The sequence below is a fragment of the Desulfobaccales bacterium genome (genome assembly GCA_041648175.1).
Lineage (GTDB): Bacteria > Desulfobacterota > Desulfobaccia > Desulfobaccales > 0-14-0-80-60-11 > 0-14-0-80-60-11.
In genome coordinates this window covers 57,672-115,342 of sequence record JBAZPO010000003.1, presented here as the reverse complement: position 1 = coordinate 115,342, position 57,671 = coordinate 57,672, and the positions used below count along the sequence as shown (strand labels likewise).

The following is a 57,671-nucleotide window of genomic DNA, read 5'->3' as shown; positions in this document are numbered from 1 at the left end:
GCGGGGGTTACCGGCCTTGACATGATGCATATCAGCAAGATCGTCGGGCGTCAGTTGCCCCTTTTATCCGTGATCGTGCCCCTGTGGCTGGTGGTGACCATGAGCGGGTGGAAATCCGCCATGGAGGTTTTGCCGGCCATTATCGTCACCGGTTTGTGCTTCGCGGTTTCTCAATTCGTGGTCTCCAATTTCGTCGGCCCTTATCTGCCTGACATTATCTCGGCCATCGTCACCATCGCCGGCTTGGGTCTCTTCCTCCGGTTTTGGAAGCCGCCCACCATCTGGCGGTTCTCCGGGGTGGCCCCCACGGAACAGATAACCTGTCGCTTTTCCACGGGTGAAGTGATCCGTGCCTGGGTGCCTTACGGTATCCTGGCTATTATGGTGTTCCTGTGGGGATTGGATTCGATCAAGGTTTTCCTGAAGCCTTTCGGCACTACGTTCGACTGGCCACTGCTGCACAAGCTGGTGATCAAGACCGCGCCCATCGTGGCCAAGGATGTGCCCTACCCCGCGGTCTTCAATGTGAATATCGGCACTGCGGCGGGCACCGCCATCTTTATCGCCGGACTGCTGTCGATCCTGGTCCTTCCCAACTACGGATTCGGCAAGGCCTTTGCCTGCCTGGGCCGGACCATCAAAACCTTGAAGTGGGCCATCTTGACCATTTCCATGATCCTCGGGTTGGCCTATATCATGAACTACTCCGCCATGAGTTCAACCCTGGGCCTGGCCTTCACTGCCACCGGGGTGTTGTTCCCCCTCTTCTCGCCGATCCTGGGCTGGTTGGGGGTGTTTCTCACCGGCTCCGACACCTCCTCCAACGCCCTGTTCGGCTCCCTGCAAAAGACCACGGCGCAACAAATCGGGGTGGACCCCAATCTCATGGTGGCAGCCAACTCCAGCGGGGGCGTGACCGGCAAGATGATTTCGCCCCAGAGCATCTCCGTGGCTACCGCCGCTACGGGCCTGGTGGGGGAGGAAGGCACCATCTTTCGGTTTACCTTGAAGCACAGCATCGCCATGGTCCTGGTCATCTCCGTCATCACCCTGCTCCAGGCCTACTGGTTCAAGTTCATGCTGCCGTAAGTAACCTTAAGACTGAAAAAATGGCGGGGTTACCCCGCCATTTTTTAGGGGCTATTTACCCCAAAGCTTCAGCCTCTTATTATGTAAGGAAGGCTGCTGCGCCAGGTCTGGCTTTTGCGGAGAGGATCAGACGATTATCCACGTGGTGTCCTTAAAGGCATGTCCTTAACTCAAGGAGGAAGCACCATGAACATCACCGTAACCCCTGGCCGCAAGATCATCGGGCGGCTGGCCAAAGGCGAGGACTTGCTGGCGGCTTTGGAGAATTGCGCCCGGGAGCACGGCATCACCCTGGGAGAAGTCCAGGCCATCGGCGCGGTCACTAAAGCTCGGGTGGGCTATTACAACCAGACGGAGCGCAAATATTACTTCCTGGATTTGGCTCGTCCTTTAGAAATTTTGTCTCTTACCGGCAACATTTCGCTAAAAGACGGCAAGCCTATGGTCCATGCCCACGTCACCCTGTCCGACCATGACGGCTTGGCCCTCGGGGGGCATCTTGCCGAAGGCACCCTGGCCTTCGCCTGCGAGTTTGCCATCCAGGAATATAAGTCGGCCACGCCGCTGGTGCGCCAGATGGATGACCCCACCGGGCTGTTCCTGTGGCCTTATAAGTGAAGCGGTTAAAGCCGGCTATTCTGAACCATCTGGTGTAAGTCGTAGCGCCGCGGCTTATGCCAAACACATCTTCCTGGCTTCCTCCATCAGGCTGTCCCTAAATTTGGGATGGGCCAGCTTGACGATCTCCAGGGCTCGCTCGCAGGTGGACTTGCCCATCAAGTTGACCGCGCCATATTCGGTGACCAGGTAATGGGTGTCCATGCGGGGTGTAGTGACCACCGTGCCCGGGGCGAAGCGAGGCACCACCCGGGAGACCTCGCCGTTGTGGGCCGTGGAATAAAAGGCGATGATGGATTTCCCCCCCTTGGAATCAAAGGCTCCCCGTACGTAATCCAACTGGCCCCCGGTGCCGCTGAATTCAAACCCTCCCATATACTCCGAGTTGCACTGCCCCAATAAATCCACTTCAATGGTTGAGTTGATGGATATCATGTTGTTGTTGGCTGCAATGACTCGGGGGTTGTTGGTGTGGGAAACGGGGTAGCTCTCCATGCTGGGGTTGTCATTCATGAATTCGTACATCTCCCGGTCGCCTATGGCGTTGGTAAAGACGTGCTTGCGGTTATGCAGATTTTTTTTGCGCCCGGTGATCACCCCTTTTTTGATCAGGTGGACCATCCCCGGGCACATCAACTCGGAGTGAATTCCCAGATCCTTATGCCCCTCCAGGTAATGGCAGACTGCATTGGGAATGCCCCCCAAGCCCAGTTGAATAGTGGCGCCGTCCGGCACCATTTCGGCAATGTGGCGCCCGATGATCTCGGCTTCGGGCTTGGGCGGGTTAGGAATAAGTTCAACCAGGGGGGTGTCATATTCCACGATGGCGTCTACCTCGGAAACGTGGAGCAGGGATTCTCCAAAGACCCGGGGCATATGGCGATTGACCTCCACGACGAGCCGCTTGCAATGGAGGGCCGCGGTGGTGATGTAATCGTTGACGGTCCCGAAGCTGAAAAACCCGGCTTTATCCATGGGGGAGACGGTAGTGACCGTGACGTCTACGTGCATGAAATCCCGGATCAGCCGCGGGATTTGATGGAACTGGTTAGGCACGAAGACATGAGTGCCGGCTCTCACCTGGTCCCGGTCCGCGCCGCTGACGAACCAACAATGGGGCTGAATCAGGCCCGCCAAATCCGGGGATAAAATGGTGGTGCCGGCGTTCTTCATGGGCAGCAGCGAGTAGACCTTGAGGTCCCGAAGGCCCCCCTGCCGCACCCGCTGGGCCAGGGCCGCGAGCAGCGCCGGGGGTTCGCCGCTGGCCATGCCGTGGACGATGGTGGCCGCGTTAGGGACGGGCTCCATCGCCTGCTCCGGGGTGGTGAGTTTGCGCTGATATTCTTTTAAATACATAGCCAATTCCTCAAGAGCAGCCGGGGCTGGTTCGACGTAGGGTTGATATTTGCTCTATCGGTTAAACCCGAGAATAAACATTGCATTATTTTATCTTGAAATTGGGAGGGCCGGGGGAATTTGTTCGGCTTATTTAATTCCACCCCAAACCGCTCCCCTCGATTGGGAGAGGAAAAAAGAGCACTTTTTAAAGATCGGCGTGGGAAACGACGCCAGCCACCCTTGCTTATTACAGGCTAATCGGCATCTTCTGTCTTGGGAAGGGACGGCACAGGAGGCGAATGCGGGGTGGTATCTTCCCCCAGGATAACTTCTTTGGCCAGGTCCCTTACTTCCCGGCGCACCAGATCCAGACAGGCTCGACCCTCAAGGGTAATCTCATAATACTTTCGCACCCGGCCCCGGTAAACTTTGAGGCGGGAGGTCAAAAAGCTCGCCTTTTCCAGCAGGTGCAGGAGGGGATAGAGGCTGCCGGGGCTAATGGCATAGCCCTGCTCCCGGAGGAATTTGCTTAACTTGCCGCCATAAATCGGACCTTGGGAGGCCTGGTGCAAGATCACCAGGCGGACCATCCCTTGCCAAAAGGCCTGGTAAATCTGATCATGATAATTCATAAGTCGATTATAGATATATATCGGTTAGATAACGTTGAGGCTGCGGTTGATTTTTCGTTAGTTTTTCATTAGGTTTGCATGAGATGCTTAAAGATTAAAGGAGGCCACCCATGGCTCTTATGGATGACGGTTTGAAAGGTGCAGTGCCCAGCATTCTGGTGGTCTTGGGGGTAGCCATGGCGGCGCCCATTGTCCTGCCGGCAGTAGCAGCCGTCTCTCGCCCCCTGGCCAAGACCTTGATCAAGGGCTACCTGGTACTGGCCGATACCATCAAGGAGTTTGCCGCGGAGGCTGGTGAGCAGGTTTGTGACCTGATGGCCGAAGTCAAGGCTGAACGGGCGGCCACGGTGGACGCCGCAGACGCGGCCACCAAAGCCAAGACCGCCGGTTAACTCCCGGCCCGGGGTTTTTGGGTTTGCACGTCAGGCAAAAGGATTTTCATGCCTGGGCGGAGGAGTTTGCCTTATACCGTCTTTCGTTTTTCGTAAAATAGATTTAAAAATTACAATAAGATAAGACCATGTTAAGGGAATTCTTCGCAGTTTTCCCGTACGCCACAATCCCGGCATTTGGTCTCGTACCTCAGGAAGGTTGCGAGACTTCCCACCACTGCCCCCAGGGTAAAAAAGATAATGTACCACATCTTAAGCCTCCTACAAATCATCCCAGTTCGAAGCTCACCCGGCACTCTTCACTACCAACGTCAAGATAAACCCTTTATTGATTTATGTAGAAAAACAATATTATAGGCCAATGTCGTATTTGTTAATATTTAGTTAGTTTTAACAAAAGCCCACCATTCCATCCGAGCATCGGATATCTTCTCCAAGGAAAATCGCTTTGCAAAAGCGGAAGTTTGTGGCATACTAGTGAGTATCAGGCGGTATAATGCATCCTTGCGTTTTTATTAGGTAAATGTCTTTTTTGGTTTGGCTTTGGGTTATCTATAACTAACCTGACGTTCAATAAGAGGATAAACGCCCATGAGAAAGACTTATATCTTAGACACCAACGTGTTGCTGCACGACCCTGATTCATTATTCTCTTTTGAAGATAATGCTATAGTGTTGACCCTTTCAGTAGTAGAAGAGTTGGATCGTATTAAACGAAGAAGTGATGAAGTCGGTAGAAACGCCCGAGAAGTATCTCGAAAATTAGATGAATTAAGGTTACTGGGACGCTTGTCAGAAGGCGTGGAGCTCATCAATGGCGGGTCGCTGCGCATTGAGATCAACGGTCATAACTCCCACAATCCACTGAATGGCATTGATTTAACCAGCGTGGACAATAGGATTCTGGCCTTGGCCTATTCTCTCGGCAAGAATGGCGACAACCCGGTCATCTTGGTGACCAAAGATTTAAATCTGCGCATCAAAGCCGATGTCTTGGGGGTAACCTGCGAAGATTTTTACAGCGACAAGGTGGATTATCATCAATTATACAGCGGGGTCAGGGAATTATATCTGGCTCCCGCGGATATCGACCGTTTCTATCAGGAGGGCTCCCTGGATTATGACCAGGCCGAACTCCACCCCCATCAGTTCTGTATCCTGAAGTTGAGCGAATCTTCCTCCAAGTCCGCCTTGGCCCGGTATTGCAACCGCCGGCTCCATAAACTGTCGCATGACGGCAAAGCGGTTTACGGCATTAAGGCTCTGAACAAGGAGCAAAAATTCGCCCTGGATTTGCTGTTGGATGACAATGTCCAGGTGGTAACCCTGGTGGGCAGGGCCGGCACCGGCAAGACCATCATGGCCCTGGCCGCAGGGCTAGAAAAGGTCCTGGAAGGGGGCGGCCGCTACAACCGCATCCTCATCACCCGTCCTATCGTGCCCTTGGGCAACGATCTCGGCTACCTGCCCGGCGACAAAGAAGATAAGATCAGGCCCTGGATGCAGCCCATTTACGACAACCTGGAGTACCTGTGCAACGAGCATATCCAACCCAACGGCTGTATCGATTACCTGATCGCTAACGGCAAGATCGAGTTGGAGGCCCTTACCTACATCCGGGGCCGGAGTATTCCCAAGCAATTCATCATCTGTGACGAGAGTCAAAACTTGAGCCCGCACGTGATCAAAACCATCCTTACCCGGGTGGGCCGGGGCAGTAAGATTATCTTTACCGGGGACCCCGAGCAAATCGACCATCCTTACCTGGACGCCTCTTCCAACGGCCTCAGTTATCTGGTGGAAAAGATCAAAGAAGAAGAAATCTCCGGCCACATCACCCTGCTCAAAGGTGAGAGGTCCGGTATTGCCGAGTTGGGCGCCAAACTGCTCTAAGAGTCACAACCACTTCTATTTTCACGGAAATTCCTTACTTCACCGCGGGCCGGCTGCCTGATGCCATGGGGCCCCAGGGATAGCCACGTACTCAAAGAATCGGGGCGGCTGCTGTGGGGTGGGAAGATTTAAGAAATTAGAGTAAAATTCGATATATATCGTAATCTTTTTATTGGAGGCTGGGGTGAAGTCGAGTATAGTTAAAAAAGCTATCCCCAGGATAAGTATTAGATTTATATTAGGTTTTTGTTAGCATGCATTTAATTTAAGAACCTGGGGAAACCCAGGAGGGGGTAAGCCGATTCATGGACGGATTCGCTGTGGTTCATTCTCAGCCGGGGCAACTCAGTCTGGCTATTGACAAGCTCAAGGGCAACCATGACCTGACCCGTGATTTCCAGGCTGGGTTAGCCGGCATCCGGGGAATCCGGAGGGTGGAAACTGACCCCGACCGGGGCCTGGTGGAAGTTTCCTATGATAAGCAGCAGTTGACGTCGCTCATGTCGCTGTTGGCCCTGAAAGCTACCTTTACGACGTTTTTCCCGGAAGTTAACGCCATGCACCTGGCTTCCTGGCTGAGCCAGAGCATGTGACCCGGGCCGGACTCTTTGGCCGTTAGGTGATTGTTTATGGAAAAGCCTACTGTCCTTTTTCTGTGCACGGGTAATACGGCCCGCTCGCAAATGGCCGAAGCTTTTCTCAAAAAGTATGGCGGGGACCGGTTCGAAGTTCTCAGCGCCGGATATGAGCCTAAAGAGATCAATCCGTATACCAAACAAGTGATGGCTGAGGCCGGCATCGATATCAGCCATCAACATGCCAAGAGCGTTAAAGAATTTTTGGGAAAAATTGACATTCGCTATCTGATCATCGTCTGCGAACAAGCTGAAAAAACCTGTCCCAAAGTCTTCCCCGGCGTGTTGGTCAGACTGTTCTGGCCCTTCGATGATCCGGCGGCCGCAGGTGGCAGTAAAGAAGAAAAGTTAGCCAAGTTCCGTGAAGTCAGGGACCAGATAGAAGAACAGGTAAAATCTTGGTTGAGCAAGTTTGCTTAAACCGATCTTGTTTTGTCGATCCTCAATAACTAACGTTAATTTTTAATTATCCCGCAATCAGTCTCCGGAGGAAGGAATCATGGCTGAAAAAGAACCGAGTGAAGGCAAAGGGCTCGGCAACATGCTGGGTCAGGCCGGTACTACCGTGAAAGATGGCGTTGTCGGCAGCCTCAAGGGCTTGCAGGAGATCGAAGGCCAGATCGTCACTCTGGCGAGAACCGCCGTCACCGACGCCTTAAAGACCACCGGGGCCGTGGCCTCGGAAACCGTCAATGTGAGCCGGGATGTCTTCCAAGGGGTGATCAAGGCCACGGAAGAAGTGGGAACTGGGCTCATCGTCAGCGCCAAGAACGTGGCTAAAGGCGTGATCCTGGGCGTCAGCGACGTGGGCGGCAATGTGGAGGCCGCGGCCAGCGAACTGGTAAAAGGCGCGATCAAGGGCGCCGCGGACGTAGGCGGCGACGTGGCGACGGTGGCTAAAAGCGTCGTGACCGGGGTGATTGAAGGCGCTACCGAAATAGGCGGCAACCTGGGCGGCACAGCCAAGGCGGCCGTGGGCGGGGCCATTGAAGCCGCAGGGTCCCTGGGCCAGAGCGCGGTCAAGAGCATCAGCGATATCCTGGTGGGGGCGGTGGAAGGCGTCAAGGAAGTTGCCTGTGCCGTTATGCCCAAGGCCAAAGCCCCCGAGGAGTCAGCGCCGGCGGCCAAAGAGCCTCCTCCGGCGGCGGGGAAAAAAAGCCCCGGGGCCTAAAAGGGGCGGCAGCTTCCACAGCCCCCAAAGCAACTCAATAAAGTCCCATAAAGCCCATGGTGCAGGCCATTCATACCGCGGTAGCGGGTAGGGTGAGGTTTAAGGTTGACGGGCTCTACCGCTCCGAGGCCTTGAAACGCTTCCTGGAGGCGCAACTGGCGCGGCTCCAGGAAATCACCCACGCCTCGGCCAACGCCTTGACGGGCAATCTCCTGGTCTGCTTCAATTCGGGCAACACGCCCGAAACCATCACCGCCCTCATTGCCGGGTTGGTGAAAGGATTCCACCACCAGCAGCCCGCCGCGGCGGCAGTGCAACCCGAGCCCTTGTCCGCCGACTCCCCCCCTGATGCCGCGACTACCGCCTCAACGGTCGACAAATTAAAAGCCCTTTTTACCGCGGTGGCAGACCAACCCGAGGAACCCTGGCATCTGCAGGAACCGGACACGGTGCTGGCCGCGCTCCAGACCTCTCGGCTATCGGGCCTTCCGAACCGGGTGGTTGAGAAAAATCTCCAAAAGTACGGCCCCAATGTGCTGCCTGAGGCAGAGCGCCGGTCCGGCTGGGAAATTTTTACCGAGCAGTTCAAGTCCCTGCCGGTGGCGTTGCTGGGGGCGGCCGCAGGTATTTCCGTCCTCACCGGGGGCGTTCTGGATGCCGTGCTGATTATGGGCGTGGTCACCCTCAACGCCTTCATCGGCTACAAGACCGAAAGCGAAGCCGAAAAAACCATCCGCTCCCTCCAAACCCTGGTGCGGCCCACGGCCCTGGTTATCCGGGAGGGCCACATGCGGGAGATCTCCGCGGAAGATATTGTCCTGGGTGATCTTTTGGTGCTGCGCCCGGGGAGCTACGTGTCCGCCGACTGCCGCCTGGTGGAGGCTACCCATCTGTCGGTGGATGAATCCGCCCTGACCGGGGAAAGTCTGCCCGTAGTCAAAAGTACCGAGGCCTTGGCCAATGCCCGCATCCCCCTGGGCGACCGGCTCAACATGGCCTTCATGGGAACCCTGGTCACCGGGGGTGAAGGGCTGGCCGTGGTGGTGGCCACGGGCAGCTTTACGGAAATCGGCAAAATTCAAACCATGATGGGGGAAGCCACCAGTCCGGAGACCCCGATGCAGCGCCAATTGGGCCAGGTGGGCGATCAACTGGTGGTGGTATGCTGCGGGGTTTGCGGTGTGGTGTTTCTGGTAGGGTTTGTCCGGGGGCTGGGCCTGTTGGCGATGCTGCGCACCTCCATCTGCCTGGCGGCCGCGGCGGTGCCGGAAGGCCTACCCACCGTAGCCACCACCACCCTATCCCTGGGCATCCGGGATATGCGGCGTCATAAGGTCTTGATCCGCCATCTGGATGCAGTGGAAACCCTGGGCGCCCTCCAAACCATCTGTCTGGACAAGACCGGCACCATCACCCGCAATGAGATGGTGGTGGTGGAGATTTTTACGGGCATGCGGTCCTTAAAGGTCGAAGGGGAGCGCTTCGCGGCGTCCAACGGCGATGTCTCTCCTACCACCTGTGTGGAACTGCAGCGGCTCCTGCTGGTGTCGGTGCTCTGCAACGAAACCGAGATTTATCAGGAAGGCGAGGCCCGGAAGCTCCAAGGGACCCCCACGGAAGCTGCCTTGGTGCATTTGGCCCTCAAGGTAGGCATCGATGTGGCCGGCCTCAGGGAGCAATACCCGGTGCAGCGCATCAACTACCGTTCGGAAAATCGCCAGTTCATGGGCACGCTCCATACTGAGCCGGCCGGGGGGACGCTGGTGGCCATTAAGGGCAGTCCCCTGGAAGTCCTATCCATGTGCACGGTGCACCTCAAGGGTAACCAGTTGCTCCCCCTGAGTGATGAAGACCGGCGGGAAATCGAGGCCGAAAACGAGCGCATGGCCGGCCTGGCCCAACGAGTTCTGGGGGTCGCTTATTCAGACCGGGACGACCTGATTAATGGCGAAATGCCCAGCGAGTTGGTCTGGTTGGGTATCATCGGCATGGCCGACCCCATCCGGGAGGGTGTGGAAAAGGCCATCGCCGCGTTCCACGGCGCCGGGATCGAGACCATTATGATCACCGGCGATCAGAGCCCCACGGCCTACGCCATCGGCAAGGAACTGAACCTGAGCCACGAAGATCCCCTGGAAATCCTGGACTCCACCCATCTGGCCGATATCGATCCGGAGACCTTGAAGGCCCTGGCCAAGCGGGCCCATGTCTTTGCCCGGGTCAGTCCGGCCCACAAGCTCCAGATTGTCCAGGTCCTCCAACAGACCGGCAAGGTGGTGGCCATGACCGGAGACGGCATCAATGACGGTCCCGCCCTGAAGGCTGCGGATGTGGGGATCGCCATGGGCAGCACCGGCACTGATATCGCCCGGGAAGTCGCGGACGTGGTGTTGGAGGAAGACAACCTGGACACCATGATCATTGCCATCCGGGACGGCCGCACCACGTATAACAACATCCGTAAATCGGTGCATTTTTTCCTGGCCACCAATTTAAGCGAGATCATGCTGACCTTCACGGCCCTGACCGTGGGGCTGGGCTCACCTCTGAACGCCATGCAGTTGTTGTGGATTAACCTGATCTCCGACATTTTTCCGGGATTGGCCCTGGCCATGGAAGCCCCCGAGCCCGATATCATGTCCCGGCCCCCTCGAGACCCGCAACGGCCGATTTTTACCGGCTCTGATTTCAAGCGCATGGCTTTTGAAGGCGCGACCATGACCGCAGGCGCCCTGGGAGCCTTCGGTTATGGTATCATGCGCTATGGCCTGGGGGCCCGGGCCAGCACCCTGGCCTTCCACGGCCTCACCACCGGGCAGCTTCTCCACGCCCTCAGTTGCCGTTCGGATCAGCATAGCGTGCTCACGCCCGGAAGCCTGCCGCCCAACCGCTATCTGACCGTTGCCCTGGCAGGGTCCCTGGGGGTACAGGTCTTGACCGCGGTGGTGCCGTGGTTCCGGACCATTCTTGGCTTAACCCCCCTTAGCCTGCTGGATGGTCTGGTGGTAGCCGGCGGGGCCGTGCTGCCTTTGCTGGTCAACGAAATCACCAAGAAACCGCCGGTTGAAAAAGAAGCGACCTAAGGATTAAAGAGGGCAAAGGACACCCGGATGAGAAAAGATTTTGTGTTCAATTCTGAATCCGTCACCGAGGGGCACCCGGATAAGCTGTGCGATCAGATCAGCGATGCCATCCTGGACCACTTCCTGTCCCAGGACCCCTATGCCCGGGTCCGGGCCGAGTGCGCCATCTCCACCTCCATCCTGTTCATTGCGGCCCGGTTTGCCTCGGAAATCAAGGCCGATATCCCTAATCTGGCCCGCAAGGTGATCGGGCAGGTGGGCTACTCTCAGCCTGACTTTGATGCGCGCACGTGCAGCATCTTGACCAGCCTCCAGGAGTATCCCCCCGACCTCGACCTCTATTTCAATGAAAACCGCCTGTCGGAAGCCGAGATCGACCGAATCCAGGTAAGGCAGCAGGCCACGGTCTTTGGCTATGCCTGCCGGCAGACCGAGGTTTTGATGCCTCTGCCCATCTGGCTGGCCCAGAAACTGGCCCGCCAGTTGATCGCGGCGCGGCTCCAACGCCTTATCCCTTACCTTTCCCCCGACGGCAAAACCCAGGTGGGGGTGGAATATCGGGATCGCAAACCCCACCGTATTCACAGCATCTCCATCATCGCCAGCCGGTCCAAATCCGCGCCGGAGAACATCAACACGCAACGGCTCCACGACGATGTACTGGAAGCGGTGCTCCGCCCGTCCTTTGCCGGGGAAGCCATCCGGCCGGATGACAAGACCATGATTTTCATCAACCCGGTGGAAAACCTCATGGTGGGGGGCCCGGGGGTCCATTCCGGCCTCACCGGCCGCAAAACCGACGTGGACACCTACGGCGACTACGCCCGGCACGGCGGCAATGCCCTGAGCGGCAAAGACCCCATGCGCGTAGACCGGATTGGTGCTTACGCGGCGCGCCATGCCGCCAAGAATCTGGTGGCCGCAGGTTTAGCGGAGGAATGTGAGGTGCAGTTGAGCTATTGCATCGGCCTGCCCCGCCCGGTGAGCATCAATGTGGAGACCTTCGGGACCGGCAAGCTTCCCGATGATGATCTGGCCAATCTGGTGGAGCAACATTTTGATTTTCGCCTGGCCGGCATCCTGAAACGCTTTCAACTCCGGCACTTGCCGTCCCTTCACAAAGGCAAGTTTTACCAAAGGCTGGCGGCTTATGGACAGGTGGGGAGGGCGGATCTGGAACTCCCATGGGAAGCTACGGACAAAATTGATCTGCTACAAAACAAGTAGATGCAGGTCCTGCATTTAGGGACCATTTTCCTTCTGGCTCTGGCGTGCAGCCTCGATAATATCGGGATCGGCATTGCTTATGGCGTCAGGAGGATAAGCATTCCCTTCGGCACCAACCTGCTCATCGCCTTGCTGACCGCAGGCGGCACTCTTCTGGTCATGCTGAGCGGACATCTGGTGACCAGGCTGATTCACCCCCAGACCGCCATCCTCTTAGGCGGCGTGATTATTATCCTAGCCGGCGCCTGGGTGGTCCTTCAAGAGACCGTTTTTCGCCAACCATTGAGGCCCCCGGAAGAATTGCACATGATTGCCCTGGCAGGTGTCCCCGAGGTCTCTCTGCTAAAGAAGATTTTTATGATTCTGGATAACCCTTTTATCGCAGATCGGGATTTTTCGGGCCATATTGACCTGAGAGAAGGACTCATCCTGGGATTGGCATTGTTGTTAAATAATCTGCCCATCGGCTTGGTGGCGGGATTATTGGGGTTAAGCCCGCTCCTCATCAGCTTGTCGGTGATTAGCTTGAGCATTCTGACCATCTGGGTAGGTATAAGCACGGGATATTGCCTGGGAACTCACTGGATGGGGCGTCTCTCCGGGCCTATTTCCGGATTAATTCTTATTATTATTGGAGCCTATGAAATTTGGGGAGCTTAAAACGGCATGAACCACTGGGACGCGCGGTGATGCTGGCCGCGCTGGGGTAGGCTATGTCCAAGGAAAGTATTTTGGTAATGGAAGATGAGGAGGATATTGCCGAACTCCTCAAGTATAATCTTGCCAAAGAAGGTTACCGGGTAACTGCCGCGGGGTCCGGGGAGGAAGGCTTAAAGGCCGCGCAGGCTGCGCTCCCGGATCTCGTGGTGCTGGATTTGATGTTGCCGGGGATAGATGGGCTGGAGGTCTGCCGCCGGTTCAAACAGGACGCCCGGACCCGGCCTGTGCCCATCGTCATGCTCACCGCCAAGGGGGAAGAGAGCGACATTGTGGCGGGACTGGAGTTGGGCGCCGACGATTACATCACCAAGCCTTTCAGCCCCCGGGTGCTGCTGGCCCGGGTCCGAGCGGTGCTGCGGCGCCGTGCCCCCGCACCGTCTGAAGAAGATACGCCGCTTGTCCTTCATGACCTCACCATCCATCCCGGCCGTCACGAGGTCTTGGTGCAAGGCCGGCCCGTGGAATTAACCGCCACGGAGTTCCGCCTCCTCAGTATGTTGGCCCGAAGGCCCGGTTGGGTGTTCACCCGGTCCCAAATTGTGCTTGAGGTCCACGGCGAAGATTATCCCGTCACGGATCGGGCCGTGGATGTCCAAATCGTCTGGCTCCGGAAGAAATTGGGCAACTGCGGGAAATACATCGGCACGGTTCGGGGGGTGGGTTACCGTTTTACCGAACAACCCAAGGCGGGGGAATAACCTTTCGCCCGCAACCTCCATCTTACCACAACGTAGAGCAGCAGCACAAAAATGCACAGCCCCGGGATGATCAGGCCGGGGGAATGCAGGTAATCCCACAGACGGGCCCGCTCTTCGCCCAAGACATAACCCAGGCTGAGCAGGGTCAGGGACCAGAGGCAACACCCGGAGGCGGCCAACAGGGCAAAAATGCCGACATGGAGGCGGGAGAGCCCCGCTACCACCGGCAAGAGATGGCGTATCCCCGGGATGAAATAGCTCACCGGAAGGCCCCACCTGCCCACGCGCTGAAACCAGGCCACCACGTAACCTAACTTTCTCAAGCGGCAGGGATTAGATTTCCCCCAATAAGCCAGCAGCCTGCCTCCGACGGTCCGGCCCACGATATAATTGAGCGATGTGCCGAAGAAACTCCCCAAGATTATTGCCATCAGGCTGGTTAACGGTTGTAAGACCCCGATGGAGACGAGGTAGCCGGCACCCATCAGAATGACTTCATCCGCCACTGGGATGCCGAAAACCCCCGTCGCCAGACAAGCAAAGATGCCCCAATACCCGTAGTTGGTGATCAGATAATTGAGAGTCTCCATCAGCCTGTATTCCCCGAAGATGCCATCGTGCCCGCCTGATGAACAGAACTGGGAAAATCGTGATAAGCGATAAAGTTACGGGCCTCATCCCTGCCCATGTAGCGCTCCAAGATCTTCAAAGGCGTTAGGGTTAAATCAACTAAAATAAGAGCATCCAAGACATTACTGAAATTCTGATCTTGATTAAAGGCCAGCAATTTGCCACCCAATTTCAGGTATTGTTTCAAAAGAATGGGAATGCCCTGCTGGTTTGGCTCGATATCGGCTATTAAGTCGGAGACCTCATTGATATCTGAGATGGCCGCGTTGGTTATGCTGCCATCAAAATGCCTTAGGATTTTCGATTGAAAGGGTCGCTTGGGTTTCACTAATTTCCCCAATTCCGGTAAATAATTATTCAATTTTAGCGAGTTGACCATCAGTTGCTGGGAGATGGTATGATATTGATTATTAATGGAAACCGGACCGAACAAGATTTTATAGCGTGGGTTTCTGGCCACGAAACTGCCGATACCTTTCCATAATAGCAGGAGCGCGGCATAGTTTTTCTGATATTCCGCCCGAACGAATGACCTCCCCAGCTCCAGAGCTGGATTGATCCTCTCCAGTAAAGCGGTTTTATATTTAAATAACGTGCTCGTATAAAGCCCGCTTTTGCTCAAGCGTTCCAAGATATAATCCGCCTGGCCCAAGCGGTAAGCCCCCACCACCTCGTGTTTCGCTCGATTCCAAATAAACAGATGCAGGTAGTGCCGGTCGAAAGTATCCAAGTCCCGGGACTTGCCGGTGCCTTCATGGGCCTGGCGGAAGGTGAGTTCCCGCAGCCGGCCGATCTCCCTGAGCAGACAGGGAATTTGCCGGGCTCGGGCCAGAAAAACCGTGTAATCCCCACTCTCTAATAAAATGTTCTCCGAGGGTAAGCTCAGTACTTCTTGGGTGATGCCTTGGCCATCACGGAATGGGGCCACGGGTGTCTCCCCGCTCTTGAGCCTGCCTCGCATGACGACCTTGCGGTCGGAATTCCGGCCTTGATCACGTCGCGCTTTCAGGATATAGGTCCGCAGGCGTAAATAGGTCATCATCTCCGCATCCGAGTCAAAAGACCGGAGTTTTTCAAAGGGAATGGCATTACCAATGGTCAATTGCACAGCTCTCCCCTTTTTGTTCATAAATTCATGGGGCAATAACATAGTGCGGAAGCAAGGATGCACCAGTCCTAAAATTTGAAACCAGGGTCCGTTAACGCCATGAAAAAAGACCGGCACCACCGTAGCGCCGGTTTTCCTAATCAATCTGGCACAGTTATGGTTCCAAGGCGGATCGGCAATGGCGCGCTCGCGCCACTGCACATGCGAAACCGCGCCCGCGGGGAAAATTCCCAACATCCCGCCGTCATGCAGCCATGCCAGGGCATCCTTTAAGGGTTTGATATTGTTTTTAACGGAGTCGCGGCGCTCATAAGGATCTACGTAAATAAAGATATCCCTCAACTCAGGAATCCTTTGTAGTAAAAAATTGGCCATGAGCTTTACATCATTACGGACTGATTTTAGCATCGCCGCCAGTATTACTCCCTCGATCCCGCCAAAAGGGTGGTTAGCCACGACAATCACCGGCCCTTGTGATGGAATGAGAGAAATAGCCTGATTATTGATATGAAAAGTTATGTTGAGTATGTCCAATAAATTGTTAAGAAAAATCGAGCCATCCTTGCAATAGCCGATATTTTCATAAGTTTTATCTATTCCATCCAAACCCAATGTCTTCTTAATTAACCTTCTCATAATTGGCGGCATGTAATTTAAATGATTGCCGTATTCAATCAGGCGTTGCGAAGCAGAGTTGTTGCCACAATTGTTTAACATAGTATTTATCCATGTTCTTGATGGCCGATTATGTCCATAAGAGATTTAAGCGATCTTAAGAGCAAACCATAAAACTATAAGAATAACTTAGTTAATCAAAGAGATTTTAAAGGCGAATTGTTAAGTTTTGCTGAAAATGAGATTAATTTTTGATTTATTTAACTGATAAAACGAGATGAATGAGAGCCAAAATTTTATTAAGCGTCTGAATATATGGGCGGGGCATTGGGAGGGAAGAGATTCCGGTGGCTTTGAGGGGAAAGGAAGTTATCCGCCTGTGCGTCCAGGCAGGAGTTCTATCATGGGTTTCTTTCATTCTTCAAAAGTGAAAGTTATTCCAATCAGAGCATCATTCCTCTAAAAAATATTATTTTTGATTTAAATATGATAGTGTGGCTCGTCAAAGGAGTTGATGAGAATGCTTGAATTTGCTCGAAGAGCTGACGGGTTACGGTCGGGAATCAATTCGTCACTCAGGTTCTGGGCTAATGTCTATAAGAATATCGTTGTATTATTATTGCCCATCATAGTTATTTTGACTTTATATCCTGAAACCATTGAAGCTAAAAATTTACCTCATTACGTTACAGTTGTTTTCAGATATGATGACTATTGCAGCCGCACTGATACTGAACTGGAGAAAAGAATCATAGCTGATTTCAAGAAGCATAACGTCTGCTGTACTTTCAGTATTATTCCTTTTGTGAAAGCTAAGAATTACCTTGGATTTGAGCCTCAAGATGTAATTCCACTCACCCCTGAAAAAATCGCTATTGCACGGGATGCCATTAAAGCAGGTGCTATGGACGCAACCCAACACGGATATTCCCATCAAACTCTGCAAACCAAAGGATGGCACACGGAATTCCAGACCCTCGATTATTCTACCCAGATGGATAAGCTCAAGAAAGGCAAGGCTTTTCTGGAAAAGGTTCTTGACAAGCCAATGATCACTTTTGTCCCACCTTATAACGCTTACGACGCCATTACCATAGAAGTGCTGGAAAAGCTGAATTTCCAATGTCTTTCTGCTGGCATGGAAGGCGAGACAGTTCCTTCCACTTCTCTGAAGATATTACCCGCTACCTGTAATTTAGATAATTTAAGAAATACAATCGAATATGCTCGTAAAATTGTGGATTATGATCCGATTATCTGTGTGGTCTTTCATCAATACGTCTTCAGTGACGTAGAAACGGTTACTGAACAAGAAGATATTAATTACAAGATGAGTTATGATAAATTTTCTGAACTGTTATCTTGGGTTGCTTCTCAAAAAGATATACGGATAATGTCGATAGACCAAGTCTTAAAAACCAAGGTCAACTTAAGCATGGACCGTTTTATAAATAATAAATATTATCTGCAATTAGTGCATTTAAAACCGGTATGGTGGCCACCTCATTACGGCATCTATTTGCCGGTTGATACGGCTTCTAATATCCGTTTTAGAAACTTCAAGGCGTTATTTAATATTACCAGAATGCGGAATATGCTGTATATTGCTTCATTCTATTTAATGATATTAATCATTGTATTCTCAGTTACCTATATCGTGGGGACAATAGGTTTTGCTGTTTCAAAGGTAATGGATAAAATATGCAAATATTACAGTTTGATCATGCTCGGTATTCTTCTATCTTATTTAGCTTTTGGTAGGATACAATATAAGCACCTTGAGGTCATCGTGGGGCTTTGGGGGTTAGGCTTAGGAGGATGGATGGTATTTCTTAAAAGGAAAAAATTATTAGATTCAAAGGAGAACCGTTAGGAGGCTTGAGTTATTCCCTTGCGGCTCTGCGAAATAATGATAGAGCACCGGTAGAACCACCGGAGTCAGGACGTGGCGGTGAACAGGCCGCCGACCACTACCACCGCCAGGGGCCGTTGCACTTCCGAGCCTGGCCCGCTGGCAAACAGGAGCGGGGACTGGAGGCGGAGGATACCAAAATCTCGGAGCCGAGGGTTTTCTTCCTTTGCGATCAGGCTTATGGTATATTGGAAACAGTTGGCAAGGTCAGAACTCTGGATCATAAACGATACAATAGCGTGGTTGTCCATGGTGCCAAAAGTGCATATCACCGGTTGGAAGTGGGACCGGAAAGTGGCCCGGACGAAAAAGTGCTCCCGGCGAAAGAAATTACGAAACCTAAAATTGTAAGTAGTTGATAATTAATACGGAAGTGCGAGGTTCACTGGTGGGGCCCCCGGACTTCAAATCCGGTGTACCGTCTGAATAAGGCGGTAGGTGGGTTCGATTCCCATGCACTTCCGCCAACGGTTGCGAGTTTGGAGGTCAATATTTTTGGCCTCCTTTTTCTTTGGTGAGTGGCTAGGTGAGTAGGTCAGAGTAGGGCACCCTGGCCCAGATAACCCGGCGCCAACAAGTCCGGTTCGGAGACCGCATGCCCACTCTTTTGTTAAAAAGGACGCTTATTCCGGATGAACCAGTTTTATTTACCGTTAGAAATCGAGCCTTAGCCAACCACTGGATTCGAGCCTTCCCTTTCCGAGCTCTATAAGTGTGTGGGACGCTAGCCGGGCGCCTCCGAAAAAACCCGCTATTCTCCCCTGGTAGCCGTTGATTTTGGAAGAAGAATCAGTAATACTCAAGGCCACATGAGTTGAGTGCCGGCATAGCTCAGTGGTAGAGCAGCTGATTCGTAATCAGCAGGCCGGGGGTTCGACCCCCCCTGCCGGCTCCAGTGATATCAAGGGGTTAGGCCAATCGGTTTAACCTTTGCTTTTTCCTGTGTGAGACTCTGTGTGAGACTTTCTTCCGGAAGAGCGTCCTGGGTAGCCATTTCGAACATTTCCATCGCTTCCCGCTCGGCCTCACCGATTGAGTGCAAGTAGATCTCGGTGGTGGTCCGGTTCTCATGGCCCAGAATCCGCTGGATGGAGCCGATGGGTACATTGGCCCGCTCCAAAATCGAGGCTCCGAAATGGCGCAAAGCGTGGAAGCCGAAGTGCCTCACCCCCGCCCGTTGACATAGGGTGGCCATGAGGTCCTTGCGGTGTTGGTAGGGACCTTCCACGAACCTCCCGGCTTTGCTGCTCCAGTGCCGCCCCCAAAAAACCCAGGGCTTGGTCTTATCACGGTTCTTATACCTTACACCGAGCAAGCTGTAGAGCCTAGTGGTCATGGGGATTTTCCTGGGGGTCAAGTGGCCACCTTTTTTCTTCCGGGTATAGAGCACCACAATTCTATGCTCGAAATCCACATCATCCCAAACCAGCCTGTTGATTTCGCCCATTCTTGCCATGGTCTCTTTGATGGCCACCAGATAGTCCTGAGTATCTGGATTTGCTGCTAACAATACCTTGGCCACATCTTCCTTGGTGGGAACCTACTTTATCTTCTAATCCACCGGCATAAATTCCAATCCCTGGGTAGGGTTGGTCTTAACCAACCCCTGCTTGATCCCAAAGTTGAATAGGGCTCGAAGATACCGCAGCTCCTTGTTGGCGGTAAAGGCCGCCACCCTGGCCCGCTTTATTAGATAAGCTTGGACTATCTGAAGGGTGATTTCACCGCACCTAAGTTTCCGCCACCCCTTAACCAGCTTCCGAGCCGTATAGATGTGGTCCACATAATATTTTTGTGATTTATACGCCCGCACATAATCCAATCTTAAGTTAAGCAGCTCCAAGAATCCCATGTCGGTTGGAGTTTGCTCCGCCATCGAATCCTCCACTTGTGGCACAGGCTGCGGGTTCTTCAACTCCTGCCTCTTTCTTGCCTCTGCCTCCTTTGCTTCTTTTTTGGTTTTGAACCAGGCCTCCGTGTGCCTGGTCCCCTTCTGGGTGAAGCCGTATCTCCACCCCTTCCCCTTTACTGAATATACGCTCATGAAGTTCCTCCTTAGAAGGGAACAGGATAGAACCCCCGAGCTTCACGCCGCCCAATATCTGCCAGTGCTTATAAACCCAGCTCTGACTTTCCCTGTAAAGCCTCAGGCAAATTCCGTTCCAAGCAAAAAAACATGTCCGACCGATCGTGTTCAGATCTTTAAAGAAGGGGTTTCAGCTATGCGGGATTGTTTGCATTCGCAAAAAATAATGAAAACTCTGAGGGAATATGCTGAGACTGATATGCAGTTTAAGCGAGACCTAAAAAAGCTTCGGAAACAAATTCACGAAATTTACGAATCTTAACTCCATGAAAAGTTTGCGACACGTGTCGCAAAGATTAAAAAGCCGTGAATGGATCGCATGCTCGGCCTACCGTGCTCTTGGTGGAGACAGGTCGAGCATGCTCTGATCCTGCGTCTTGTGTGGCAAATGGCAGCATTATGCAACCCAACTCTCTCTAAAAGGGGTTCATTTCCGTTTCCACCTTAATACACTCAGGTCGCAGTCCAGATGACCACAGAATCTTTACTGCACCGGATTGGGCCGACATCTTCTGTCCTAATGCCACAGGGTGCATCGCTTCGAAAGTTTTAGCCGTAATGTCCATAGGAGCGGTACCCCTTAGTGTCTGACAAGGGGTTCGGGGGACATCGCTCGAATACTTAAGCCGAAGCCTTCATCTGGTCCTCAGCCTTTTCTGGGTGGAGAGGTATACATCGATTTTAAAGACAACATAGGTCGTTGCTATGAGACTATCTGTTCGTTGGCTATCGTTTAACTAAATAACATGCTTCATAAAGGAGACCCATCATGTCATATGTCATGCCGCCGAAAACTTTTCAAAGGAACATCATCCGAACCTCCCTAAACGGGATCAGAGAAATCCGGCCAATCATTCATCGGTCAAGATTATTCATAAAGCAATGCAGCTTTGGCGAAGTTGAAGAGCGTCTTGGTAAGATCCGAGTCCTCTCTCCGCAACAAAGTGTCATGTACCTTAAACGAGAACCAGGCTATCGACAAGTCGGCTTTCTCCAGCGAGAATTAGGGGTGTTAACGGTTTATTTCAACCCTAAAGAAGCTTGGTTCCCCAAGTTTCGGTTCCACACATCCCAATCTAGCCAAGTAGCCCTTATGGGCTTATATGATGAATTCCCTGGCTTTCCTGAACTCAAAGTCAGTTCCTTGGAGTATGCGATTGACTTCTTCTGTCATTCGCATGAATCCTTGAATCACCTTTTCTACCTCTTGAGGCGCTATATGTTTTTCCCTTATGCCCATGAAACCCTAATGCGCGGAGATGAATTCTTGGGCTGGAATGAGCCCAGGAAATACAATACCGTTTATCACGTTGATATGGGTATAAATCATGCGAAAATTTATGAACGTGGAAATGACGACAAGGGCCTAAAGGGACGTAGCGGGTGGCTGCATAAAAAAGTAAATCGGGTGCGGTTGGAGTTCACCTTTGGAAGGCCATTTTTGGTCCGCAAAGACCTCACTGACCTACACTCGTTAGTAAATGACGCTAAATTTCACCAGCTGTGCTCCCCCAGAATTTATTTCAAGAATTTTAAAGCCTCCAGCCCATTTCCCAAAGACTGGGAAAACTACACCGCTACAAATAAGGATGGCAACATCGAGTGTCTCATGGAAGAGTTTTTTAAAGCAAAAAGGGACGCCCAATTTGAGAACCCAATGCAGTACCTTGAAGATAACGAAGTGCTTGATTCATTGAAAAAAAATATTCTCTATGAGCTCCGTAAATTTGATAATGATTGGAGGCAAGCTTATGATGACAATTACCTGCCACAGCTATAATATATATAGAATGTATATATATTATGATATTAAATCAGCTATCTGATTGAGATTGCTTGCAATGCCATTGTAAAGCAGCCTTCTTTACACAAACCACCATTCCTGTTAACTTGGTGATTTTGCCACTATTGGGTTTCGTGGTTGTTACAACCACATCTCCGGCTGGCTGACTTACCATTTACCAAATACCTCTTTTTTTCACGCTGCTCATGTCAATCAAAGGCTGAAGTTACTTGCTCTAAGGTTTCTTTGGTCAGTTAACTTAAGAACCATTCTTGTGACTTCGGAGTTTCATGGGTTATCAGGCTACCCGGATTTTTACGGGCGTCTTGACCAAACGACACAAGCCAGAAATTTCCATATCACACGGCAATGGTTGCAGACTTAGCCACTCGCCATGCGAACAAGGGTTTCTCCTTTAACAATTTCCCATTATTCAGAAAATAACCGCTCCACGTAACGCCTACATGATTTGAATGCTGGCGCTTCCCGGGCCAATGCCGTTGTGCCGTTGATTTGCCTGGTAGGTAACCCCCTTTTTTTCCTTCTAATCGACTTTTTCCTGCCTTTTTCGGAGTCAAGTAAATGAATTTGTGCCGTTTGAAGGGGTACGCGAACGATGCATTTATCTTCAATATAGGGGTGACCTATGAGCGCCAGGGGCAGAAGGTCCTTCTGTTTCCGCCGGTTGAAAGTACCATGTGGGTCGAATGGCCAATTAAGAGACCTAAAGGGGACTATTTTGTTTATTATCACTACGTATCCCTCATGATTCAGCCAGGTCAAGAAACCAATGACCTAAACTTGGTCGTTGTTGCACGAATTGCGGATAGCCCCAAGAAGTTCGTGCGGGAAATTTTTAAGGAACGTCATCGAGCGGGGTGGGAGTTCAACGACATGCATGAGAGGGTGGATGAATGGGAGGAGGAGGAATCCGATCACGGAGAAATCTATTCGGACAGAGGACTAGCAGGCTGATGAAAAACCAACGTAATTAAGCTGTATCTCCTGCTTCAGGAGGCCTTCGGTACCCTTATGATGGGCAACTTTGTTGATAAATCTGGGTCGCTTACTCCTTCGGTTACGGGTTGCCGGGAGTATTATCGCCTTCCCGGGGTCCTTTTCGGTTCAAGGAGCAACCGCTGCCGCCAGGTTGCGTATTCGCACCAGGTTGTAAGCGGCGGCGGTGAGGGTGAACATCCAGCCCACCCGTTCGATGCCTCGGTGCCGGGTTTTCCTGAGGTTGCCGACGCTCTTGATCCAGCCAAAGATTTCCTCCACCCGTTTCCGCAGCCTTTGACTGATGGCATAACCCGGATGGTGAGTGGTCCGGGCGTCAATGGCAGACTTCCTGCCCGTGCAATTTTGGGCCACATGCGGCACGGCATTAAGGGTACGCAGAGCTTGGACAAACTCCCGAGTATCATAAGCTTTATCACCGCCCACGGTAATGCGATGTCTGCCGCACAGGTCGCCGACCAAGCGCTCTGCCGTGTCCCGTTCGGCGGTGCCGGTAGCCGCCGTGAGACGGGGAGCGATGATCAGGCCGTGGCGGTTCTCCATCAATACATGCCCCATGAAGCAGAGCTTGGCCTCCTTGCCTTTGCCCTTGCGGAAAAGCCGCGCTTCCGGATCAGTGGCGGAGGCATGCGTTTGGTTCAAGCGGCGTTCACCATGAAAATCCACTTCCGGGTTGCGGCCGGAGCCGGCATCGGGAGGCGGGGTGTCCTTAGGCCGGAAACTCTTCAGTGAAGCCCAGGCCTCAATCAGGGTGCCATACACGGTGAAATGCTCGTCCGACAGCAATCCGGCTATCGCGGCCTGCTCTTTGATGCGCCCGAAAAAGGCCGCGGCCAAGTCCGAACGGAGAAAGCGGTCCCGATTCTTGGAGAAGACGGAATGATCCCAGACCTTGTCATCCATGGACAGGCCCACGAACCAGCGAAACAGGAGATTGTAATCCAACTGCTCCATCAAAAGTCGTTCGCTGCGGATGGTATAAAGGACCTGGAGCAACAAGGCGCGTAGCAGCTTTTCCGGGGCGATGGAAGGGCGACCCTCCCGGGAATACATAGTCTGGAACTCCCCGGACAGTTCGGCCAAGGCTTGATTCACCATGTTCCGGATGGGCCGGAGGGGATGATCCTGGGGCACTCGACCTTCGGGGGAAAGATAGCTGAACATGGCTTGCTGCTGCACATCGTCACCGCGCATAACCGCTGCCTCCCAGATAACATATTGTTATCATTAACTATAGCACCTAACTATCCTTATAGACAGCGATTTTTTTGGGGCTCTTAAAAAAGAGTTTTTCATCATCCTGTTAGGTCGGTACCGCTCCCGTCCCTTTTGAAGGTAAAATTTACAATATTGGTCCGTTCTTAAATGCATATATGATAACCATATGGAATGCCGATCTTTTCAATTCAAGCGGCGTATAGAGAGCAGATACTTGCTAATTTTCACTTTATGATGAACTTAATAGAGTAATGGGAATATTAAAAGAAATCCTGGTGCCGATTCCTTTTTGGCTACAAATTTTCAAGGTCCCCCCCAACATTCGCACCCGTTCCTCCATAGCCGTCAGGCCCAATCCCCGTTTGGCAACGTCCAAGGCCCTGACTTGCTCCAGGTCAAATCCCTTACCGTTATCTTCCACAGAAAAAGAGACTTTATCGTTCTCGTTTTTCAAGCTTACCGCAACCCGGCTTGCCTGGGCGTACTTGCCGATGTTGGTGAGAGATTCCTGAAATATCCGATAGATGATAATCTGGGCCTGTGAGGATAACAGATTTCCGAGGTCATCCAAGTCCAGAGAAAACTCAATGTTATGGAGGGCCCCGAACTCCTCAAGCAAGCGTTTCAGGGCGAAAATCAGACCCAGATCGTCCAAGACGTCTGGCCTCAAATCCCGGGAGAACCGCCGCACATTATTGACGATCTCGTCTATAAAGCTGGTTTGTAAAACCAGTTCCTGTTTCTGTTCCGTCAAGTTCGCAGGCATCGCTCTTTCAATCGCCCGCAAATGCATTTTCAAAACCATCAAGGATTGACCCAGGTCGTCGTGCAAGTCCCGGGAGATCCTCTGGCGCTCCCGTTCCTGGGCGGTGAGGAGTTGGCTGGCCAGGTAGCGCATGTTCTGCTCGGATTCCCGCAGTTTTTTCTCGGCCCGTTTATGTTCAGTGATATCGAAAAATACACCTTTGACATAATCTACCTTGCCGGTGTCATCGCAGTAAATCTGTCCCCTGTCTTGAATCCAGCGGATCTCTTCGTCTTTCCGCCTGATGCGGTACTCCCGCACATAAGACTTGTCGCCCTTGAGGGCCTCGATAAAAAATCTTCGGGCCTCAGCACGGTCTTCCGGTAGGATCAGACCACCCCATTTGAGTTTCCGAGAATCGAACTCTTCTTTAAGGTAACCGGTGAGTGCTTCCACTTTCCGGTCAAAGAGATCGATGCTGCAATCAGCATAACCTTGATAAACCACCGCCGGGATTTGATTAACCAGCAGCCGGTATTTCTCTTCACTCTTTTTTAGGGCCCCCTCGGCCTGGCGCCGCTCGGTGATGTCCCGCACCAGGGCCAGCCTGAGGCGGCGCCCCCCATAGTAAAAATTGTCGGCCCGCACTTCCACCGGGAAAGTTGAACCGTCTTTACGCCGGTGAGCCCCGAAGATCGTCAGCGGCCCGACTTCCTGCTGCCAGTTCCGGATCAAGTCTTCGGAAGGGTTTTCCACTTCGAGATCTAACACCGACAGGCTCAGAAGTTCTTCACGAGTATAGCCGAGGCTATCGCAAGCCCGTTGGTTAACCTCGATGATCCTCCCCTGATCATGCAGGAAAAAACCATCAGCGGCCTGCTCAATCAACTGTCGGAACCTGCCCTCGCTATCCTGCAGCTTTTCTTCGGCGCGTTTCTGCTCGGTGATATCGATCCCCAATATCAAGACCAAGGGAGAACCATCAATGTCAGCGAAGGGATAGCTGTTCACCTGCAGGATCTTGCCATTGGGCAGGGTATCCTCAAACCTTTGGGGAATTTTGGTTTCAAAAACCCGGGCAGCATGGCAATCCTCACAGGGATTTTCTCTGCCATAAATCAACTGGTAACAATGGCCCTCAATTTTTCCCCCGAAATCCTCCCAGAAGGTGCGGTTGCCAAAACGGATGGTATAATCCGGAGCCACCAGATGGACCCCTACCGGCAGGCCATCAAGCAGGGAATATAACCTCTGCCGCTCGGACTGCAAAGCTCCTTCGGCCCGCTCCAGCTGCTCTAATCGTGACCGCAGTTCCTCATTTACTTGGGCCAATTCCGTGGTTCGGTCCGCCACCTTGCGTTCCAGGTCGTCGTGCGCCTGATTGAGAGACTCCTCTGCCTCCTTGCGAGCCGTAATGTCTTCTATAAATCCTTCATAATAAAGAATGGCCCCCTGCTCGTCTTTCACGGTGCGAGCTTTGATGGAAATCCAGATTAGGCTTTTGTCTTTCCGATAAGCCTGATGCTCGAACCCCGGAACTTTCCCAAATTCCTCCATCAACCTTTTGAATCTGGCGCGCCGGCCAGGATCCACATAAATTTGGTGGTCGATATCTGTGATGCTAGTCAGCACTTCTACCGGAGAGTTGTACCCGAAAATTTTTGCAAAGGCAGGATTAACGCAAATCAGGCGTCCATCAGGGCTACTCCGGAAGATGCCTTCCACGGCGTTTTCGAAAATACTGCGATAATCCTCTTCGGCATGACGCAAGGCCTCTTCCATCTCCTTGCGCTCGGTAATGTCTTGGATCATGCCCATCTTAGATATACTGCCATCACTGTGTCTGATAGGGGAATTGACTATATAATACCAACGGTTATCTTTGGGGCTAAGCATTTCCCATCGAACAGTTTCCCCCTGGAAAACCCGATCATTAACGCACCAAGGGCAGATTTCCTCTCGATCGTGGAGGGCTTTGTAACATTTTTGTCCAATGGCATAGTTGCCCGTACGGTCGATGAAACGCCGGTTCATAAACTCGATTTCATAGTCTTGGGAGCAGATGTAGACCAGCCCGTCGAACGCTTCGATAATCGCCGCATATTGGGCCGATAAATCTCGCCAGGCATTCATCAGTCTCTCGCCTCTGGCCGCTGATTCTAATTCATCAATTTCTTGGGTTTTTTGGGCTAATTTATTCGTGCTCGGGTCCAGTTTGCTAACTCTTGAATTCATTATTCGCCTTTTAGGTGATGGCCCTCAAACTTGACAGCAGGAGGAGTGGATAGCAGGTTTGCAGAAGCGGGGGCATATTAAAAATAAGTTTATGAGAATTATACAAAAAATTCTAATCCAGATCAACGGTCCTTGCGGGAGATGAAAAGGACCTTTTAAAATTTTTTCGCGGTTGGATGATATAACAATATCTATGAAAAGAGCTTCTGAATATCGGACAGTTTCTGATTCTGCTGTAAGAAAATTGCTTACGTGGAAGGGGCGCGGCGAACAGGAAAGATCGGTGGTCGACCAGAGGTCAAGCTATCTCCTATGTGCAAAGTCAAGATTGATAGGGTAGTGTGATATATCCGCTCAGAATCCAAGCTAGTCTCCTATTCGTGGTTCCCCGCTTAAGTGGGACCGCTCCATATCTTGCCATTGGCGACAATTATCACCTGGAAGAGAAATTTCCATCTATGATCAGCATATAGAAATGCGTCCGCTGTAAGGCCTATTTTCAGACTCTATCGCGTTGCGGCAAGTACAAGCCCCATAATTTTTATCCCCCTCCGCAGTCAACAAGCCCATAAGGCTGCTAAAAATCTATCTCAAGCGTCATTCTCCCAGCCATTTTCTTCAGAGTTATCTCCCAAGAGTAAGATCAGGATATCATTTTACCATCACTCAGGCTAATAGTAGTTACTGTCATATTAGCGCAATTAAATGCCATAGTTGGTCGGTCAAGACAGTTACGCAATCAATCTTATTTGACTTCACAAGCTGTTTGTGCTACACTTACGACTATTACACAGCACAACCAGGCCTCAAAGCGCAGTGTTTAGATAGTAAAATAAATCATTTTAGCTCACCAAAGGCTATTTGATGAAGTCTTTGTTGAAGATACACCCGAAATACAAGCTATTCTTGGTCAAATGATCAGTGGTAAGCCTCACCACAAGTCTATCAAGCTTTATCAATACTTGCTGGGATCGTTTTTGTTTACCGGGGGTGGGGACCAGTCTAACTTAGGCTACTACGCTAAGCAGCGGGTCAAACCGACCTTTAACCGGGTTAAGCGAGCCCTCAAAGCCGCTCAGTGTCTGAAATTAGCCACTTTTGAAGCGTTCAAGGGGTGCGGGTACCAAAAGACCACAAAAAAGTGCGATGAACCCGCCTTCCTGAGTACCTGCCCACTCCCAACTTTCGACATGAAACGGGGGTCGCTGAACCACATGGCCTTCTCTCTGTATTCATTCTTGCGGGATGTGACTGGAGGGGACTTTTCACGTATGTGACGGAGCATTTTGGGCAAGACCAACTGGCTGCTGGGGTCATCAATGAGCTCCTCCAAAGCTTCATCAAGAAAGTCACTACAATTGCCAACGTCGGCCCGAAGCTGGCTCACATGGCCCTGTCCAGCCTGTTTTTGTCTCGCTACCCTGGCTGGGACTATCGCCAGGTGGGGCTGCACATGATTGCCGTCGACAGTCTGGTGCACAACTTCCTTCACCGGACCGGTATTTTGGACTGTTACCAACTCGACCATGCCTATGGACCCCGGTGCCACACGGAAAAGGGGTGTTTGGGGGTGATACATGACTTGGCCAGCCGCATTGACTGCCGGGAGTTTAACCCCAACCTTCCAGCCCACTTCCCCCGATTCGTCCAGTACCACATATGGGCCTATTGCGCCAAAGACGCCGAAAACATATGCAATGGCAACAAGTGCAAGCCTGGCAAGCCGAACCCGGCATGCGTCCTCCACCTGCAGCACTTGTGCGGCAAGTTCCCGCCCCAAAAGCCAGCCAATCAACCTGCGGACCCATACTTATTTCCGTGACCCACGCGAAGAAGAGGAAAACGCCCATGTCAACGTTTGAAGCCCACTGCCAGGAGTCCATCCTGCGGTTTGGACAGGCGTTCGAGGCAGTCCACCGGTGGCTAGACGAATTTGCCGGAAAGCCGCCTTATGGGATGCGTCACCGCCGGGTCCGGCACCATAAGGCTGGCATGGGGGAAGCCAAGGCCCTGTTTGGTGACATAGCTGGCGAAGTGGCCCGGCACCACATCATTTCCGACCTAAAGGAAGAAGGCTGGACCGAGAACGATCCTTTTCCCCGGGATGAGCAGCACTATGTGAAAATGGGCCTATTTTGAACCGAGTGACCCAGGAACAACAAGGAAGGCCTATGGACAGCGAACGTGAACTCAAGTGTTTGGCGGCAGTATGGGCTCTCAGGGGCATTCTCACCCCGGAAGGGTTCAAAGATTTTAAGGTGGATGACGGGTTGGTCTTTTGGGACAAAGAAGACTTGGAGGAGCTACTGGATTATGTCAAAGCTAAGGAGACGCCGGCGACGGTAAAGCTCCTGGCGGCCAACTCCCGCAACATCATAGAAAAAGGCATGGAGGCGGTCAGTCTGACCCGGAATGGGGTGTTTTTTAAAAACCTGGCGCGGCTGGGAGATTTGCTGAAGCTGAATGAAGCCGAACTGGACGTCCTTTTGTTTGCCATGCTTTTCCGGGAGGAGCCCGGTCTGCGGCAACCCCTCCACGAACTTTCGTATTGCGGAATCCAAGCATTTTTTGACCACTTGGCCCGCATTCTGAAGGTGCCCCGAGGCAGAGCTTCGAAAGGTGGTGCGCAAAGACGGCACCCTCGCCACTGCTGGCATTCTCCAAGTGTTTAAAGGCACCCACGCCTCTTTTGATCTGGAGCCGTTGGAAGGCCTCTACCAAGCCTTAGGGAAGCCGGAAGGTGGGGTTGAGGGGATACTGTCGACATATTTTACCAAGTCTCCCGCGCCAAGCCTGTCAATGAAGGATTTTGCCCACTATCCCAATCTCAGCCTTTTGGTCCGATATGTCCGCCAGGCCTTGAAACGGCGGGAACCGGGGACCAACGTTTTGCTGTATGGCTCCCCTGGTACCGGCAAGACCGAATTGGCCAGGACCCTCGCCCAGCATGTCAAGGCCCGCCTGTTTGAAGTGAGCACCGCAGACGACGACGGCGAGGCTTTACCAGGAACCCAGCGGTTGCGGGGTTACCTCCTCAGCCAACGAGTGCTGGCTCATGCCCCCGGCTGTCTTTTGCTGTTTGACGAAATTGATGACGTCTTTCCCTGGCCCGATTTCTCACTATTTCGGGACATCCCCCATGACAACTCCCGGAAGGGTTGGACCAACCGCCTCTTGGAAACCAATCCGGTCCCGGCAATTTGGATTTGTAACAGACTGGACGGGATTGACCAGGCCCATGTCCGCCGGTTCGACTTAATCATCGAAGTCCCGGTGCCGCCTCTCCGGGCCCGAGAGAAAATGCTCGCAACCAGGCTGGGCGGCTTGAAGGTTGATACAGGCCGCCTTCGGACTCTGGCCGCAAACGTTCACCTCGCCCCCGCCCACATTGACAAAGCCGCTAAAGTAGCCCAGTATTGCCAGCCCAGGAACCCGGAAGACACCGGCAAAATCCTCAAAACCGTCATTGACAACGCCCACAAAGCGCTGAACTTGAGGCAGGGGAAAGGGTTTGGCCAACCGTTGGACTCTTCCTACAGCCTCGCCCATGTCAACGCTGACCAAGACTTGCAGGGGTTGGTCACCTGCTGCCGGCGTTCTCCCGCGGTACGACTCTTCCTTTATGGGGCGCCGGGGAGCGGTAAGACGGCTTTTGTCCAGTACTTGGGGCAAGTATTAGGGAAACCGGTGCTGCTCAGAACCGCTTCGGACCTGCTTCGGCCGTATGTCGGCCAAACCGAAAGGGAAATTGCCGGCATGTTCGCGAAGGCTGAAAACCAAGCCGCGATTCTCTTTGTCGATGAGGTCGACGGGTTCTTTCAGGACCGTGAGCAGGCCCACCACTCGTGGGAAGTGACCCTGGTTAATGAGTTTTTGGGGGAGCTTGAACGGTTTGGCGGGACCTTTTTCGGCGCCACCAATCTCAAATAGACCCTGGACTTGGCGGTGTTCCGGCGGTTTGATTTCAAAGTGAAGTTTGATTACCTGAAACCGGGGCAGGCATGGCTATTGTTCAAGGCCATGGCGAAGGATTTGAACGCTCTTCTACCCCTTTCGAAGTCGGGCAGTTGCAGGCAAGACTGGCCCGCCTGCATCATTTAACGCCCGGGGATTTCGCCGTCATGAAGCGCAAATCTCTAATGCATGAGAAAAAACCTAATGCCGAACAACTCCTCTCCTGGCTGAAACAGGAAGTTGCTGCCAAACCCGGTCTTAGAAAGGGTCTGGTCGGCTTTTGAAGTCAGCATATTTGGTCTGGCCATTTCTATCAAAATTTCACATGCTTGTTTTTAGAATTCCCGTTCTTATATTTATACTTATCTATGTCACACGGTATGAAGGCCAATTTCGACACCTTCCACCTCAGGAACCTTCACAAAGGCTAACTGAGCCTCTGGTAGCGTGACAGTCAATACCAGAGATTCCCGGTCTGTCATTGAAAAGTAGGAAGAACTGTAGTATTAATGGGAAACTATAAAGGCTTCCAGCGCAACTATCCTTGAGATCATGGTGTCACCAAGCCTTTATTATTATTATAAAGGGTTCGTGACACTATTGCTGGATTCCCGAGTTTGAAGCATGACCAGCAAGGACTTGAAAGGTAGCTACCAAACAAGGCCTCTTGGTTTATCAATGAATACTCAAGGAGTATGTACCATGCCCAGCGAAATTCTCAATTTAACGGCGCAGATCGTCATATCCCATGCCCCCAAAGAATTGGTGGCGACAATTAAAGCAGTCCATGATGTTTTGGTATCATTGGATAAAGAGGATAAAGTTGAAGTTCCGGAAACCAAACCTTCAGCCAAACTTCAGCGAAAACCTCGAAAAGTCAAAATGAAAGAATCACCTGAGGCCAAAGCAGTTGAAAATGAGGAAGGATTACCTGTTGGAGACCCCGATTATATGGAGTTTATGGAAAGCCGAGAGGGGTAAACGGCACCAGGTACCGTCTCAACCCATTCTGACTTGATTTACCCTATAATCAATGAACCAAAAGGAGATAACTCCATGTCCAGCGAAGTTCTGAAACTAACCACAGAGATTGTGGTTTCCCATGTTTCCTTAACCGAACTGACCCCTGAGCAATTGGTGCAAGAAATCAAAGAAGTCTACAATGTCTTGGCTTCTCTGTATGGCGGTGGAATTTTAGAGGAGCCGGTTTCTAAAAAAGCTGAAGAAGCTGGCGTTGTAAAACCTTCAATCCCCTTGAAAGATATCGTCAAAGCCAAATATGTGGTCTGCCTGGAATGCGGCAAAAAGCTGAAGACTTTGAAAAGACACCTGCTCAAGTCTCATGGGTTGGTCCCAAAAGAATATTACCAGCGCTATAGCCTAGACCCCAAGAAATTCCCGCTTGTGTGCAAGGACTATTCCGAGCAGCGTAGCAAAATGGCCAAAGATCGGGGATTTGGAAAGAAGTAAAACGGGACGAAGGAAGACGACGGCTTAAGTAACTGTTCAATGAGCTGCTCCTTAAAACAATTGAAAAGTCGAAAAATCGGAGGAGAAAGCTGTGGGAGACAAAGGCAAAAAGGATAAAGATAAGAGGGAAGCCCAAAAGCCTAAGAAAGACAAACAGAAGGGCGATAAAAAAGAAAAGCCCAGCAATAAGTAGCAGGTTAACCCATATGAGGAGCGGGTTACATCAGCCCGCCCCTATCCCCGCACACAGTGGGCATGTTTTGAGACATTACCTTTGCGCTCACTGGTTGGTGACGCTATTTCTTGGCATGAATTGGATTTATCAGTGGATGGCGAAAATGTAGGTATGGAATGGATATGGAACATTTTTGGCAGAGTGATAAGTTTCTGAGCATAGCAGCAATCTGTAATGCTTCGGTTGCAGCGATGGAGCGTAAGCGCCGTCCGCTGCAACCGGTTGTTAACTGGTCGTCTTGGTCACTTGACCTTCTCGATGTCGCCAGGCTTCCAGCTCTTGTCGAGGGCGGCTTCGGTCGGACCATAGAGTCTGAGGACGGCGAAATACGCCTTGCCGGGAACGGTGGCGAGCCAGTTGCCTTCTTTTCCCTGGGGCGCTTTCGGCCCGAGGTAGAGATCCATGCTGCCGTCGGCATTCTGCACCGGATGGTCACGCGAACCCAGCGACGGGAACGGCTGGCCATTGGCGAGACCGGAACCGTTCGCGGCATCGTAGAGGGTCACGGACCAGAAGTTTACAGCGGGAATGTTCGGTGGCAGGTTCAGGCGGTAGTTGCTGTCGCCGGACAAGGGCGTGCCCCGGCTGTCGCTGAAGGCGATCATGTATTTGGCGCCCTTGCCAGGGATCTGGGAAATCATTCCGGGGCTGGTTGAATAGTAATTGGTGAAGTACCAGATGCGGGCGTCGAGGTCCCGATACCCTTCGGGAATTCTCTTGTCGGAGAGGTCGAGCGCCCCACCCGATTTGCCGGGCGTTGTATCAGCCATGGGATTGAGCCAGCGGCGATCCGGATAAACCTGGAACGAGCGGCCACTGACGGTCTCTTGGAAGCCAATAACGCGGCTCATTTTGTAAGCGGTCCTGGCGGCGCGATCGAGGATGTCGCGGGTGTGGGCATCCGGATTGAACGGCTGGCCCTTGACGATGCCGATGGCCGCCAGCATGCCGAGCCAATCGGCATCGGCGAGGTTGGCGCCCTCGCGGTCCACGAGCTGCTTGAGTTGGGTAAAAACGCTGCCGTCGCTGCCGGGCAGCAGGTTCGCCGGGACGCCGGAGGCATCGGGAAAAACCATCGGCTTAGCCGTATCCTTGCCATGCAGCGGATAGATTTTCGACTGTTCCAGCAGCGCCACGGCGGGCGTCAGGTTCTTGGGGTCCTGATAGAACCCGCGCAGGAAGATGAAGACGTTGTTGGTCCCTGACCGGTAAACGTAGTATCCTTCCGGCACTTCGCCCTTATAGTCCGGCGGGAGCAGCAGAAATTTGCCGCCTTGGCCGGCGTCGGGTCCGGCCAGACCTACGTCACCAGCGAACTTGCCGCCATCCACCGGGATGGGATGCTGCCAGAAATCGAGCAGGATGCCCTGCAGTTGCGGCGGGGCTTCGAACACCAACGGGCCGTCCTTGCCCAGGTCAACGTAGCTCATGGCGTAGATGACATCCGAGTTAGGGGTGGTCACCAAGGTCTTGGCATCGATTCGCTTTTTCCAAATAGGCAGCACGTTATAGCCGGCGCCGAAGATCTTTTCCGAGCCGCTCTTCATGCCGAGCGTGTTGATCAAGGGTAAGGCCCAGAGGTAGGTCTGCGCCGCCCGCTGGAAAAGCAATTCGTCCCGTAAGGTTTGCGTGGTCACCTTGGTAGGTCGGCCTGCGGTGAACGGCAGGTTGGCCAATCTATCAAAGCGGGGCTCTTGAGCGAGGGCCGGCTTTGTAAGTCCGCACATTGCCAGTGCGCCGGTAAGTATTGCGCCGATAAGGGTGACCCGGCAGGCAGGGTTCATGGTTCGCCTCCTATGATGCATTTCTTTTCCTTTCCGTGTCGGTCAATTCAACCTCTCGACGCCGGGCGACGTTCAGGTTGGGATTGACCGCGGTTGGCAGCAAGATCAGGCCGGCCAGAGAATACCAAAAATTGTCTTGGGTGGTCACCGCATCTTTCCCGGCCTGGCAATGGTCTCTTACTCCCAAGCGAAGATTTTGTTCCAGTCGTTCTTCATGGAGATTACCACCCAGCCCTGCTTTTTGGCCTGATCGTAGAGCGCCTGGGTGAAGGTACCGATTTTGGTGACCGGCAGCCCTTGCGCGGGACCGTAGGCATACTCCCTTTTGCCATCGTCATGCAGCACTATCATCATCAGCCGCGCCCCGTCACCTGCCCCGGTGTATTCCAGCATCTGCCGGTCGCCGGTGGAATTGCCGAAGGCTGCCTGCGGACGCTTGCCGATGAAAAGGTTGATACCGATGACCTTGCCGGCCTGGTCGTCGACAAAAAATATCTTGGGGAGCCGCATGAGCACGGGCTGGCCGTTGTGGTATTCGTACTTGGTGGCCACGCTCGTGCCCAATACTTGCTCCGGCGGTACCCCATAAACCCGCTCACCGTAAACCCGGACAAACTCCTGGCCGCCGCCGGTGACGATATAGGTCTTAAAGCCATTATTCCTGAGATATTGCATGGCTTCGAGCATGGGCTGGTAGACGAGCTCGGTGTAGGGCCGCTGGAAGCGGGGGTGCTGCGCCTGAGCCAGCCAGTCTCCGACGATCTTCAGAAAGGCCTCGGTGGTCATGCCGGCGTGGGTGACGCCCAGGATTTTTGCCCAGTCCCCCTCGGTGAACTTGGCCATGGCCTTCCGGTCATTCTTCAAGACCGCTTTGAACGGCTGCTTGGTCTTCCATTCGGGGTGCCCGGGGGCGAGTTCACGAATCCGGTCCAGGGCGAACATGGCCTGGGCATAGAGGGGATGTTCCACCCAGAGGGTGCCGTCCTGATCGAAAGTGGCGAGGCGCTCCTCCGGCGGCACATAGGCCGAGCTGGACTTTTCCGTAACTTTCTGGACAAAGCTCACGATGGCGTGCTTGGCCGGCCCGGTGTTCCAGGAAGGTAGCGGATCAGCGCTGCAAGCCGGCCCCACGTTCAGGGCTAAGGCCGCCCAGGTCCAGATGAACAAAAGGCCGGCAATCTTCCCCAGAAGATTATTGGGTTTCATGGATCATCGCCCTCGATTTTCCTGGGATTGGCGAGCGCCCCGGAAAGGAGCGCCCGCAATTTTGTCTATTGCGATACTCCCTTTATTTTGGGGTCGATTTTTGGATCACAGGCTCCAGGGTTTTCAACAAGCGTTGCAAGCCCTCCGGATTGTTTACCTCACGTATTAATTGATAACCCGACCCGGCCGAGGGGATGGTGGGGCGATTGGGATACATGGCCAGCTCGCCGAAGAACTGGTTAATGTAGGGCTGGAAAAGCGACACCGCCCAACCGTGGTCCTCTCCCGAATAGCGGCCGGGGGAGGTCCTCAGGTCGCCCCGGGTGGGAGCCGCGCCTCTAAACATCACGTCATACTGCTCCCCGGGATCCCAATAGAGATTGTAAATCGCCGGGAAATCCAGGTTGAGATCGGGCCCCAGCCAGGTATCCTTGGCGGTCCATAGGGCCTTGAAGTTCGTTACCCGCAGAGCGCCGAAGGACAGGTCGTTGATATAAAAGAAGTGGTCCCGCTTCGACGGCCCCTGGCCCAAGACGTAGTCGCTGTTCTCGATACCGTCGAAGACGATGGCCTTCCCTTTGTTGTCCTTCCAGATATGGGGCGGCGGGGTGCCGCCGGCCAGCTTGACGAACGTGGGCCACCAGTCCAGGTGGGACATCATGTCGTTGGCCACAGTACCCGGCTTGATGTGGCCGGGCCACCAGGCGATGGCCGGAACCCGGAAGCCGCCTTCGAAGGCGGTCCCCTTCATGCCGCGGAACGGCGTGTAGCCCGCGTCGGGCCAGGCGTCGATCCAGGCGCCGTTGTCCGTGGTCCAGACCACCAGGGTATTCTCGGAGATGCCCGCCTCGCGAATCGCCTGCAGCACCTGTCCGGTATTGTCGTCCAACTCCATCAGGGAATCCAGGTAACTGCCGGTGCCCGGGGACTTCCCTTTAAAACGCACCGAGGGGTTGTTGGGGTTGTGCACCTTCATGAAGCAGAGGTACATAAAAAAGGGTTTTTCATCCTTGGCATGGGCCTTGATATACTGAATCGCGTCGGCCCGCATAATATCGTCAATGGTCGCCAGGTCGTCCCAACCGAATTTCTTCTTGGTTACCTGGGGGGCTTGCCCGGCCTTGCCGGACCATTCGCTGAGATTCATTTTTTCCCATAGCTCCATGAATTTTTTATTATGGATGGGAAAATCAGGTTGTTTAGCCAGGTAGTCGTAGGCGTAGACCCCGGCGTAGTAGGGCAGCATGTGATACATCTCGTCGAAGCCGTGAGCGGTGGGGAAGGTATCCGGCCGGTCGCCCAGGTGCCACTTGCCGTATTGCACCGTCTGATAACCCAGTTTTTTCAGGGCCTCGGCGATGGTGGGGTCTTCCGCCCGGAGCCCGTTCAGGTCACCGGGGGCCAGCACCACGGACAAGCCTGTCCGAATGGGGATGCGGCCGGTGATGAAAGAAGCCCGCCCGGCGGTACAGCTCGCCTGGCCGTAATAGTTGGAGAAGCGCATGCCTTCCGCGGCCATGCGATCCAGGTTCGGGGTCGGGACGCCCCGGGTTTCCCCGCCGCCGTAGCATCCCAGGTCGCCCCAGCCCACGTCATCGGTCATGATAACCACGATGTTAGGCTTTTTGGGGGCCTTCGGGGCTTCGGCGGCCTTGCCCGGTCCCGGGGAGGCGCACAAGATGGTAGCCGCTGCCAGGACGCTGCCCACTGCGGCCCACTTTTTAGCCTTGCTGTGTACCCTTGGTTCCATGTGTTATTCCTCTCAGGTTGAAGCTCGTTAGTCTTGCAGGTTTTCCAACAGATATGCCAATACACTCTCGGCTACCAATAAATCCTTGAGTCGCGCCTTGCCGTCACCTTTGTCCAAGTCGGCTCGCAGGATATCGGGCGTAGTCCCGAACTCCGTGGCCTTCTCCTCAATACGTCGCTGCACGTCCGACTCCTCCACTTCGATACCTTCTTTTAGGGCGATGCGTTTCAGGATCAACATGAGCCGGAGCCTCTGGGCTGCGTCCAGCCAGGCGGCGCTTTCCGGTTGGCATTCGGACAGACCCTCGCAGGCCAGTTCACTCCGTACCAGTTCATCCGGGACAGGGAACCTTACCAGCTCAAGCAGCCAGAGCGACAGCTCGCCCTGCGGATCTGGCACCGGCATCTCTTTGGGTTGCAAGGTTTGATAATCCGGGAGTTCAAACTCCGGTAAGGGAAAAAAGCGGGCAACCAACCGCAGGGGTTGGCCCTTTTCCCACTCGACTTCCGATACTTCCACAGGACCTGCAGCCTCAACCTCGGCCTCCTGCAAGGCCAGGCGACCCAGCCGCTGGGAGCAACTCAGGCACATCTGCTCCCCAATCTCTCGGCGAAAGCGACTCTCCACTACCGGCCGGGGGACTTTGCCCGGCCGGAATCCAGGTACCTTCAGGCGCGCATAGTTCTCGAGGATATCCTCGTAGTCCGAGGCGAGCTCTTCCCAAGGGACCTCGACGTGAACTTGCCGGTAACCGTCTTCCTGGTCAACCAGTTCCCACTTCATCGCGGTTTCTCCGGGAGCCAATTCTCGGCGGGCAGCGAGTGGGCTTGCTTCAGCACCGAAGCTCCCAGGCTGCGGACTATCCTTTGGATATGGGGATCGATATGGGCAAAGAACCGCTTCCACCCCCGGCACAGGTAGTTCAAGCCCGGTTCGCCGCCGGAGGTTTTGATAAAGCGGTTCTTGGGGCATTCGCCGAAGCAGGCAAACTCATACTCACACTGCCGGCAGTACTCGGGGAGCGTCCCTTCCTTACCTTTGCCAAACTGCTCCTGGCGCTCCGAGTAGGCCATCTGTTCCAGAGGGACTGTGAGGATGTTGCCCAGGCAGTATTCGGGAAAGACATAATGATCGCAGGCATAGACCGAACCGTCATGCTCCAGGGCCAGCCCCTTGCCGCACAGGGGCGCCTGGGTGCACAACGGTGAGACGTGCCCCATCCAGGTCTCCACCGCGGCTTCGAAATAATGGACGTAGATGCGGCCCAAGTCCTTGCGGTACCATTCATCGAAGACCCGGCAGAGAAATTCGCCCCAGTCATCCGGGTCGATACACCAGTCCTCCACCACGGATTCGGGATGGCCCGGTCGGGCCTGGGGAGAGCCGTCCAGCGGCAAAGAGCGCGGGTCCCGGTATTGCGGGGCTTTATACCAAAAACCCACGGGCTCAACGATGGGAATGAACTGCAGGCGCTGCGAGCCCACCTCATCCCGAAGAAACCGGTAAACTTGAAGTGGCTGTTTTGCCGTCAGGCGGTTGACGCTGCTCAAGGTGGCGAAATTGATCCGGTGTTTTCTGAGCAGCCGGGCCGCCCGGAAGACCCTAGCGAAGCTTCCGAGCCCCGCCTTGTCCTTGCGGTAATGGTCATGCAGCTCTTTAGGGCCATCGAGGCTCAAGCCCACTAGAAAATGGTGCTCTCCCAAAAACTCGCACCAGGCCTCGTCAAGGAGTGTGCCGTTGGTCTGAAGGTCATTTTCACAGCGGACATGAGGAGGGCAGTAACGCTTTTGCAGGTCCACGACTTTCCGGAAAAAGTCTATCCCCAGCAAAGTAGGCTCGCCGCCCTGCCAGGAGAACACCACTTCCTTGTAATTTTGCCCTTGGAAATATTGACGGATGAAGGCCTCTAACACCTCGTCGCTCATACGCCACCGGTTTTCCGTGGTCAGGAGGACCTGTTTAGCAAGGTAATAGCAATAGGAGCAGTCGAGGTTGCACATCGGCCCCGTCGGCTTCGCCATCACGTGCATTCGCCGCACCGCTTTGCCACGCCAAAGGTTCGGCTTCACTACTCAGCCCTCTCTTGACTCCCTTGAACAGATTTGCTCTGGTCCCGGTGCTTAAGTCCAAACCCAGCCATATTGCCGTTCCCTCAAGGCGAGGCTCGTTTCATTCTTACTCGGAATGTTCCCTGACTAACATATAATTTTATCTGAAAGGGTTAAAGCAATATATTTTGAGAATAATTTTGTGCTAAAGTGCTTTCCACCAACCGTGGTCTGGGGAAGCCATTTCATCATTGCCACCCGGTTAAAGGCCGCTGCGAGGTGCAATCATGACCGGGTGGGCGTTTTTGCTAAACATCACCAGAAGGGTTGAACTTATGCCAAAGACCGCCAAAATGAGTCGACGGTGTTGTTGCTAAGACGACCCTTTACCAACGATCAAATCCTTGAAATAATTGAGGCTGGGATATGAATCGAGAAACGCGTACTATCTTGAGACTGGTGCAGATCGTTCTCACCTGCAGCATGGCACTCTTGCTCAGTGCCGTGGTTTTGGCCGAGACGGTGGCTGATCCCGCCAAAGCCACGCTCGTATCCTCCGAGCAGGATAACCGCCTTCCCATTTACCGGGAAGGCTGGCAATTTTTTATTGCTCCGTACATTTGGGTGGGCGGGTCTAACCAGAATATCACCAAACAGGGGTCCAATCTTGGCACGACCAAAATCGATCTCCCCTGGTATGATCTAGTGCCCAAACTCTTCAGCACTGTCTTCGGAGCCATGGGCCGCGTTGAGGTCTGGAACGGCAAATGGGGGGTTTTTGCTGAAAATCTCTTTATGTATCTGGGAGATACCGTGAGCGGCACCGGACATAAGCAAATAAATGCACCCCAGCTCCCGGTGCCCTTGAATCTCACGCTTTCGGGTCGGGCCAAGGTCATTATCCGCCAGGGCGGTCTGGATGTGGGAGGACGGTATTTGCTGGCCACCGTTCCCCTGGGATCCGCGAAGCAAACCCCCGTCCTCTCCTTCGAACTCCTGGGCGGCCTTCGCTATGTCTGGTATAACCAGTTCACCGGCCTCGGCTTCAACGCCACGCTGGCTGGCCCTGAAGGGCGAGCGCTCCTGACTCGGGCCGGCTCATCGGGCCACTCTCTTAGGCTGTCGGTGGTAGGACCTTTTCTGGGTATCCGCACCGGCCTTTGGCTCACCGAGAAGCTCGACTTCTTGGCGAAGGCCGAAATTGGAGAATTTGGCATCGTCGGTAATGATTATCTTGATTGCATTCTGGAAGCTACGGTTGGATATCAGGTGCAAAAACACACCCGGATCTACCTGGGTTATCGGGCTCTTTATTATACCTTTGACACCGGGAGTGTAAAATCTCACGGCTGGTACAGCGGCCCGATGTTGGGAGCGGTTTTCAATTTCTAAATTTCCCGGTCCTGATCCGGCAGTCGCATCCAATTTGTGCCACCCAGTTTTCGGCTCTCTCCCTCTATTGTCGAGTTTTTTTCTTTTGCCTTCTCTTTATGCCTATTCTTGTTGCCGACTGAAAATAATTGATAGCTTGCCAGATTCGGCAGTTATCACCGGATTGCTGGAAGTTCCAGGTATGATATGAATATCAGAATGGGAACCAGTGGGGGAAACAGCGCGGAGATATAGATGCTATGAAAGGTTCCTTGCGCAGGCCTTCTGATATAAAAGGTTAAGTTTTGCCAGAAAAGACTGCAAAAGGAGGCTTACCATGGACCACAAGCGGGGAAACCAGGACCGGGAACAGCGTGGCCAAGTGCCGGTTTTGTACGTGGCTTTCGAACTGGCTAACGACACCTGGAAGCTGGCATGCGGCGATGGTAGCAAGTTACGTCACGTCAGCGTGACTGCTGGGGATCTGGCCCAAGTCCAAGGAGCGATTATCGGAGCCAAGCGGCATTTCGGTATGGGCGATGAAGTGCACACAGTGAGCTGCTATGAAGCCGGGCGGGATGGTTTTTGGCTGCACCGGTGTTTGCACAGCTGGGGCATAGACAATGTGGTAGTGGACTCTGCCAGCCTGGAAGTGAATCGGCGGTTGCGGAGGACGAAAACCGACCGGGTCGATGCGGGGAAACTGTTGAGAATGTTAGTCCGCTATCACGGCGGGGAGAAGCACCTCTGGCGTGGTGCGGGTGCCGAGGCGCGAGGATGAGGACGCCAGGCATTTACACCGGGAATTGGAGGCCTTACAGAGGGAGCGAACCAGGTACCGCAACCGGATCCATGGGATTTTGATCCAACAAGGCCTGCGCATCAACAACCCAAGCAAAAAAAAGTTTGTCAAGGAGTTGGAGTTCTTGCGCACCTGGGACGGGCAGGAGTTGCCGGCCGAGTTGAAGGCGAGGCTGGTACGAACCCATGCACGGTTGCGAATGGTGGAGGAACAGGTCGGCAGCCTGGTAAAAGAGAAGACGCAGCGCCTTCAGGAAGAGAACGCCAGGACCAGCTTCTGAGGCTGCCCGGGATCGGCCCGGTGAGTTCATGGACCTTCGTCATGGAGTTTTTCGGCTGGCGCCGTTTTCGGAACCGACGGGAAGTTGCTGCCCTGGCGGGCTTGACCCCAACCCCCTACGATAGCGGGGGGAGGCTGCGAGAACAAGGGATCAGTAAAACGGGTAACCGACGGGTTCGCACCCTGGCCATCGAGATCGCCTGGGCCTGGCTGCGGTTTCAACCCCGAAGCAAGCTGAGTCGATGGTTTCTGGAACGGTTTGCCGATGGCGGGAGCCGCATGCGACGCATCGGCATCGTGGCTCTGGCCCGGCGACTGCTCATCGATCTGTGGCGTTTTTTGGAATACGGGCTGGTCCCGGAAGGTGCAGAGGTTAAACCACTGGCAGTTTAATCCAGAATGCAGAGTGATCAAGTTTTGGTTGGTGAAGTTGCCCGTCTAGCTGCTGGGTGATCCTGGTGTCACCGTTACTATAGATGGGGCGGTTCCCCCAAGCACGACCAGTGCATGCGGCATGCGGTGTCTGATCAAGGGTCAGCACGGATAGAAGCTTGAAAGGTCTTTGCAGACCATCGGATTATCGGAACCAGCCAACCAGAACAGCTCACAGGCATTAAAAACCGCTTGGGAATAGCTCTATTCGCCTCGGCCGGAAGGAAGTCTATCGCATAAAAGGAGGGCGGATTCGACCTGCCCCGCATAAAGCTGAGTGCCGGCAGGCCGAATCCGCTATCGCCGGCCTTCGGCTTGCACTGTTCAGCATTGTTATATGGTGACGAGACGTAAAAACAATTACCGTTGATCACGCTACCTGAAAAACAAAAAAAGGCTTGACAAGAGGAACTCACATAGAAGCAGTAACCTTCTATTGGTGGTATGTGTATTCGGCCTCAGTTTTTCCTCTGGCGCACCCTTGCCGAGGCGTGTTTTCTTTGGTTCTAAAGAGGGTAAGTCCAAAATTCGCAAGAAGGAATAAATAAGGAAAATTATGCTATCCTACTCCAATTAAAACTAATTGGCTACAATGAGCAAACCACTTCGGGATTGAACCTGTATGGAAGATTTTTTTACTGCAGCGAGCAAGGCGGCCGCATAACCTCACAAGAGAAGGATAAAGGCTATGCCGATAAAATGCGAGATATACTGCCCCCTCTTGACGTGCGCGGACAATTTCAAGGCCTCCCTGAGGCTTAATGGCGGGATGAGTAAGGGGACCCCCCGAACCCCTGATCCGCCGATTGTGGCCAATTAACCTTATTCAACTTAGGCGGTGCCTGCTAATGTCCTGGCCCAGCACATACAAAATGCTACCAGACACGCCTGCCACCGAAGAGGAACTTTTCGACGCTTGTGGAGGCATACCATGGCAAATCCATTTGTTCACATTGCGATTTTAACAAAGTTGCTAACGTGTTATCTTGTCAGATGGATCATCTTATGCTCCATAACCACTTGAGACGAGTGTGACCTGACATAGTACCTACTCTCGATACGTCTGCTACTGCTTAATCACATTCAAAGGCAGCCAAGGGGTGGTCCCGCCCTTAGAGTACTTCTCGGGCCGTATTTCAGGGCGCCTTGTTCGCGGAGCAACGTCGCATACAGTGTCACCATCGATTTTCCCAAGCTGAAGTTGGGGTAGCCGCTCCGGCATCGTATTCAAATAGCGCCACTGAAGCGTGGTAGGCGACTTAGCCCACCAAGTAACACCCGTTGCCATGAACTGATCTTGCTTCCCGTCGCCGAAGAAATCACCACTGCCGAGCTCGGTAATTGGGTCAGCCTTGAATACGTTGTTGGGTCGAACATCGATGGGGTTGGTAATGTCGTCGCCCCAACCACACTCACCGTTTTGAACAATGGCGTCGCTGCGACTCTTATGCTTGAAAACATTGCCGTCGACAACCGCCTTGTCGGCGGGATTTCCGCGAATCTTGATCGCGAGGCCGCTGGTATAGAGAATCGTGTTGCGTTGGATGATAATGGTTTCTCCCGCCGTCCCGCACTGCCAGTTGTGGCTGCTATACCACTCATTCTTGTCGCCGTGCATATCGATCTGGTGGGTTTGCCAACAATTGAATCTCCAACCGGTTAGTGCGAAGAGAAAGAACTCTGAGCAATGCTTCCCGCCGCCCGAAAGAATCAGGTTATCGCGCGCCGTATAGCCGGAATAATCGTTACCTTTGCTGTTTTTGCTGCCGCCGGCGATGGCGTGGCGATTCTCATCAAAAACATTTTGTTCGATCAACACATATGCGCCGGCTGTCGAGCTCACCCCGTAACCTTCGCCGGCGCCGTGGCGATTGTGATGAAAGTAGTTGTTCCTAATTCGCACCGCGCCCACGTTCGTATTGAATAAGCGGCCCCTTTCCGCCATATCCACGTTGTCGTCTACCTGAACGCCGACGCCACTCCAATGGAATATCTCCATATTGGAGATCTCGATGTTGTGAATCGGGCCAGTCGCCGGAAGCGGAGAGATTAATATGCCTTTCTCCTTATTGTCGTCACCCTGCCCGATACCGCTCGTTGGGCCTTGCAGCCGAAAACCCGAAAAACGAATATTGTCACCGCGGATCATAAATAGCGCAGAACGCCCTCGGTTTTTATCCGTCACGAAGATTCGCGGCCCAAGTCTACGCGGGCCGCGTGCGCAATCGGGCGATGCAATCAGCGATCTGTTGTCGCGATTAATATCTAAAGAATGTCCGGTCAAATCGAGGTCGACACAGCCTAATTCGACCGTTTGTTCATCGTTGGTTGAGTCGACTAATGCACCAATCAGCACTTGTACTGGATTGAGGGTATTCGGATCGATGACGACACGGGGCGGATAGGCCACTTCGACTCGCGTGGATTCGCTCTTCTCCGCATATACGCCTAACCGCGTTTCACTGATACGAACCGTATACGTTGTACTTCGAGAAGGCGACACCGATCGGCTTCCGCTTGTCGCAACTGCCTCGCCGTTCAGCCTTACATGTACCGCACTGCATCCATTCGGTAGGCCCACGGACCAACTCACAACGCTCGACTGTCCCAACGTTACCGTGGAAGGACTCGCTGTCACGCGAATCGTCGCCTCGTTGAAGCATCGCGACGGTTCGGTCTCGCTGTCCGGGTCCGACGAGCTGCCCCCAAGCATCTGCCCATTGGCCCAGACCCCTACAAGCAGAGTACCGCAAGCGATCAGCCAAAAGCCCAAAAAGACGATCCTTTTCATTCTTATTCTCCTATTTCTCTGCATTGCCGACGTCGCCGTGGCTCTCGATCCGGATGCCGATCCCGCAATCCGCTTCCTTCAAGGTCAACCATTTTTGTTAAATAATTCCACTGTTTGAATCCTCTGCAGTAAATCCTGGCATATTCATGGTGTTCATTTCATATCTCCTCTTGGCCGGTTAGACAGTAGACCGTAGGGCGGATACCCGCAGGTGATCCGCCAAACAGAGGCGTTGAATTCAAAGTCACAAAGCGGGGTGCATCCAACGACCACCGCACGAATCATAGAAAGTACATCTCCGATTCCATCCGGCGGAACCCGTCCATGGTTCCGCCCTACGCGGGCTAAAGGTGATGGCGACTAGCCCATGGAGCCAGTTAATCCTCGGCGCTGCAGCACGCCGCATCTATATCCTCGACGGCCGCGGACATCCCCAGTTGTGCGGAATGCAATTAGTACAGTTACCTTGCTCATCGCGTTCGCAGCACTTTTGACCGACCTCGCAACCGATAGGAGGCGGCGGCGGGGGAGGTGGGCACGCTGCGCCGGGGCGTAGGCACGTACCGGTGCAAAGAAGGTTGCCAACACAATGGCCACCGCAACTGCATACTGTACCCGGTGGGCAACATGACGGATCGCTGGGAGGTATATCAATGATGTCAAGGCAATCCTCGCAGTAGAGATACCAACCGGTCAGGCAAACCGCAAAGCAGCCCAAGATCTTATCAATTTCTGGCCAAGCCAACATGCAACCCATGCACCCGCCAAACAACGTAGTACAAAATATATTTTTAAAAAAGCCGCACGATTGAGGAGAAACTTGATTGCCGCTCACGTATCCGGGACAAGAACTTAAGCTGTAATGCGCGTTGCTCCGGTAAAGTGAGGCTTCTGCCGCGAATCCTGGCAGGTTCATTTCAGGTACCTCCTTTAAGATATTGACTTTCAACGATCATAATATGGCGACATTTTCGTCACCAGGAACGGCCATTCTTCGGTCACATCCACCCGCACGAAGAACTTCTCGGTAAAATCGGTGTTGCGGTTGGTGTAGGAAAAAATTACCTCGACCACCTTGCGGGTCCCGCTCAAAGGCGAAAGGCGCGCCTCCACCGCGGTCAAGGAAAAATCCTTTCCAAATTCTTCAGCCGCCTTGGCGTAGATGGCGGGGTAGCGCACCACCAGATAATTGAGGGCCCGGTGCTCATCCGTGGCCCCGGCATTGTCGGCCAACTGCATGATCCTCCAGAACAGTTCCTCGGCCGCGGCCTCAAATCTCTCTTCTTTCTTGCCTTTCTCCGGACGAGGGATGGTGGCAATTAGGGAATCGACGTCAAAGGAATAGATCTGGTTGAAAACCACAATGGGAACCATCAGGCCGTTACACAGCTCCGGCGGCGCCAGGGGCCCCCGGATGCCGATGACCACATCCACATCGGTGGGGCGGGGACCGGGACGGACTGCCTCCACCAACAAATTGAAATCGCCGAAACAGGTGGGATGGAGGATGTAAGTTTCCAGGCCCTCGATGGTGAAAACCCAGCATAGTTGCCGAGACAGGTAGCGGTTTTCGGGCTTGGATAAAATCGCATAAAGGGCCTCCCGATCCGTTAGGCCAGCGGTGCCGGCCCGGCCGGTGGCCTGGGCAAATTCCTTTTCCACAGAGAGGCGCGGAAACCGGGGCTCGATGCGGCCCAAGGCATAAACAAATGGGGGTGGGATAGGCACACTGGGGGTGCTTTGGACATCTCCCATGGCACCTCTCGGAGGCACTCCTCCTGCGAAAGCGCCACAGCCAGACCCTGGCGCCCCAGCCACCGGAGACTGCGCCGGGCGCAAGCTGCTTTCAGAAGGCGAACCAACCATGGGAGTTTCCAGCTGGCCTCCTGCTTCGGCCACTTTTTCCAGATCATCATCCATACTCATAATCTCTCCTTCCTTTGAGTTAACCAGGATAAGCCTGCTTCAAGACCCCATAAGCCGCCCGGGCATTCATTAAGGGAGGCACCAGAGTTGGCCGCCGTTGCCCTTGGGGCTGACTGATGGCTAATTTCACCTGGGCGGCTGAAGCAGCGGGAAATTCCGACCATAAAAGTCCAATGGCTCCGGTCACAAAAGGTACGGCGACACTGGTGCCGCTCAAGCTCATGAGTTGGCCCCCCACGCCCAGGCTGGTAACGTTATCCCCTGGCGCGCCCAAACCCCTGGTCCCTATCGATTTTCCCAGGTTTGAAAAACTTTGCGGCCTCCCTTGGGAATCATAAGCGATTACCGGTATAGCCCAGGGGTGGCGGGTAATTGCGGAACTGCCGAGAGTTCCCTGATTCCCTGCCGCCGCCACGATTATCACCCCCCTCTTGGCGGCATAATCCAGGACTTCTTCTAACCGGCGCTCGCCGCGCCCCGAAGGATGGGACAACGCCACACTCAAGTTGAGCACCCGGGCCCCTGATTCAATGCAATTCAGAATAGCCCCCGCCAGTTCCTCCGGCGTGGCGCTGGGCATCTGGTCCATTCCTTCTGCTGCTTCGGCGAAGATGGGCCGCACCAGGACAGTGCAATTGGGACAGATGCCCGGAACGATGGAATCCCGCTTGCCACATAAAATGCCCGCGATATAGGTACCATGGAGGCAGGCAGCGCTGCCATTTTCGGCGCACTTGCTTTGGTGGGGCCCAGAAACCTCTTTTAAATTTTCCCTGGGCAAATCCGGATGGTCGAGCGCCACCGGACCGTCGATCAACCCGATCATAACTTCAGGCCTACCTGAAGTCAGCGCTATTAAGGGGGGGAGATTAACCAGGTCGAAAGGAGTCATGGAAATCTTTGATCCTCCTTGATCTCAGATTGCCCAAAACCTCTGACGGAAATGTGTAAGGCAGATATGTGCGAAGCTCGTGACAGAGGACTTTACATAATAGTGTAAGATGAGGCAATAAACTAATCAAGGGGTGAAGCTAATTATATGAACAGGCCCAATTGGGGAGATAAGATTATACTTCGATGCTCTTTTAATCAATATAAAATAGCTGCCCCCCACGAAACATCCGAAAAATTCCAAAGTGTAGCGAATATGATCTTCTCTATCATGGTCATTTGAAGAGGTGGGGTGGAAGTTTCGAGAGTCAAAGGGATATTAATGACAAAGGTCAGGTGGTAGGATAATATTATGCCAGTCCCCCCACCGTCTGGCTTATGGGCTCTGGCCTCTTGGGCCTGGGTATTTGGAGGAAGTTAAGGAAGAGTTAATTGCTCCTCCGTTATGAATCATTTGAGGCAGGGTCAGCCGCGGCCCTGCCTTTTTTGACTCAATTTTGAAAATAGCAATTCACTTCTGGAAAATAGCAACTCACTTGCCATCCGGGAGACTTATCGGTGGATCAGGAAAAAATGAAGCTATGATTTGGCGAGTGAAAGTTTTCGAAACCGCGATAAGTTCCTGAGAATAGCAGCCATCTTCAGCCCAGGAGCCCACCCACCATCCTCCCTGCAAACAAATAAATAGCGCCAATATAGACTCCATGATTTTCATATAGTCAAAATATTCATATGAAATTGGTTATTCTGCTTATAGACTTCCCTCCCTTGTTATTTCATCCTAATAGTTTGGTTCGACAGCCTCGATCTTGTTTATTATTTTTAGGGCCTTCAGGGTATTTAAAATTAAAGGTATTTCTAAAACGAAATTGGTCCAAGAAGGAGAAGGAAAACTAAATGGCCCGAAAAATTATGACAGTTGCCTTAGTGTTTATCCTTGGAGCTTCCCTATCCGGCTGTGCCACCGGAGACTATTATTCACCGGGACGATCCGCTGCGACTGGAGCCAAGGAGCAAAATAATCCTATTTATGATGAATTGGCTGAACAGGGAAGGATGACGACAGGACAGATAGATATTGTTTATGGGGTGCCATGTGTAGAGGTTATGCTGGAGAGTGGTGAAAGCATAAGGACATTTGTCTATTCCTTACCTTCATTAAAGAAAAAGTCTATTCATGCTCAGGAGAAGATTGCTCTCATTAATGGAACCCATTACCTGTTGATCGTCAATGGACCCGGTAACATCAGCACCGATAAGAACAAAATATTCGTGCCACTCGACTTTTCTATAGAGCCGAAAATTCTGCCGGAATTTTTGTCCGAGGCGGCCAAGCATGGAAAGTACATTCTGATAGATCGCCGCCAGCAATATCTCGGCCTTTACGAATGGGGAAATTTGAAAGACTGTTATCCGATTTCTTCCGGAACCAGGAATTCTACGCCTTTAAAAAAATTCAAAGTAAATTATATGGATGAAGTTCATCTCTCCAGTAAGTATGAACAGGCGCCCATGGATCATGCGCTAAATATTGGCGGTGATTATTTTATTCATGAAGGAATAGTTCCTGGATATCCAGCATCCCATGGTTGTATTCGGGTTTTCCCCCTTCATGCCCGTTTTCTTTTTTATCAGTGGGCCAAGCCGGGAATTCCCGGGAAAATTATAGATTGAGTCCGTTGCAGTTGCTCACTTGCCAGGCCAAAACCTTATCAGAAATCTATAAGGGTTTTGATATATTCCTGATATCAGCACCATCGCGCTGAAGAACCCAACCCAGGAGGTGGACCATGAAAGTGGCCAAGGCGATTGATCTTTATCTAGAGTACCATCGGTTGAACTCCCAAAAAAAATACGAGCCGTTCGTATGAGTCCCTGTTATCGAAGTTTCGTGACCAATTTCCTGACCGAGACCCGGAGTCAATCTTACCTGAAGAAGTTCTATCATTTCTGGTAGACCTCAATGACGGCTGTAAGCAATTAACCAAGCACACCCGCTATTCCTACCTCAAAGCCTTTTTCAACTTCATCCGCAACAACCTGGATTCCCAACTCCCAAACCCCTGTGACGCTCCCATGCTGAGGAAGCTATTCCGGGCGGTGAAACTGGGACACTGGCAAATCCATGAGAAAGAGACCATTGACGAGATTATCTTTCGGACCACTAAAATGAGAAACCGTCTGATGTTGGAACTCATGGCTCGGGGTGGTATGCGGGTAGGTGAGGTTTTGAAGCTACGAGCCGCCGATGTCGATGATCAAAAACTTACGATCAGAAATCCCAAAAGCGGAAAGGTTTCAGAAGCAGTTTTCATCCCGAAAAAGCTGGCCGACCGGTTAAAAGATTACATCAGAGCCAGGGGGATGGAGGGCGAACAAAGAATTTTCCCGATCTCCTATACTGCCGCCAGAGTAATGGTCCGAAGAGCCGGTGCTCTGGTCGGTGTCCACTTGAGGCCGCATGACCTGAGGCGCCATGCCGCCACATATGCGTCACGGTCCGGTGTCCCGGTGGAGATAGTCAGTAAGGTCATCCTGCGGCACGCCAATCTCTCCACTACCCAAAGATATCTCGGGAAGGTCAGCGATGTTGAAGCGGTAAGGTGGATCGAGAATTTATACGGCTAAAACCTAATTAAGGGCGGGGTCAATCAATATAGATCTCGCCCGACTTTAAAAGCGGTCTATATGTTCAGGATATGGGAAAGCGCTATGCTCGCTGAAGAGGTTTTCAAAAATAGCAGATATCTTCCATCCGGGTCACTCGTTTATGTTCTCAAAGGAACCCATATGGCATAATAAAGTCCGGATTCGGAGGTCTAGCGGATGAACGCTCTTGGGCTTAAGAAAAAAAGACCCCGGTGGCTTCACCAAAGGGGCCAATTATTCTGAGATAGTGCTTATACCAAGTTGCGTCCATAGAAGTAAAAATAGCTTCGGTTTTGTAGGATCGTACCTGCATGTGCGGCCACCATGAGGGACATAGGTCCGCCCCTACAAAAACAAAATTACCTGTATGAGCGCAACTTGGTATTAATCTTCCGATTTGAAGGCCCTATCCTTTCGATCCCAGTCGCAGCCCACCGTGGATAAAGAAGGTTTCCCCTGCGATGGCTTCGTTACGGTAGAGTTCCCCAATCAATGAGGCCACCTCCGCCGGCTCGACAAGACGGCCGATGGGCACCTGCTCCAGGATTTTTCCCAGGGCTTTCTGGTCCATGCCGCGCACCATGGGAGTACCCACATAGCCTGGGGCGATGGCCACGCAGCGGAGCTTGTCCGCCAGGCCGCGGCGGAAAAACTCCGCGGTAATCACTTTGGGCATCACGCTCATGGCGGCTTTGGTGGAAGAATAACTTATCTGCCCGGCGGTGCCCAGGGAACTGGTGGAGGAAAACAGGCAGATCAACCCATGACAGCCGTGGTTGATCATGCGCTCGGCGCATTCACGGACCGTGATAAATACTCCGGTCAGGTTGATGTCCACAACGGCCTGGAAGTTCCCCAGGGACATTTTTTTGGTGACCTTGCCGGTTTCCCGATCAGGAGCCAGGAGCAGACCGTCCCGGATGATGCCGGCGCAGGGCGCCACCAGGTTGATGGCGCCGAAGGCTGCGATGGCCATGTCTGCCAGTTTGCCGCAATCTTCCTCTTTGGTGGTGTCACAGACCATGGTGGCCACTTGACCGCCCAGCTTCTTAATCTCAGCCTCCACACGGTTCAAACCCTCGGAGCTGACATCCGCCAGCACTAATTTGCCACCTTGCCGAACCCAGTATTTCGCCAACTCTTCACCGATGCCTCCGGCCGCTCCGGTAATCACTGCCACCGCGTCCTTAATTTCCAACATGTTAAATCCTTTCTCCGGTCAGAGTTATGGCCCTATAAGATTCTCGTTATAGGTCCAGGAATAAGAATGTCTAGGTTGGATTGCCGTCGGGGTTCACGGACTCGCCCAACCCCTGAAAGAATTGTTGGAACTGCTCTCCCTGCTTTTTGATGAGCCTCTGGAATTCCATAGTGGTGGCCTCTAGTCCCATGCCTTTCTCATCCGCCAGCATCCGCAAATGTTTGATGATTTCTGCCTGTTCAGTGACCTCTGCTTGGAGTTCTTCATATTTCCGGGCTAAGGCGGCATATTCTTCCCGAGGCACCCCCCCCAAGAGGTTGAGATAATCTTTGAACGACTCCCGGAAATCCACTTCGGCTTTTTTCCACAGGGCAAGATAATCTGGATTGTCCTCTGCCACTTCATTCAAGCCGTAAGAGGTTTTAAAAAGGGGGGTAAATTCTTGAAAGCCCAGGAAGCCTCGCGGCATCCATTTTGCCAGGTCTTCCAGCTGTTTTTGGCTCTTGGCCGCCTGCAGCAGGGCCTTCCCCCAGAATTCCAAAAAGTGGCGATTCATTTAGCCCTCCCGCTTCGGAATATCTCCAGGCTGACCCTTATCCTGCCCCTCTTTTATGGGGGCGGCGGGTTGAGTCTTGACCTCTTTCGGTTTCTGACCTTCGGTAGATTGGGTCTTGACCGGCGCTGGCTTTACAACCGCAGGAGGCTGAATCTTGGCCACTTCAGCCTTTGGAGCCGCCACAGGCAGAGTCTGCTCAGTCTCGGCCTCCAAATCCAGTTGGAAGCGCACCGGGCCGCGATAATCCAGGAAGCACCGATCCAGGGAACACTCGGTGGTAGGCAGCGACCAGCTGGTGGCAATGGCCACGTGGCCCTTGGGGAAGACGGTGACCTCCGCTTCTACCCAATCCAGGGGAGCCAGGGCAGATTCTTTTTCCACCAGGTCGTCCTTTTCTGCAACGCAAATAAGCCACTTGATGCCCTGCTCTTTAATGCGCTTGAAGTTCAGGGGGCGCCCGAAGAGGGTGACCGGCAGCGTCCCGTCCTTGGCCACCGGAATGGTATAGGAGTCAAAGCTCATCTTGCAGATGTTAAGAGGCAGGTCGGTCTGATCGTATAACAGCCAATAGTTAATGGCCGCCGCGGTCTTGTTGATTTTCATGTTGCGTTCGAACAACTTCAGGTCCCGGTAGAAAGTGATAATGGGATTGTCTTTTTCCAGGCTCTTGAGCTTGTAGACCCAGCTCATAAGCTTGCCGTTCACTACCTGGTTGCCGTTGGGTAAGGTCTTGATGGCAAAGCTCATATCCTCAAAACGTTTGGGGATCTGGGCCAGAAAATCCGACAAGCTTTGGCTGCGGGTGCCGTCTAAAGGGGCGACACTGGTGATGAGCGCGTCCACCAGCCCGTCCAGTTCGCCCGACAGGTAGTTCACTGCCACGGTGAACCCTCCCTGGCAGTAACCGCACAGGGTGACGGGACGAGCATGGGCCGCCTTCACCTTCTCCAGGAATAATTTGGTATCCCGGCAGTCATCCTCGCCGGACATCTCCTGCACCGCCGGGTTGGCGTAGATATCCTTAACGATGCGGATATAGGTGGGAATACCCTGGTTGGCGAAGCAGTGCACAAAACTCTTGCCTTCTCCGGGCAGAAAGGCAAGGATATTGGCCCCCAGCACGTAAGGGGGGATGATCACGATGGGTTTGCCTTTTTTCCGGACTTTTACCGATTTGTCCCAGGGAAGCACCTGGTAGAGACTGAAGCGCTCGGTTTCTGCGGTCTTGATGTAGTTGCCGTTATCAAAGTGAAACCCGTATTCCGGCTCGATGTTGCGGATGGCCTGGGGATATTCGTGGACCACCAAATACATCAACCGGGCTTGTCTGGCCATGAACGCCGCGATGTCTTCCCCTTTATGGTGATCAAAGGTGTTGAGCCAGGCCCGGTAAACCTGGTCTAACTGGTGGGCGTGGTAGTCGTTGATGGCTTTCATCCCGTGAGCGAAGCCTTTTTCTGCCAACCGCAGGTTGAATTCCCATAAGGCCGTGTAGTCCCCGAGATTTTCCTCGGGGGATTTTTCCTTAAACTTGTCTTGCTCCACGGCGCGGAAGCTTTCCATGGCTGAAAGCGACGGCTCCATAAAGTCCAGAATATACCGGAACATCCCGACCCAGTAGGTCTGCATCATCCGGGCCTGATCAATGCTGGCCGAGATGATCTTGGCTGGGGTTTCCAGGGTCAATTCTGAAAGGCCCGTGGTTCCCTCGCATAAGCTTTGGGTCGTAACTGTAGACTCAGACATACTTATCTCCTGATATTGCCGGTAATCAGGTCCGGCTTTCGGGCCGCCCTGAAAAATTGACCGCAGTGCATGGTTCCCCAGTCCGGCGGGATGTCCGGGACCGGCACCCCGCCGATCCCTTAGGCACTTTTGGCCATCTTTTCGGATTTTTCCGTTTCCGCGACAAAAGACTCCAACTTTTTGAAGCTTTCATCCATCATTTTCTTAAAATCTTCGCAATTTTTCTTGTAGGATTTGGTCCACTCCGCCAAGCCCTTTTTGGCCTCGTCGGGGAGATTGACCATCTGGCCCCAGTACATGTTGGTCATGCGTTCCATCTGTTCCTGGAGCATCATCATGGCGCTGAAGGAATTGTCAAAGGAGGTTTTGTAAAAGTCGATCATCTGTTTGCCCATCTTTTTGGGATCCATCATTGGGTTCTCTCCTCGCGGCTTTGTCAGCCTAATTTTTCCGGTACTAAGCGGAAAAAGATTCCAGGTTTTTAAAACCGTCGTCCACCACTTTCTTGAAATCTTCGCAATTCTTGTTGTAGAATTTGGTCCACTCGTTCAGCTCCTTTTTAGCCTCTTGGGGGAGATTGACCATCTGGCCCCAATACAGGCCGGTCACGCGTTCCGTCTGCTCTTGGAGCATCATTAGGGCGTTGAAGGAATTGTCAAAGGTGGTTTTGTAAAAATCCATCATCTGTTGGCCCAGCTTTTTGGGATCCATCATTTATTTTCTCCTTGCGGCTGCGTCAGCCTGAATTTTCTTCTAAGATATACGTCGGCAAGGTGCCTGTCAAGATATTATTTTGCATTGCAAAATAATATCTATTTAAAGGGTGGTTTATAATTTATCTAACTATAATGAAAGGTTATATATTTGTAGCTTGCTTTTCTCCCCTTTAAAGAAATATTATTTTTGCGTTTTGCAAAAATTGCTCTATACTGTTTCTTCAAGGAGAAATGCATGCCTGAAAAAGTAGTGCTGAAAAAATACGCCAACCGACGCCTGTACGATACGGAAAAGCGTGCCTTTGTGAGCTTGAGCCAGGTGGCCGAACTGGTGAAACAAGGCCGGGAGATAGAGATCAGCGACGACAAAACCGGGGAGGACGTCACGGCCTTTATCCTTACCCAGATTGTTTTGGAGGAAGCCAAAAAGAAAACCCTGCTGCTCCCCGTTTCCCTCCTTTATCTCCTTATTCGCTATGGAGATAGCGTCTTAAGCGAATTCTTTGAAAATTATCTGGAACAGACCCTTAAGAACTATCTGGCCTACAAAAGCGCCATGGATGCCCAGTTCCAAAGTTGGCTGGAGATGGGCCAGGGCGTCTCCGACTTGACCCAGAAAACCATGAGCAACCTGGCTCCGTTTCAGTCCTGGATGCAATTCTTTCCAGGGAAGCTAGGGAAAAAGGAGAGAGATGAAGGAGAAGAGGAGCGTTAGCTCCCGCCCTCTCTTCCCCTGGCACTGCCCAGCATGCGGTTCCTGCCGCCAAGGCTCAAACCTCTGCCGCCTTTTCTAGGCACTCTCCTTTTTCGTGTTTAAGTTCTTAACCATTAAAACTAAGTCGGACTCGTCGCCTTGCAAGTCTTTCACGAAACCCGCCAGGTGGGCCACGTCCTTGAACCCCATCTTTTCAAACAGGTAAAAGGCCTTGTCCAGGACCGGGGGGATCTCCGCGCTCAACTGCTCCAAACCCAACCGGGTGGCGATATCGACGAGGTTCTGGATTAAAATGGTTCCCAGGCCGCGCACCCGATACTGGGTCGACGTGGTCAGACGTACCTCTCCCAGGTGCCTGGTCCAACCGATGGGGCTGAAGTGCAAAGTGGCGTCCCCCACGACGTCGCCGTTATGCAGGGCAATAAGGGGGAGCAGGTTGTCATAGTTCAATTCATAAATCCAATTCTCGATAACCTTGGGGTCGGTCACGTCATCCTTGAGACAAAGGCGGTCCTCGGGCGGCAGGCTACGGAAGTATTCCACCAGGGCGGCCTCATCCGCCTTCAAAAGGGGCCTTAAGGTAACGGGCGTGCCGTCGTCTAAGGAGATGCTTTGAGGATAGGATTTGATGAGTATCTCCGACAGGGTGTCCATAATTATCTCCCGATCATTAATCCAGCGGGGCAGCCGTTCAACCCCTTTAATAATACCAGCCTCGTTCCACGATCATTGCGTAACCCATGCCGCCTCCCACGCATAGGCTGGCCAGGCCAACCTCGACATTACGTTTCTGCATCTCGTACAAGAGGGTCACCAGGATTCTGGCGCCGCTGCTGCCGATGGGGTGACCCAGGGCGATGGCGCCCCCGTTGACATTGACGATTTCGGGGTCCAGTTGGAGTTCCTTGAGGCAAGCCAGAGATTGGGCGGCAAATGCTTCATTCAGTTCAACCAGTTCAATCTTTTTTCCCACCTTGCTCACCTTGTCGATAGCACGGCGCACGGCGTAGATCGGACCGGTGCCCATGAGCTCAGGTTCGCAACCTTCGCAGCTATAGGCGTCGATCTTGGCCAGAGGGCGTATACCCATCTTCAGGGCGTTTTCCGCGGTCATGATCAGGAGAGCCGCCGCCCCGTCATTAATGCCGGAGGAGTTCCCCGCGGTGATGGTGCCCTGTTTGACGAAGGCCGGCTTTAGTTTGCCTAACTTTTCCGCCGTACTACCGAAACGGGGAAATTCATCGGTGTCAAAGATAACGGGGTCGCCCTTTTTCTGAGGAATTTCCACGGGCACGATCTCATCCTTGAACCGGCCGCTCTTGATGGCTGCCTCGGCCTTCTGCTGGCTCAGAGCGGCATAGGCGTCTTGCTCTTCCCGGCCGAGATGGAAACGTTCCGCAATATTCTCCGCCGTGATGCCCATATGCGTGTCCCCAAAGGAACACCAGAGCCCATCATGAATCATGGTGTCTAAAACCTGCATATGACCCATGCGGGCCCCCCACCTTGCCTGTGGCATCACAAAGGGGGCATTGCTCATACATTCCATGCCTCCAGCTACCACAATTTCCGCAGCCCCCACCTGGATTTTTTGGGTGGCGGCGATCACTGCCTCCATCCCCGAACCGCACACGGCATTGATGGTAAGGGCAGGCGTGTACTGAGAAATATCCGCCAGCATTGCTGCTTGCCGGGAGGGATTCTGGCCCTCACCGGCTTGCAGGACATTGCCCATGATAACCAGGTCCACTTTATCCTGGTGAATCTTAGCCCGACGTAAAACTTCCTTAATGACGATGCCACCCAGTTCCACTGCCGGTACGTCCCGCAAGGTGCCCCCGAAGACCCCGATGGCGGTCCTTGCGGCGCTGGCAATCACTACTTCTTGCATTTGGCTCCTCCCTCCGTATGCTCCTTAATGAGTGGCTGGTTGTAACTCCTTGACCAGAAGGGCAATATCAGCATACTGCTGGCTTTGGAGATCCTTGACATAGTTTTTTAATACCGTTAGCTGGCTAAAACCGGCCTTTTTAAAGGCCGTAATCACGCCTTGCCGGCTGGTCACCATTCTGGCCAGAAGTTTCTTCACCTTACTCTGGGAAGCTAAGGCGGTGAGCTCCTCTATGAGCGCTGCACCCAGCCTCCGGCCTTGAAACTCGGGAGCCACGGTGACCCGGATCTCGGCTACATGACGCCCCCAACCGAAGGTCTGGTAGTGCAGGGTGGCATTGGCCACGATGCGCCCCTCATATTCCGCCAAAATGGGCAAAACCTGATCATAATTGAGATTGCGGGCCCATTTCT

54 protein-coding genes and 2 tRNA genes (2 of these 56 cut by a window edge) are annotated in these 57,671 nt (G+C 53.1%); 30 read left to right on the top strand and 26 right to left on the bottom strand.

Annotation, left to right across the window (positions count from 1 at the left end; translation table 11 throughout):
• Positions 1-1,089 carry the 3' portion of a lactate permease LctP family transporter gene (locus tag WC600_04095; protein ID MFA4901906.1) on the top strand. Its footprint begins 537 nt before the window's first position, so the window shows 1,089 of its 1,626 coding nt (coding positions 538-1,626); the start codon falls outside the window, past its left edge; its stop codon occupies positions 1,087-1,089.
• Between the two features lie 186 nt (positions 1,090-1,275).
• Positions 1,276-1,707, top strand: a complete 432-nt coding sequence (locus WC600_04090) for a PPC domain-containing DNA-binding protein (protein MFA4901905.1) — start codon at positions 1,276-1,278, stop codon at positions 1,705-1,707.
• A gap of 54 nt (positions 1,708-1,761) precedes the next feature.
• Here the strand turns inward: WC600_04090 and WC600_04085 are convergent, their stop codons facing one another.
• Entirely contained in the window at positions 1,762-3,063 is a 1,302-nt protein-coding gene (locus tag WC600_04085; GenBank protein ID MFA4901904.1) for an acetyl-CoA hydrolase/transferase C-terminal domain-containing protein, read from the bottom strand.
• Between the two features lie 236 nt (positions 3,064-3,299).
• Positions 3,300-3,677: a PadR family transcriptional regulator gene (locus WC600_04080; GenBank protein MFA4901903.1), complete on the bottom strand. Its 378-nt coding sequence runs from the start codon at positions 3,675-3,677 to the stop codon at positions 3,300-3,302.
• 110 nt (positions 3,678-3,787) lie between these two features.
• On the opposite strand from WC600_04080, the gene WC600_04075 reads away from it, so the two are divergent.
• The 9 genes from WC600_04075 (at position 3,788) to WC600_04035 (ending at position 13,496) form a co-directional block, all read left to right on the top strand.
• Complete coding sequence (locus WC600_04075) at positions 3,788-4,069, top strand: DUF5132 domain-containing protein (protein MFA4901902.1); 282 nt, start codon at positions 3,788-3,790, stop codon at positions 4,067-4,069.
• A 591-nt stretch (positions 4,070-4,660) separates the two neighbouring features.
• Positions 4,661-5,962 carry a PhoH family protein gene (locus tag WC600_04070; protein MFA4901901.1) on the top strand — a complete coding sequence of 434 codons (1,302 nt, stop codon included), beginning with the start codon at positions 4,661-4,663 and terminating at the stop codon, positions 5,960-5,962.
• Positions 5,963-6,267: 305 nt separating this feature from the next.
• A complete protein-coding gene (locus WC600_04065; protein MFA4901900.1) occupies positions 6,268-6,555 on the top strand; it encodes a hypothetical protein in 288 nt (95 codons plus the stop codon).
• Positions 6,556-6,591: 36 nt separating this feature from the next.
• Entirely contained in the window at positions 6,592-7,017 is a 426-nt protein-coding gene (locus tag WC600_04060; GenBank protein ID MFA4901899.1) for an arsenate reductase ArsC, read from the top strand.
• Positions 7,018-7,096: 79 nt separating this feature from the next.
• Positions 7,097-7,768, top strand: coding sequence for a hypothetical protein (locus tag WC600_04055; protein MFA4901898.1), 672 nt, complete (start codon positions 7,097-7,099; stop codon positions 7,766-7,768).
• Positions 7,769-7,824: 56 nt separating this feature from the next.
• Complete coding sequence (locus WC600_04050) at positions 7,825-10,851, top strand: HAD-IC family P-type ATPase (GenBank protein MFA4901897.1); 3,027 nt, start codon at positions 7,825-7,827, stop codon at positions 10,849-10,851.
• Positions 10,852-10,878: 27 nt separating this feature from the next.
• Positions 10,879-12,078: a methionine adenosyltransferase gene (gene metK, locus WC600_04045; protein ID MFA4901896.1), complete on the top strand. Its 1,200-nt coding sequence runs from the start codon at positions 10,879-10,881 to the stop codon at positions 12,076-12,078.
• Positions 12,079-12,738: a sporulation membrane protein YtaF gene (gene ytaF / locus WC600_04040; protein MFA4901895.1), complete on the top strand. Its 660-nt coding sequence runs from the start codon at positions 12,079-12,081 to the stop codon at positions 12,736-12,738. It abuts the gene before it with no gap.
• 53 nt (positions 12,739-12,791) lie between these two features.
• Positions 12,792-13,496, top strand: a complete 705-nt coding sequence (locus tag WC600_04035) for a response regulator transcription factor (protein MFA4901894.1) — start codon at positions 12,792-12,794, stop codon at positions 13,494-13,496.
• On the opposite strand, the gene WC600_04030 is transcribed toward WC600_04035, so the two are convergent.
• Positions 13,460-14,086: a DedA family protein gene (locus tag WC600_04030; protein MFA4901893.1), complete on the bottom strand. Its 627-nt coding sequence runs from the start codon at positions 14,084-14,086 to the stop codon at positions 13,460-13,462. The two genes, WC600_04035 and WC600_04030, sit on opposite strands and share 37 nt — an antisense overlap.
• A complete protein-coding gene (locus WC600_04025) occupies positions 14,086-15,951 on the bottom strand; it encodes a GNAT family N-acyltransferase (protein ID MFA4901892.1) in 1,866 nt (621 codons plus the stop codon). The genes WC600_04030 and WC600_04025 overlap by 1 nt, the downstream gene beginning before the upstream one ends.
• 418 nt (positions 15,952-16,369) lie before the next feature.
• Here WC600_04025 and WC600_04020 point away from each other — a divergent pair, with 418 nt between their 5' ends.
• Positions 16,370-17,722 (top strand): DUF2334 domain-containing protein, encoded by a 1,353-nt coding sequence (locus WC600_04020; protein ID MFA4901891.1) that lies wholly within the window; start codon positions 16,370-16,372, stop codon positions 17,720-17,722.
• A 65-nt stretch (positions 17,723-17,787) separates the two neighbouring features.
• Here the strand turns inward: WC600_04020 and WC600_04015 are convergent, their stop codons facing one another.
• The gene (locus WC600_04015; protein MFA4901890.1) at positions 17,788-17,985 is read right to left on the bottom strand and encodes an efflux RND transporter permease subunit; all 198 of its coding nucleotides are present in this window, start codon (positions 17,983-17,985) and stop codon (positions 17,788-17,790) included.
• Between the two features lie 145 nt (positions 17,986-18,130).
• Here WC600_04015 and WC600_04010 point away from each other — a divergent pair.
• Positions 18,131-18,228 (top strand) — tRNA-Sec (locus tag WC600_04010).
• Positions 18,229-18,581: 353 nt separating this feature from the next.
• Positions 18,582-18,656: transfer RNA gene (locus WC600_04005), tRNA-Thr, on the top strand.
• Positions 18,657-18,662: 6 nt separating this feature from the next.
• Here WC600_04005 and WC600_04000 read toward each other — a convergent pair.
• Both WC600_04000 and WC600_03995 read right to left on the bottom strand, forming a co-directional pair.
• The gene (locus WC600_04000; protein MFA4901889.1) at positions 18,663-19,283 is read right to left on the bottom strand and encodes a site-specific integrase; all 621 of its coding nucleotides are present in this window, start codon (positions 19,281-19,283) and stop codon (positions 18,663-18,665) included.
• 30 nt (positions 19,284-19,313) lie between these two features.
• Positions 19,314-19,637, bottom strand: a complete 324-nt coding sequence (locus WC600_03995) for a phage integrase SAM-like domain-containing protein (protein ID MFA4901888.1) — start codon at positions 19,635-19,637, stop codon at positions 19,314-19,316.
• Positions 19,638-20,616: 979 nt separating this feature from the next.
• Here WC600_03995 and WC600_03990 point away from each other — a divergent pair.
• Both WC600_03990 and WC600_03985 read left to right on the top strand, forming a co-directional pair.
• The gene (locus WC600_03990; protein MFA4901887.1) at positions 20,617-21,627 is read left to right on the top strand and encodes a hypothetical protein; all 1,011 of its coding nucleotides are present in this window, start codon (positions 20,617-20,619) and stop codon (positions 21,625-21,627) included.
• A 585-nt stretch (positions 21,628-22,212) separates the two neighbouring features.
• On the top strand, positions 22,213-22,605 hold the full coding sequence (locus tag WC600_03985; protein ID MFA4901886.1) for a hypothetical protein: 393 nt from the start codon (positions 22,213-22,215) through the stop codon (positions 22,603-22,605).
• Between the two features lie 150 nt (positions 22,606-22,755).
• Here WC600_03985 and WC600_03980 read toward each other — a convergent pair whose 3' ends face one another.
• Positions 22,756-23,841 (bottom strand): IS5 family transposase, encoded by a 1,086-nt coding sequence (locus WC600_03980; protein ID MFA4901885.1) that lies wholly within the window; start codon positions 23,839-23,841, stop codon positions 22,756-22,758.
• A gap of 253 nt (positions 23,842-24,094) precedes the next feature.
• Positions 24,095-26,743 (bottom strand): PAS domain S-box protein, encoded by a 2,649-nt coding sequence (locus tag WC600_03975; protein MFA4901884.1) that lies wholly within the window; start codon positions 26,741-26,743, stop codon positions 24,095-24,097.
• 1,375 nt (positions 26,744-28,118) lie between these two features.
• Between WC600_03975 and WC600_03970 the strand changes: the two genes are divergently transcribed.
• The 7 genes from WC600_03970 (at position 28,119) to WC600_03940 (ending at position 32,269) form a co-directional block, all read left to right on the top strand.
• Complete coding sequence (locus WC600_03970) at positions 28,119-28,667, top strand: hypothetical protein (protein MFA4901883.1); 549 nt, start codon at positions 28,119-28,121, stop codon at positions 28,665-28,667.
• Between the two features lie 26 nt (positions 28,668-28,693).
• A complete protein-coding gene (locus WC600_03965; GenBank protein MFA4901882.1) occupies positions 28,694-28,984 on the top strand; it encodes a hypothetical protein in 291 nt (96 codons plus the stop codon).
• Positions 28,985-29,016: 32 nt separating this feature from the next.
• A complete protein-coding gene (locus WC600_03960) occupies positions 29,017-29,517 on the top strand; it encodes a hypothetical protein (GenBank protein MFA4901881.1) in 501 nt (166 codons plus the stop codon).
• On the top strand, positions 29,465-30,775 hold the full coding sequence (locus WC600_03955) for an ATP-binding protein (GenBank protein MFA4901880.1): 1,311 nt from the start codon (positions 29,465-29,467) through the stop codon (positions 30,773-30,775). The genes WC600_03960 and WC600_03955 overlap by 53 nt, the downstream gene beginning before the upstream one ends.
• 71 nt (positions 30,776-30,846) lie before the next feature.
• On the top strand, positions 30,847-31,083 hold the full coding sequence (locus WC600_03950; GenBank protein ID MFA4901879.1) for a hypothetical protein: 237 nt from the start codon (positions 30,847-30,849) through the stop codon (positions 31,081-31,083).
• A 418-nt stretch (positions 31,084-31,501) separates the two neighbouring features.
• Positions 31,502-31,780 (top strand): hypothetical protein, encoded by a 279-nt coding sequence (locus WC600_03945; protein ID MFA4901878.1) that lies wholly within the window; start codon positions 31,502-31,504, stop codon positions 31,778-31,780.
• 75 nt (positions 31,781-31,855) lie between these two features.
• Positions 31,856-32,269: a MucR family transcriptional regulator gene (locus tag WC600_03940; protein ID MFA4901877.1), complete on the top strand. Its 414-nt coding sequence runs from the start codon at positions 31,856-31,858 to the stop codon at positions 32,267-32,269.
• A 477-nt stretch (positions 32,270-32,746) separates the two neighbouring features.
• Here the strand turns inward: WC600_03940 and WC600_03935 are convergent, their stop codons facing one another.
• The 6 genes from WC600_03935 to WC600_03910 form a co-directional block, all read right to left on the bottom strand.
• Positions 32,747-34,288 (bottom strand): DUF1254 domain-containing protein, encoded by a 1,542-nt coding sequence (locus WC600_03935; protein MFA4901876.1) that lies wholly within the window; start codon positions 34,286-34,288, stop codon positions 32,747-32,749.
• 10 nt (positions 34,289-34,298) lie between these two features.
• On the bottom strand, positions 34,299-34,436 hold the full coding sequence (locus tag WC600_03930) for a hypothetical protein (protein ID MFA4901875.1): 138 nt from the start codon (positions 34,434-34,436) through the stop codon (positions 34,299-34,301).
• 29 nt (positions 34,437-34,465) lie between these two features.
• A complete protein-coding gene (locus tag WC600_03925) occupies positions 34,466-35,494 on the bottom strand; it encodes an HAD family hydrolase (GenBank protein ID MFA4901874.1) in 1,029 nt (342 codons plus the stop codon).
• 82 nt (positions 35,495-35,576) lie between these two features.
• Positions 35,577-37,244 carry an arylsulfatase gene (locus tag WC600_03920; protein ID MFA4901873.1) on the bottom strand — a complete coding sequence of 556 codons (1,668 nt, stop codon included), beginning with the start codon at positions 37,242-37,244 and terminating at the stop codon, positions 35,577-35,579.
• Positions 37,245-37,271: 27 nt separating this feature from the next.
• Positions 37,272-38,027 carry a trigger factor gene (locus WC600_03915; GenBank protein MFA4901872.1) on the bottom strand — a complete coding sequence of 252 codons (756 nt, stop codon included), beginning with the start codon at positions 38,025-38,027 and terminating at the stop codon, positions 37,272-37,274.
• Complete coding sequence (locus WC600_03910) at positions 38,024-39,313, bottom strand: anaerobic sulfatase maturase (protein MFA4901871.1); 1,290 nt, start codon at positions 39,311-39,313, stop codon at positions 38,024-38,026. The genes WC600_03915 and WC600_03910 overlap by 4 nt, the downstream gene beginning before the upstream one ends.
• A gap of 405 nt (positions 39,314-39,718) precedes the next feature.
• Between WC600_03910 and WC600_03905 the strand changes: the two genes are divergently transcribed.
• The 4 genes from WC600_03905 to WC600_03890 all read left to right on the top strand — a co-directional run bounded on the left by WC600_03905 (position 39,719) and on the right by WC600_03890 (position 42,137).
• Entirely contained in the window at positions 39,719-40,684 is a 966-nt protein-coding gene (locus tag WC600_03905; protein ID MFA4901870.1) for a hypothetical protein, read from the top strand.
• A gap of 316 nt (positions 40,685-41,000) precedes the next feature.
• Positions 41,001-41,444, top strand: a complete 444-nt coding sequence (locus tag WC600_03900; GenBank protein ID MFA4901869.1) for a hypothetical protein — start codon at positions 41,001-41,003, stop codon at positions 41,442-41,444.
• Entirely contained in the window at positions 41,425-41,745 is a 321-nt protein-coding gene (locus WC600_03895; GenBank protein ID MFA4901868.1) for a hypothetical protein, read from the top strand. Before WC600_03900 ends, WC600_03895 begins: the two co-directional genes overlap by 20 nt.
• A gap of 20 nt (positions 41,746-41,765) precedes the next feature.
• Entirely contained in the window at positions 41,766-42,137 is a 372-nt protein-coding gene (locus tag WC600_03890) for a transposase (protein MFA4901867.1), read from the top strand.
• A gap of 1,105 nt (positions 42,138-43,242) precedes the next feature.
• On the opposite strand, the gene WC600_03885 is transcribed toward WC600_03890, so the two are convergent.
• The 3 genes from WC600_03885 to WC600_03875 all read right to left on the bottom strand — a co-directional run bounded on the left by WC600_03885 (position 43,243) and on the right by WC600_03875 (position 47,785).
• Positions 43,243-44,967: a hypothetical protein gene (locus WC600_03885; protein ID MFA4901866.1), complete on the bottom strand. Its 1,725-nt coding sequence runs from the start codon at positions 44,965-44,967 to the stop codon at positions 43,243-43,245.
• A 945-nt stretch (positions 44,968-45,912) separates the two neighbouring features.
• Positions 45,913-46,893, bottom strand: coding sequence for a hypothetical protein (locus WC600_03880; protein ID MFA4901865.1), 981 nt, complete (start codon positions 46,891-46,893; stop codon positions 45,913-45,915).
• A gap of 19 nt (positions 46,894-46,912) precedes the next feature.
• Positions 46,913-47,785, bottom strand: coding sequence for a S8 family serine peptidase (locus WC600_03875; GenBank protein MFA4901864.1), 873 nt, complete (start codon positions 47,783-47,785; stop codon positions 46,913-46,915).
• An 896-nt stretch (positions 47,786-48,681) separates the two neighbouring features.
• Between WC600_03875 and WC600_03870 the strand changes: the two genes are divergently transcribed.
• On the top strand, positions 48,682-49,458 hold the full coding sequence (locus tag WC600_03870) for a L,D-transpeptidase (GenBank protein ID MFA4901863.1): 777 nt from the start codon (positions 48,682-48,684) through the stop codon (positions 49,456-49,458).
• A gap of 402 nt (positions 49,459-49,860) precedes the next feature.
• Positions 49,861-50,412, top strand: coding sequence for a site-specific integrase (locus WC600_03865; protein ID MFA4901862.1), 552 nt, complete (start codon positions 49,861-49,863; stop codon positions 50,410-50,412).
• A 427-nt stretch (positions 50,413-50,839) separates the two neighbouring features.
• Here WC600_03865 and WC600_03860 read toward each other — a convergent pair whose 3' ends face one another.
• The 5 genes from WC600_03860 to WC600_03840 form a co-directional block, all read right to left on the bottom strand.
• Positions 50,840-51,634 carry an SDR family NAD(P)-dependent oxidoreductase gene (locus WC600_03860; protein ID MFA4901861.1) on the bottom strand — a complete coding sequence of 265 codons (795 nt, stop codon included), beginning with the start codon at positions 51,632-51,634 and terminating at the stop codon, positions 50,840-50,842.
• A gap of 70 nt (positions 51,635-51,704) precedes the next feature.
• Positions 51,705-52,190, bottom strand: a complete 486-nt coding sequence (locus tag WC600_03855; GenBank protein ID MFA4901860.1) for a hypothetical protein — start codon at positions 52,188-52,190, stop codon at positions 51,705-51,707.
• Complete coding sequence (locus WC600_03850) at positions 52,191-53,936, bottom strand: hypothetical protein (GenBank protein MFA4901859.1); 1,746 nt, start codon at positions 53,934-53,936, stop codon at positions 52,191-52,193.
• 119 nt (positions 53,937-54,055) lie between these two features.
• Positions 54,056-54,349 (bottom strand): hypothetical protein, encoded by a 294-nt coding sequence (locus tag WC600_03845; GenBank protein MFA4901858.1) that lies wholly within the window; start codon positions 54,347-54,349, stop codon positions 54,056-54,058.
• A gap of 43 nt (positions 54,350-54,392) precedes the next feature.
• The gene (locus WC600_03840; protein ID MFA4901857.1) at positions 54,393-54,650 is read right to left on the bottom strand and encodes a hypothetical protein; all 258 of its coding nucleotides are present in this window, start codon (positions 54,648-54,650) and stop codon (positions 54,393-54,395) included.
• A 237-nt stretch (positions 54,651-54,887) separates the two neighbouring features.
• Between WC600_03840 and WC600_03835 the strand changes: the two genes are divergently transcribed.
• Entirely contained in the window at positions 54,888-55,367 is a 480-nt protein-coding gene (locus WC600_03835; protein ID MFA4901856.1) for a polyhydroxyalkanoate synthesis regulator DNA-binding domain-containing protein, read from the top strand.
• 75 nt (positions 55,368-55,442) lie between these two features.
• Here the strand turns inward: WC600_03835 and WC600_03830 are convergent, their stop codons facing one another.
• The 3 genes in view from WC600_03830 to WC600_03820 are tightly spaced (at most 46 nt apart) and all read right to left on the bottom strand, a layout consistent with a single transcriptional unit that may run on beyond the window.
• On the bottom strand, positions 55,443-56,021 hold the full coding sequence (locus WC600_03830) for a GNAT family N-acetyltransferase (protein ID MFA4901855.1): 579 nt from the start codon (positions 56,019-56,021) through the stop codon (positions 55,443-55,445).
• 46 nt (positions 56,022-56,067) lie between these two features.
• Positions 56,068-57,258 (bottom strand): acetyl-CoA C-acetyltransferase, encoded by a 1,191-nt coding sequence (locus tag WC600_03825; GenBank protein MFA4901854.1) that lies wholly within the window; start codon positions 57,256-57,258, stop codon positions 56,068-56,070.
• Between the two features lie 24 nt (positions 57,259-57,282).
• Positions 57,283-57,671, bottom strand: partial view of a GNAT family N-acetyltransferase gene (locus tag WC600_03820; GenBank protein MFA4901853.1) — the 3' portion only. The gene runs 166 nt beyond the window's last position; 389 of the gene's 555 nt are visible here — the last part of the coding sequence; the start codon falls outside the window, past its right edge — the gene reads right to left on this strand; it ends in the stop codon at positions 57,283-57,285.

Bases quoted from the DNA above. Each gene is read 5' to 3' on its own strand.
- WC600_04090 (MFA4901905.1), top strand. From the start codon at position 1,276: ATGAACATCACCGTAACCCCTGGCCGCAAGATCATCGGGCGGCTGGCC.
- WC600_04085 (MFA4901904.1), bottom strand. From the start codon at position 3,063: ATGTATTTAAAAGAATATCAGCGCAAACTCACCACCCCGGAGCAGGCG.
- WC600_04080 (MFA4901903.1), bottom strand. From the start codon at position 3,677: ATGAATTATCATGATCAGATTTACCAGGCCTTTTGGCAAGGGATGGTC.
- WC600_04075 (MFA4901902.1), top strand. From the start codon at position 3,788: ATGGCTCTTATGGATGACGGTTTGAAAGGTGCAGTGCCCAGCATTCTG.
- WC600_04070 (MFA4901901.1), top strand. From the start codon at position 4,661: ATGAGAAAGACTTATATCTTAGACACCAACGTGTTGCTGCACGACCCT.
- WC600_04065 (MFA4901900.1), top strand. From the start codon at position 6,268: ATGGACGGATTCGCTGTGGTTCATTCTCAGCCGGGGCAACTCAGTCTG.
- WC600_04060 (MFA4901899.1), top strand. From the start codon at position 6,592: ATGGAAAAGCCTACTGTCCTTTTTCTGTGCACGGGTAATACGGCCCGC.
- WC600_04055 (MFA4901898.1), top strand. From the start codon at position 7,097: ATGGCTGAAAAAGAACCGAGTGAAGGCAAAGGGCTCGGCAACATGCTG.
- WC600_04050 (MFA4901897.1), top strand. From the start codon at position 7,825: ATGGTGCAGGCCATTCATACCGCGGTAGCGGGTAGGGTGAGGTTTAAG.
- metK (MFA4901896.1), top strand. From the start codon at position 10,879: ATGAGAAAAGATTTTGTGTTCAATTCTGAATCCGTCACCGAGGGGCAC.
- ytaF (MFA4901895.1), top strand. From the start codon at position 12,079: ATGCAGGTCCTGCATTTAGGGACCATTTTCCTTCTGGCTCTGGCGTGC.
- WC600_04035 (MFA4901894.1), top strand. From the start codon at position 12,792: ATGTCCAAGGAAAGTATTTTGGTAATGGAAGATGAGGAGGATATTGCC.
- WC600_04030 (MFA4901893.1), bottom strand. From the start codon at position 14,086: ATGGAGACTCTCAATTATCTGATCACCAACTACGGGTATTGGGGCATC.
- WC600_04025 (MFA4901892.1), bottom strand. From the start codon at position 15,951: ATGTTAAACAATTGTGGCAACAACTCTGCTTCGCAACGCCTGATTGAA.
- WC600_04020 (MFA4901891.1), top strand. From the start codon at position 16,370: ATGCTTGAATTTGCTCGAAGAGCTGACGGGTTACGGTCGGGAATCAAT.
- WC600_04015 (MFA4901890.1), bottom strand. From the start codon at position 17,985: ATGATCCAGAGTTCTGACCTTGCCAACTGTTTCCAATATACCATAAGC.
- WC600_03995 (MFA4901888.1), bottom strand. From the start codon at position 19,637: ATGGCGGAGCAAACTCCAACCGACATGGGATTCTTGGAGCTGCTTAAC.
- WC600_03990 (MFA4901887.1), top strand. From the start codon at position 20,617: ATGTCATATGTCATGCCGCCGAAAACTTTTCAAAGGAACATCATCCGA.
- WC600_03985 (MFA4901886.1), top strand. From the start codon at position 22,213: ATGAATTTGTGCCGTTTGAAGGGGTACGCGAACGATGCATTTATCTTC.
- WC600_03980 (MFA4901885.1), bottom strand. From the start codon at position 23,841: ATGCGCGGTGACGATGTGCAGCAGCAAGCCATGTTCAGCTATCTTTCC.
- WC600_03975 (MFA4901884.1), bottom strand. From the start codon at position 26,743: ATGAATGCCTGGCGAGATTTATCGGCCCAATATGCGGCGATTATCGAA.
- WC600_03965 (MFA4901882.1), top strand. From the start codon at position 28,694: ATGTCAACGTTTGAAGCCCACTGCCAGGAGTCCATCCTGCGGTTTGGA.
- WC600_03960 (MFA4901881.1), top strand. From the start codon at position 29,017: ATGGACAGCGAACGTGAACTCAAGTGTTTGGCGGCAGTATGGGCTCTC.
- WC600_03950 (MFA4901879.1), top strand. From the start codon at position 30,847: ATGGCTATTGTTCAAGGCCATGGCGAAGGATTTGAACGCTCTTCTACC.
- WC600_03945 (MFA4901878.1), top strand. From the start codon at position 31,502: ATGCCCAGCGAAATTCTCAATTTAACGGCGCAGATCGTCATATCCCAT.
- WC600_03940 (MFA4901877.1), top strand. From the start codon at position 31,856: ATGTCCAGCGAAGTTCTGAAACTAACCACAGAGATTGTGGTTTCCCAT.
- WC600_03935 (MFA4901876.1), bottom strand. From the start codon at position 34,288: ATGAACCCTGCCTGCCGGGTCACCCTTATCGGCGCAATACTTACCGGC.
- WC600_03925 (MFA4901874.1), bottom strand. From the start codon at position 35,494: ATGAAACCCAATAATCTTCTGGGGAAGATTGCCGGCCTTTTGTTCATC.
- WC600_03920 (MFA4901873.1), bottom strand. From the start codon at position 37,244: ATGGAACCAAGGGTACACAGCAAGGCTAAAAAGTGGGCCGCAGTGGGC.
- WC600_03915 (MFA4901872.1), bottom strand. From the start codon at position 38,027: ATGAAGTGGGAACTGGTTGACCAGGAAGACGGTTACCGGCAAGTTCAC.
- WC600_03905 (MFA4901870.1), top strand. From the start codon at position 39,719: ATGAATCGAGAAACGCGTACTATCTTGAGACTGGTGCAGATCGTTCTC.
- WC600_03900 (MFA4901869.1), top strand. From the start codon at position 41,001: ATGGACCACAAGCGGGGAAACCAGGACCGGGAACAGCGTGGCCAAGTG.
- WC600_03885 (MFA4901866.1), bottom strand. From the start codon at position 44,967: ATGAAAAGGATCGTCTTTTTGGGCTTTTGGCTGATCGCTTGCGGTACT.
- WC600_03880 (MFA4901865.1), bottom strand. From the start codon at position 46,893: ATGAGTATGGATGATGATCTGGAAAAAGTGGCCGAAGCAGGAGGCCAG.
- WC600_03875 (MFA4901864.1), bottom strand. From the start codon at position 47,785: ATGACTCCTTTCGACCTGGTTAATCTCCCCCCCTTAATAGCGCTGACT.
- WC600_03870 (MFA4901863.1), top strand. From the start codon at position 48,682: ATGGCCCGAAAAATTATGACAGTTGCCTTAGTGTTTATCCTTGGAGCT.
- WC600_03865 (MFA4901862.1), top strand. From the start codon at position 49,861: ATGCTGAGGAAGCTATTCCGGGCGGTGAAACTGGGACACTGGCAAATC.
- WC600_03860 (MFA4901861.1), bottom strand. From the start codon at position 51,634: ATGTTGGAAATTAAGGACGCGGTGGCAGTGATTACCGGAGCGGCCGGA.
- WC600_03855 (MFA4901860.1), bottom strand. From the start codon at position 52,190: ATGAATCGCCACTTTTTGGAATTCTGGGGGAAGGCCCTGCTGCAGGCG.
- WC600_03850 (MFA4901859.1), bottom strand. From the start codon at position 53,936: ATGTCTGAGTCTACAGTTACGACCCAAAGCTTATGCGAGGGAACCACG.
- WC600_03845 (MFA4901858.1), bottom strand. From the start codon at position 54,349: ATGATGGATCCCAAAAAGATGGGCAAACAGATGATCGACTTTTACAAA.
- WC600_03840 (MFA4901857.1), bottom strand. From the start codon at position 54,650: ATGATGGATCCCAAAAAGCTGGGCCAACAGATGATGGATTTTTACAAA.
- WC600_03835 (MFA4901856.1), top strand. From the start codon at position 54,888: ATGCCTGAAAAAGTAGTGCTGAAAAAATACGCCAACCGACGCCTGTAC.
- WC600_03830 (MFA4901855.1), bottom strand. From the start codon at position 56,021: ATGGACACCCTGTCGGAGATACTCATCAAATCCTATCCTCAAAGCATC.
- WC600_03825 (MFA4901854.1), bottom strand. From the start codon at position 57,258: ATGCAAGAAGTAGTGATTGCCAGCGCCGCAAGGACCGCCATCGGGGTC.